The sequence below is a fragment of the Paracoccus sp. N5 genome (genome assembly GCF_000371965.1).
In the GTDB taxonomy this organism is placed as follows: domain Bacteria; phylum Pseudomonadota; class Alphaproteobacteria; order Rhodobacterales; family Rhodobacteraceae; genus Paracoccus.
In genome coordinates this window covers 1,637,924-1,692,601 of sequence record NZ_AQUO01000001.1, presented here as the reverse complement: position 1 = coordinate 1,692,601, position 54,678 = coordinate 1,637,924, and the positions used below count along the sequence as shown (strand labels likewise).

General features: G+C 68.8%; 55 protein-coding genes, 1 tRNA gene and 2 pseudogenes (1 of these 58 running past the window's edge). 32 read left to right on the top strand and 26 right to left on the bottom strand.

From position 1 onward, the window contains the following. Positions 1–215 carry the end of a 16S rRNA (guanine(966)-N(2))-methyltransferase RsmD gene (rsmD, locus tag PARN5_RS0108520; RefSeq protein WP_017999355.1) on the top strand. 352 nt of this gene lie to the left of the window's left edge, so 215 of the gene's 567 nt are visible here — the last part of the coding sequence; the start codon falls outside the window, past its left edge; the stop codon is at positions 213–215. Here rsmD and PARN5_RS0108515 read toward each other — a convergent pair. Further along, positions 212–643, bottom strand: a complete 432-nt coding sequence (locus tag PARN5_RS0108515) for an Lrp/AsnC family transcriptional regulator (RefSeq protein WP_017999354.1) — start codon at positions 641–643, stop codon at positions 212–214. The two genes, rsmD and PARN5_RS0108515, sit on opposite strands and share 4 nt — an antisense overlap. Before the next feature lie 138 nt (positions 644–781). On the opposite strand from PARN5_RS0108515, the gene PARN5_RS0108510 reads away from it, so the two are divergent. Together PARN5_RS0108510 and PARN5_RS21845 are read left to right on the top strand one after the other, a co-directional pair. Beyond that, complete coding sequence (locus PARN5_RS0108510) at positions 782–1,939, top strand: type III PLP-dependent enzyme (protein ID WP_017999353.1); 1,158 nt, start codon at positions 782–784, stop codon at positions 1,937–1,939. Between the two features lie 41 nt (positions 1,940–1,980). Next, a complete protein-coding gene (locus PARN5_RS21845; RefSeq protein ID WP_157403957.1) occupies positions 1,981–3,102 on the top strand; it encodes a DUF2235 domain-containing protein in 1,122 nt (373 codons plus the stop codon). An 823-nt stretch (positions 3,103–3,925) separates the two neighbouring features. On the opposite strand, the gene metF is transcribed toward PARN5_RS21845, so the two are convergent. Then, positions 3,926–4,789 carry a methylenetetrahydrofolate reductase [NAD(P)H] gene (metF, locus tag PARN5_RS0108500; protein ID WP_017999351.1) on the bottom strand — a complete coding sequence of 288 codons (864 nt, stop codon included), beginning with the start codon at positions 4,787–4,789 and terminating at the stop codon, positions 3,926–3,928. 90 nt (positions 4,790–4,879) lie between these two features. On the opposite strand from metF, the gene PARN5_RS0108495 reads away from it, so the two are divergent. The 6 genes from PARN5_RS0108495 (at position 4,880) to PARN5_RS0108470 (ending at position 11,010) form a co-directional block, all read left to right on the top strand. Continuing rightward, positions 4,880–5,797: a LysR family transcriptional regulator gene (locus PARN5_RS0108495; RefSeq protein WP_017999350.1), complete on the top strand. Its 918-nt coding sequence runs from the start codon at positions 4,880–4,882 to the stop codon at positions 5,795–5,797. Positions 5,798–6,033: 236 nt separating this feature from the next. Beyond that, positions 6,034–7,122, top strand: coding sequence for an ABC transporter permease (locus PARN5_RS0108490; protein ID WP_051071013.1), 1,089 nt, complete (start codon positions 6,034–6,036; stop codon positions 7,120–7,122). Continuing rightward, a complete protein-coding gene (locus tag PARN5_RS0108485; protein ID WP_017999348.1) occupies positions 7,119–7,895 on the top strand; it encodes an ABC transporter ATP-binding protein in 777 nt (258 codons plus the stop codon). The genes PARN5_RS0108490 and PARN5_RS0108485 overlap by 4 nt, the downstream gene beginning before the upstream one ends. A gap of 3 nt (positions 7,896–7,898) precedes the next feature. Next, on the top strand, positions 7,899–9,200 hold the full coding sequence (locus PARN5_RS0108480) for an MlaD family protein (RefSeq protein ID WP_017999347.1): 1,302 nt from the start codon (positions 7,899–7,901) through the stop codon (positions 9,198–9,200). A 9-nt stretch (positions 9,201–9,209) separates the two neighbouring features. Continuing rightward, entirely contained in the window at positions 9,210–9,836 is a 627-nt protein-coding gene (locus tag PARN5_RS0108475; protein ID WP_017999346.1) for an ABC-type transport auxiliary lipoprotein family protein, read from the top strand. A gap of 28 nt (positions 9,837–9,864) precedes the next feature. Beyond that, complete coding sequence (locus tag PARN5_RS0108470) at positions 9,865–11,010, top strand: iron-containing alcohol dehydrogenase (RefSeq protein ID WP_017999345.1); 1,146 nt, start codon at positions 9,865–9,867, stop codon at positions 11,008–11,010. Here PARN5_RS0108470 and PARN5_RS0108465 read toward each other — a convergent pair. Further along, positions 11,007–11,579, bottom strand: coding sequence for a YqgE/AlgH family protein (locus PARN5_RS0108465; RefSeq protein ID WP_017999344.1), 573 nt, complete (start codon positions 11,577–11,579; stop codon positions 11,007–11,009). The two genes, PARN5_RS0108470 and PARN5_RS0108465, sit on opposite strands and share 4 nt — an antisense overlap. Positions 11,580–11,701: 122 nt before the next feature. On the opposite strand from PARN5_RS0108465, the gene PARN5_RS0108460 reads away from it, so the two are divergent. Continuing rightward, positions 11,702–12,481 (top strand): protein-disulfide reductase DsbD domain-containing protein, encoded by a 780-nt coding sequence (locus PARN5_RS0108460; protein WP_017999343.1) that lies wholly within the window; start codon positions 11,702–11,704, stop codon positions 12,479–12,481. On the opposite strand, the gene PARN5_RS0108455 is transcribed toward PARN5_RS0108460, so the two are convergent. Then, the gene (locus tag PARN5_RS0108455; RefSeq protein ID WP_017999342.1) at positions 12,478–13,458 is read right to left on the bottom strand and encodes a P1 family peptidase; all 981 of its coding nucleotides are present in this window, start codon (positions 13,456–13,458) and stop codon (positions 12,478–12,480) included. The two genes, PARN5_RS0108460 and PARN5_RS0108455, sit on opposite strands and share 4 nt — an antisense overlap. A gap of 101 nt (positions 13,459–13,559) precedes the next feature. On the opposite strand from PARN5_RS0108455, the gene msrA reads away from it, so the two are divergent. Continuing rightward, the gene (msrA, locus tag PARN5_RS21840; RefSeq protein WP_017999341.1) at positions 13,560–14,144 is read left to right on the top strand and encodes a peptide-methionine (S)-S-oxide reductase MsrA; all 585 of its coding nucleotides are present in this window, start codon (positions 13,560–13,562) and stop codon (positions 14,142–14,144) included. Continuing rightward, a complete protein-coding gene (locus PARN5_RS0108445) occupies positions 14,145–15,014 on the top strand; it encodes a 50S ribosomal protein L11 methyltransferase (protein ID WP_017999340.1) in 870 nt (289 codons plus the stop codon). It begins immediately after the preceding gene. Between the two features lie 127 nt (positions 15,015–15,141). Here PARN5_RS0108445 and PARN5_RS0108440 read toward each other — a convergent pair whose 3' ends face one another. Together PARN5_RS0108440 and PARN5_RS0108435 are read right to left on the bottom strand one after the other, a co-directional pair. Further along, complete coding sequence (locus tag PARN5_RS0108440) at positions 15,142–15,336, bottom strand: DUF1127 domain-containing protein (protein ID WP_017999339.1); 195 nt, start codon at positions 15,334–15,336, stop codon at positions 15,142–15,144. 240 nt (positions 15,337–15,576) lie between these two features. Further along, positions 15,577–16,296, bottom strand: a complete 720-nt coding sequence (locus tag PARN5_RS0108435; protein WP_017999338.1) for a 16S rRNA (uracil(1498)-N(3))-methyltransferase — start codon at positions 16,294–16,296, stop codon at positions 15,577–15,579. Positions 16,297–16,311: 15 nt separating this feature from the next. On the opposite strand from PARN5_RS0108435, the gene ubiA reads away from it, so the two are divergent. From ubiA to PARN5_RS0108420, 3 genes are all read left to right on the top strand, one after another. Continuing rightward, complete coding sequence (ubiA, locus tag PARN5_RS0108430) at positions 16,312–17,268, top strand: 4-hydroxybenzoate octaprenyltransferase (protein ID WP_017999337.1); 957 nt, start codon at positions 16,312–16,314, stop codon at positions 17,266–17,268. A gap of 62 nt (positions 17,269–17,330) precedes the next feature. Then, the gene (locus PARN5_RS21835) at positions 17,331–19,586 is read left to right on the top strand and encodes an OmpA family protein (RefSeq protein WP_017999336.1); all 2,256 of its coding nucleotides are present in this window, start codon (positions 17,331–17,333) and stop codon (positions 19,584–19,586) included. A 42-nt stretch (positions 19,587–19,628) separates the two neighbouring features. Further along, positions 19,629–19,955 carry a hypothetical protein gene (locus tag PARN5_RS0108420; RefSeq protein ID WP_017999335.1) on the top strand — a complete coding sequence of 109 codons (327 nt, stop codon included), beginning with the start codon at positions 19,629–19,631 and terminating at the stop codon, positions 19,953–19,955. 64 nt (positions 19,956–20,019) lie between these two features. On the opposite strand, the gene PARN5_RS0108415 is transcribed toward PARN5_RS0108420, so the two are convergent. The 4 genes from PARN5_RS0108415 to smpB all read right to left on the bottom strand — a co-directional run bounded on the left by PARN5_RS0108415 (position 20,020) and on the right by smpB (position 23,386). Beyond that, entirely contained in the window at positions 20,020–20,742 is a 723-nt protein-coding gene (locus tag PARN5_RS0108415) for a hypothetical protein (RefSeq protein WP_017999334.1), read from the bottom strand. 59 nt (positions 20,743–20,801) lie between these two features. Then, positions 20,802–21,986, bottom strand: coding sequence for an amino acid aminotransferase (locus PARN5_RS0108410; RefSeq protein ID WP_017999333.1), 1,185 nt, complete (start codon positions 21,984–21,986; stop codon positions 20,802–20,804). Continuing rightward, positions 21,987–22,853 carry a 3-mercaptopyruvate sulfurtransferase gene (sseA, locus tag PARN5_RS0108405; protein ID WP_017999332.1) on the bottom strand — a complete coding sequence of 289 codons (867 nt, stop codon included), beginning with the start codon at positions 22,851–22,853 and terminating at the stop codon, positions 21,987–21,989. It lies immediately after the preceding gene. A gap of 62 nt (positions 22,854–22,915) precedes the next feature. Further along, entirely contained in the window at positions 22,916–23,386 is a 471-nt protein-coding gene (gene smpB / locus PARN5_RS0108400) for an SsrA-binding protein SmpB (RefSeq protein WP_017999331.1), read from the bottom strand. 100 nt (positions 23,387–23,486) lie between these two features. Here smpB and PARN5_RS0108395 point away from each other — a divergent pair, with 100 nt between their 5' ends. Together PARN5_RS0108395 and PARN5_RS0108390 are read left to right on the top strand one after the other, a co-directional pair. Continuing rightward, on the top strand, positions 23,487–25,151 hold the full coding sequence (locus PARN5_RS0108395; protein WP_017999330.1) for a thiamine pyrophosphate-binding protein: 1,665 nt from the start codon (positions 23,487–23,489) through the stop codon (positions 25,149–25,151). 274 nt (positions 25,152–25,425) lie between these two features. Then, positions 25,426–25,515 (top strand) — tRNA-Ser (locus tag PARN5_RS0108390). Between the two features lie 108 nt (positions 25,516–25,623). On the opposite strand, the gene PARN5_RS0108385 is transcribed toward PARN5_RS0108390, so the two are convergent. Further along, positions 25,624–25,983: a hypothetical protein gene (locus PARN5_RS0108385; protein WP_017999329.1), complete on the bottom strand. Its 360-nt coding sequence runs from the start codon at positions 25,981–25,983 to the stop codon at positions 25,624–25,626. An 82-nt stretch (positions 25,984–26,065) separates the two neighbouring features. Here PARN5_RS0108385 and PARN5_RS0108375 point away from each other — a divergent pair. The 3 genes and pseudogenes from PARN5_RS0108375 (at position 26,066) to PARN5_RS0108365 (ending at position 28,568) form a co-directional block, all read left to right on the top strand. Beyond that, positions 26,066–27,210 (top strand): annotated as a pseudogene (locus tag PARN5_RS0108375) (IS3 family transposase). 120 nt (positions 27,211–27,330) lie between these two features. Beyond that, positions 27,331–28,191, top strand: a complete 861-nt coding sequence (locus PARN5_RS0108370) for a transposase (protein ID WP_017999328.1) — start codon at positions 27,331–27,333, stop codon at positions 28,189–28,191. Further along, positions 28,164–28,568, top strand: a complete 405-nt coding sequence (locus tag PARN5_RS0108365) for a Mu-like prophage major head subunit gpT family protein (protein ID WP_157404021.1) — start codon at positions 28,164–28,166, stop codon at positions 28,566–28,568. Before PARN5_RS0108370 ends, PARN5_RS0108365 begins: the two co-directional genes overlap by 28 nt. Here PARN5_RS0108365 and PARN5_RS0108360 read toward each other — a convergent pair. From PARN5_RS0108360 to PARN5_RS0108300, 13 genes are all read right to left on the bottom strand, one after another. Further along, positions 28,541–29,275 carry a hypothetical protein gene (locus PARN5_RS0108360; protein WP_026155281.1) on the bottom strand — a complete coding sequence of 245 codons (735 nt, stop codon included), beginning with the start codon at positions 29,273–29,275 and terminating at the stop codon, positions 28,541–28,543. The genes PARN5_RS0108365 and PARN5_RS0108360 overlap by 28 nt on opposite strands. Before the next feature lie 849 nt (positions 29,276–30,124). Then, entirely contained in the window at positions 30,125–30,403 is a 279-nt protein-coding gene (locus PARN5_RS0108355) for an I78 family peptidase inhibitor (protein ID WP_017999325.1), read from the bottom strand. Positions 30,404–30,413: 10 nt separating this feature from the next. After that, positions 30,414–30,752, bottom strand: coding sequence for a hypothetical protein (locus PARN5_RS0108350; RefSeq protein ID WP_017999324.1), 339 nt, complete (start codon positions 30,750–30,752; stop codon positions 30,414–30,416). Between the two features lie 111 nt (positions 30,753–30,863). After that, positions 30,864–31,511, bottom strand: coding sequence for a TetR/AcrR family transcriptional regulator (locus PARN5_RS0108345; protein ID WP_017999323.1), 648 nt, complete (start codon positions 31,509–31,511; stop codon positions 30,864–30,866). 314 nt (positions 31,512–31,825) lie between these two features. Next, positions 31,826–32,215 (bottom strand): hypothetical protein, encoded by a 390-nt coding sequence (locus PARN5_RS0108340; RefSeq protein WP_017999322.1) that lies wholly within the window; start codon positions 32,213–32,215, stop codon positions 31,826–31,828. Further along, a complete protein-coding gene (locus PARN5_RS0108335; RefSeq protein WP_017999321.1) occupies positions 32,212–33,315 on the bottom strand; it encodes a flagellar type III secretion system protein FlhB in 1,104 nt (367 codons plus the stop codon). The genes PARN5_RS0108340 and PARN5_RS0108335 overlap by 4 nt, the downstream gene beginning before the upstream one ends. Continuing rightward, the gene (locus PARN5_RS0108330; protein WP_017999320.1) at positions 33,312–34,070 is read right to left on the bottom strand and encodes a flagellar biosynthetic protein FliR; all 759 of its coding nucleotides are present in this window, start codon (positions 34,068–34,070) and stop codon (positions 33,312–33,314) included. Before PARN5_RS0108330 ends, PARN5_RS0108335 begins: the two co-directional genes overlap by 4 nt. After that, the gene (locus PARN5_RS0108325) at positions 34,067–36,154 is read right to left on the bottom strand and encodes a flagellar biosynthesis protein FlhA (protein WP_017999319.1); all 2,088 of its coding nucleotides are present in this window, start codon (positions 36,152–36,154) and stop codon (positions 34,067–34,069) included. The genes PARN5_RS0108330 and PARN5_RS0108325 overlap by 4 nt, the downstream gene beginning before the upstream one ends. Beyond that, positions 36,151–36,432 (bottom strand): hypothetical protein, encoded by a 282-nt coding sequence (locus tag PARN5_RS0108320; protein WP_017999318.1) that lies wholly within the window; start codon positions 36,430–36,432, stop codon positions 36,151–36,153. Before PARN5_RS0108320 ends, PARN5_RS0108325 begins: the two co-directional genes overlap by 4 nt. Then, a complete protein-coding gene (gene motA, locus PARN5_RS0108315; RefSeq protein WP_017999317.1) occupies positions 36,429–37,295 on the bottom strand; it encodes a flagellar motor stator protein MotA in 867 nt (288 codons plus the stop codon). Before motA ends, PARN5_RS0108320 begins: the two co-directional genes overlap by 4 nt. A 9-nt stretch (positions 37,296–37,304) precedes the next feature. Then, the gene (locus PARN5_RS0108310; protein WP_017999316.1) at positions 37,305–37,844 is read right to left on the bottom strand and encodes a hypothetical protein; all 540 of its coding nucleotides are present in this window, start codon (positions 37,842–37,844) and stop codon (positions 37,305–37,307) included. After that, entirely contained in the window at positions 37,837–38,184 is a 348-nt protein-coding gene (locus PARN5_RS0108305) for a hypothetical protein (protein WP_026155280.1), read from the bottom strand. Before PARN5_RS0108305 ends, PARN5_RS0108310 begins: the two co-directional genes overlap by 8 nt. Next, a complete protein-coding gene (locus PARN5_RS0108300; protein WP_017999314.1) occupies positions 38,181–38,660 on the bottom strand; it encodes a flagellar basal body-associated FliL family protein in 480 nt (159 codons plus the stop codon). The genes PARN5_RS0108305 and PARN5_RS0108300 overlap by 4 nt, the downstream gene beginning before the upstream one ends. Before the next feature lie 113 nt (positions 38,661–38,773). On the opposite strand from PARN5_RS0108300, the gene fliF reads away from it, so the two are divergent. The 7 genes from fliF (at position 38,774) to PARN5_RS0108265 (ending at position 47,263) form a co-directional block, all read left to right on the top strand. After that, positions 38,774–40,351, top strand: coding sequence for a flagellar basal-body MS-ring/collar protein FliF (gene fliF, locus PARN5_RS0108295; RefSeq protein ID WP_017999313.1), 1,578 nt, complete (start codon positions 38,774–38,776; stop codon positions 40,349–40,351). A 68-nt stretch (positions 40,352–40,419) separates the two neighbouring features. After that, positions 40,420–40,908 carry a hypothetical protein gene (locus PARN5_RS0108290; protein ID WP_017999312.1) on the top strand — a complete coding sequence of 163 codons (489 nt, stop codon included), beginning with the start codon at positions 40,420–40,422 and terminating at the stop codon, positions 40,906–40,908. A gap of 2 nt (positions 40,909–40,910) precedes the next feature. Then, positions 40,911–41,168, top strand: coding sequence for a FliM/FliN family flagellar motor C-terminal domain-containing protein (locus PARN5_RS0108285; protein ID WP_017999311.1), 258 nt, complete (start codon positions 40,911–40,913; stop codon positions 41,166–41,168). Beyond that, a complete protein-coding gene (gene fliP / locus PARN5_RS0108280; protein WP_017999310.1) occupies positions 41,165–41,887 on the top strand; it encodes a flagellar type III secretion system pore protein FliP in 723 nt (240 codons plus the stop codon). The genes PARN5_RS0108285 and fliP overlap by 4 nt, the downstream gene beginning before the upstream one ends. A gap of 113 nt (positions 41,888–42,000) precedes the next feature. Continuing rightward, complete coding sequence (locus PARN5_RS0108275) at positions 42,001–43,077, top strand: efflux RND transporter periplasmic adaptor subunit (RefSeq protein ID WP_017999309.1); 1,077 nt, start codon at positions 42,001–42,003, stop codon at positions 43,075–43,077. Continuing rightward, positions 43,074–44,171: an efflux RND transporter periplasmic adaptor subunit gene (locus tag PARN5_RS0108270; RefSeq protein ID WP_017999308.1), complete on the top strand. Its 1,098-nt coding sequence runs from the start codon at positions 43,074–43,076 to the stop codon at positions 44,169–44,171. The genes PARN5_RS0108275 and PARN5_RS0108270 overlap by 4 nt, the downstream gene beginning before the upstream one ends. Further along, the gene (locus tag PARN5_RS0108265; protein ID WP_017999307.1) at positions 44,168–47,263 is read left to right on the top strand and encodes an efflux RND transporter permease subunit; all 3,096 of its coding nucleotides are present in this window, start codon (positions 44,168–44,170) and stop codon (positions 47,261–47,263) included. The genes PARN5_RS0108270 and PARN5_RS0108265 overlap by 4 nt, the downstream gene beginning before the upstream one ends. A 164-nt stretch (positions 47,264–47,427) precedes the next feature. On the opposite strand, the pseudogene recQ reads toward PARN5_RS0108265, so the two are convergent. Further along, positions 47,428–49,461 (bottom strand): annotated as a pseudogene (gene recQ / locus PARN5_RS0108260) (DNA helicase RecQ); the annotation flags it as partial. After that, complete coding sequence (locus PARN5_RS23840) at positions 49,462–49,755, bottom strand: YggT family protein (RefSeq protein ID WP_017999305.1); 294 nt, start codon at positions 49,753–49,755, stop codon at positions 49,462–49,464. It abuts the pseudogene before it with no gap. Positions 49,756–49,893: 138 nt separating this feature from the next. Here PARN5_RS23840 and PARN5_RS0108250 point away from each other — a divergent pair, with 138 nt between their 5' ends. The 5 genes from PARN5_RS0108250 (at position 49,894) to PARN5_RS0108230 (ending at position 54,392) form a co-directional block, all read left to right on the top strand. Then, complete coding sequence (locus PARN5_RS0108250; RefSeq protein WP_017999304.1) at positions 49,894–50,466, top strand: thioesterase family protein; 573 nt, start codon at positions 49,894–49,896, stop codon at positions 50,464–50,466. Between the two features lie 41 nt (positions 50,467–50,507). After that, positions 50,508–51,866 carry an MFS transporter gene (locus PARN5_RS0108245; protein ID WP_017999303.1) on the top strand — a complete coding sequence of 453 codons (1,359 nt, stop codon included), beginning with the start codon at positions 50,508–50,510 and terminating at the stop codon, positions 51,864–51,866. Then, entirely contained in the window at positions 51,863–52,735 is an 873-nt protein-coding gene (mepA, locus tag PARN5_RS0108240; protein WP_017999302.1) for a penicillin-insensitive murein endopeptidase, read from the top strand. The genes PARN5_RS0108245 and mepA overlap by 4 nt, the downstream gene beginning before the upstream one ends. Beyond that, on the top strand, positions 52,708–53,664 hold the full coding sequence (locus tag PARN5_RS0108235) for an esterase-like activity of phytase family protein (protein WP_026155278.1): 957 nt from the start codon (positions 52,708–52,710) through the stop codon (positions 53,662–53,664). The genes mepA and PARN5_RS0108235 overlap by 28 nt, the downstream gene beginning before the upstream one ends. Positions 53,665–53,777: 113 nt before the next feature. After that, complete coding sequence (locus PARN5_RS0108230) at positions 53,778–54,392, top strand: VUT family protein (protein ID WP_017999300.1); 615 nt, start codon at positions 53,778–53,780, stop codon at positions 54,390–54,392. Positions 54,393–54,678 lie beyond the last annotated feature (286 nt).

Here is a 54,678-nt window from a genome sequence, read left to right as displayed (position 1 = left end):
CGGGCTATGGGCTGGTCTTCCTCGACCCGCCCTATGGCATGGGCCTGGGCGAGCGGGCGCTGGAATCAGCCCTGGCCGGCGGCTGGATCGCCCCGGGCGCCATGGTGGTCTGGGAAGAATCGGCCGCGCCGCCCCCGGTCTCGGGGCTCGCCCAGATCGACCAGCGCAAATACGGCGACACCACCGTCACATTGTTGCGCGCGGAACACGGCTAGGTGGCGCGATCCAGCTTGGTGGACAGGTGAATCAGGCTCTCGCTGGACTTGACGCCGGTCAGACCGCCGATCTGGTCCAGCACATCGTCCAGCTGGCTGGTCGATATGGCGGCCAATTGCAGCAAAAGATCGACGCGGCCGCTGGTGGTATGGATGCGCTCGACCTCGGGCAGGCTGCGCAGCCGGCCCAGGATCGCGGCTTGCGAGCGCGGCTCGATGGTCAGCAGGCAGGTGGCGCGGATGCGGTGTTCACGCGCGGAATCGCCCAGGCGCAGCGTGTAACCCGCGATGGCGCCCGAGGTTTCCAGCCTTTCCAGCCTGGCCTGCACGGTCGAGCGCGCCACCTTCAGCCGCCGAGCCAGCACCGCGACGGACATGCGCGCATCCTGCGCGAGATGGGTCAGAATTCCCCGGTCGAGCTCGTCCACCTGCCACCTGTCATAATGACGACACTTTCGGCAGATTACCCATAGGCGGGAACATTTCCACCCTTTTCATTGCTTCAATCGGAACCCATAGGGCGCAGACTTGTTTCCATCCCTCACGCGCACAGGAAGGACATGCCGATGGGACTGACCGAGGGCCGTGGCCCCAAGACCGTCTGGGACAATCCCGCCGAGATCATCCGCAAGCTGGCGCCGGAAAACCCGGTCATGGTCTTTGCCCCCTCGGTCCTGCGCGCCAATGCCCAGCGCTTCCTGCAGGGCTTTCCGGGGCTGGTGACCTATGCCGTCAAGTCGAACCCGGACGAGGCGGTGATCCGCACGCTCGCCGCCGCCGGGATTAAGGGCTTCGACGTCGCCTCGCCGGCCGAGATCGACCTGATCGGCCGGCTGGCGCCGGATGCGGCGCGGCATTACCACAACCCCGTGCGCTCGCGCACCGAGATCACCCATGCGGTCGAGGCGGGCATCAAGGCCTGGTCGGTCGACAGCCATTCCGAGCTGGAAAAGCTGTTCGAGAAGGTACCGGCCCAGGGTTGCGAGATCTCGCCCCGCTTCAAGCTGCCGGTGCTGGGCGCGGCCTATGACTTCGGCTCGAAATTCGGCGCCTCGCCGGAACTGGCGGCGGAACTGCTGCGCGCGGTGGCGGATCGCGGCTATATCCCGTCGCTGACCTTCCATCCGGGCACGCAATGCGTCGATCCGCATGCCTGGGAAGCCTATATCACCACCGCGGCCGAGATCTGCGCCATGGCCGGGGTGCGCGCACGGCGGCTGAACGTCGGCGGCGGCTTCCCCTCGCATCGCGTGACCGGGGTCGAGCCGGATCTGGCCGCGATCTTTGCCCTGATCCGCCGCGTCACCGACGAGGCTTTCGGCGAAAACGCCCCGGCGCTGGTCTGCGAGCCCGGGCGCGGGCTTTGCGCCGATGCCTTTTCGCTGATCACCCGGGTCAAGGCGGTGCGCGACGGCCAGAACGTGTTCCTGAACGACGGCGTCTATGGCGGGCTGTTCGAGCTGCCCATCGTCGGCAACCTCGACCGGTTGCAGGTGCTGACCCCCGAGGGCACGGCGCGCGAGGACGAGGCGCAGCCGCGCGTCATCTTCGGCCCGACCTGCGATTCGGTCGACCGGCTGCCGGGCGAGCTGGCGCTGCCCGGCAATATCCAGGAGGGCGATTATGTCATCTTCCACGGCGCCGGCGCCTATTCCACGGTCACCAACACCCGTTTCAACGGTTTCGGGCTGATGGCACACATGACCGTGAACGCGCTTGAATAGGGATTAATCGAATGTTCGCGGTTCCGTGCTAGCGTCGCGCCATGGAATCGTCCCGCCCGCCCCTGTGCCACGTCGTCCTGATGGACGGAACCTTCGCCTCGCTGACCCAGGGGCGGCGGTCCTCCATCGCGCGCATCCACGCGATGCTGTCGGGCGAACGGGGGCTGCTGCCGGCGCCGGTGCGCATCCATTACGCGCCGGGCCAGCAGTGGGAAGCCTGGCGCACCCTGCCCGAACTGACCATGGGCGCCACGCTGGAGCGCAGCATCTGCGACGCCTATGCCTGGCTCGCCCGCGAATGGCGCCCGGGCGATCCGCTGTTCTTCTTCGGCTATTCGCGCGGCGCCTTCGCGGTGCGTTCGCTGGCCGGGATGATCGGCCGGGTCGGGCTGCTGACGCACAGCCATGCCACGGCCGAGAATGTCCACCACGCCTGGCAGCTTTATCGCAACGGCGCCGACCTGGGGGTCGAGCAGCTGGACCAAGGCCTCTGCCACCCTTTCGTGCCGATCCGGCTGATCGGGGTCTTCGACACCGTCATGGCGCTGGGGATCCGGCTGCCGCTGCTGTGGATGCTGACCGAGCCGCGCTTTCGCTTTCACGACGAACACCTGGGCAGCCATGTCGAGCACGGCCTGCAGGCGCTGGCGCTGGACGAGACCCGGGCGGCCTTCCAGCCTTTGGTCTGGGACAGCCAGTCGGTCGCCGGCCGGATCGAGCAGATGTGGTTCCGCGGCTGCCACCCGGACATCGGCGGCCAGCTGTCAGGGCTGGAATATGCCCGGCCGCTGGCGAATATCCCGCTGGTCTGGATGATGGAGCGGGCCGAGCGCTTCGGCCTGCCGCTGCCCGCCGATTGGGTGTCGCAGTTTCCCTGCGACCCGACGGCGCCCTCGGTCGGGTCTTGGCGCAGTTGGGGCAAGGCCTTCCTGGCCCGCGCGCCGCGGCTGGCCGGGCGGGACGCCTCGGAAAGCCTGCACGAATCGGTGCCGCGACCCTATCCCGGCCCGGCGCTGCTGACCGGGGCGCTGGCCGAGGCCGCGCCCGAACGCCCGCACCGCAAGCGCCGCTTCCGCCGCCGGCCGGCCGCCGCGCCGCAAGAGATGATGGCCATGCCGGAAGCGACGGCCGAGGACGGCAACGCGGGAAGCGTGGCGCCTTGACGGGCCGCGGTTGGCCCAGACCGTCTATCGCGGTGTTGAACGGGTGGGATCCCGCTTCATTCTGACAATGACCGCCGACAACCTGGCCCGACTGCCCCGGCTGCTGGGGATATGACCGCCGGGGGCGGGCATCAGGCACCCATGAGGCAACTATGCCTTCCAGTGCCGAAGGGCCCGGCCATGATCCTCATCAGTCGCCAAGACGGGAAACCATTCCGGCACGCCGACTAATTCAGCGGCCTGTTAAAGCGCGAAAATGTGCCGCGAGACAGAGTTGTCACAAATCGACCGTGCTTTAGCGCGTTCCGGCTCGTCTTCGGTTATCTTTTTCATGGGGCTATAGCATAAACTTGGCTGTCATCGTCATCCGATGAGGCGCGCCGAAGTTCAGAAGCGATGCCGCGCCCCGGCTTGGCGAGCAGGGCGTCGCGCGAAGCCTTTTCCTGCGCAATCACAGGGAAATGAGGCGCGAGGATTCCCGCGCCTCCCTTCGAATGCTTCCAGGGCGGCGGTCAAACACCGGCCAAGTCCGCCAGCGAAACCTGGCCGGCGTGGATCACAAGCCCATCGAACCAGAGCTAGGGCGTGGTCGTTCTTGAAGGGCGCAGGCCGTCGGGGGCGCGGCAGGGCCATCGCAGCGGTCGGAACGGTGAACCGGGCAGGGCCAGCGCGGCCCGGCGATTTCCGCCGCGAATCCGAGCGAGGATCTTCGTTTGGACGACGGCTAGGTTTCGCTGGCGTATGAATTGCCAGACGCGCCGGCGTGATGGGTCGAGACACCGCGTTGAACGGTCGGGCTATGCTGAACCGGGGCTCCGGCCGCTCAGGCCACGCGCGAAAACTCGGCCTTCGGCGCGATGCCCAGGCCGGCGCAGACCTTCTGCACCAGGTCGGGCTTGTTCAGCGTATAGAAATGCAGCTTGTCCACGCCGCCCGCGACCAGCGATTCGCACAGCTTGACGCAGACATCCAGCGCCAGCGCGGCCTCGCCCTCGGGGCCGGCGGCGGCAAAGGCCTCCTCGGCCCATTGCGGGACCGAGGTGCCGCAGCGTTCGGCAAAGCGGCGGGTGCCGGCCCAGCTCTGGATCGGCAGGATGCCGGGGATGATCGGCGCCGCGACGCCGGCCGCCGCGCAGGCGTCGCGGAAGCGGAAGAAGGTGTCGGCGTCGAAGAAGAATTGCGTGATCGCCGAACTGGCGCCGGCGTCCACCTTGCGCTTCAGCCAGGCCACGTCGGCGGCGGTGTCGCTGCTGTCGGGATGCGGCTCGGGATAGGCGCCGCAGCGGATGGTCATGTCGCCGCGCGCGGCGATGGCCTCGATCAGCGCGACCGAGCTGGCAAAGCCCTCGGGATGGGCGGTGAAACGGTCCTGGCCCTGCGGCGCGTCGCCGCGCAGGGCGACGACCTCGTGCACGCCGGCCGCCGCGTAATCGGCGACGATCTGCAAGGTCTCCTCGCGCGTCGCGTCCACGCAGGTCAGGTGCGCGGCGACGTTCAGCCCGTAATGGCCGGCCAGCGCCGTCACCGCCTCATGCGTCAGCTGCCGGGTGGTGCCGCCGGCGCCATAGGTGACCGAGACGAAATCCGGCCCCAGCGGCGCCAGGGCGCGGGCGGTCTCCCACAGCCGGAAGGATTGCTCCAGGGTCCGGGGCGGGAAGAATTCGAAACTGATCGCCGGTGTCGTCATCGCACTATCCTTTTGTCGCAGGACTTGTGACACGCGCCGCGACGTGAGACAAATTCATAATCCTCAAGATCGTGATGAGATCCGCTCAAGATGCACCTGGAACTTCGCCATCTGCGCAGCCTGCGCGCCATCCATGAACAGGGCGGACTTGCCCGCGCGGCCGAGGTGCTGAACCTGACGCAATCGGCGCTGTCGCACCAGATCAAGGCGCTGGAGGAACAGGCCGGGGTCGAGCTTTTCCTGCGCAAGACCAAGCCCTTGCGGCTGTCCGGCGCCGGGATGCGGCTGTTGCGCACGGCCGAGCAGGTGCTGCCGATGATCGAGGCCGCCGAGGCCGAATTCCGCGCCGTCGAGCTGGGCCGGGCCGGCCGGCTGCATGTGGCGATGGAATGCCATCATTGCTTCGACTGGCTCTTGCCGGTGCTGGACCAGTTCCGCCGCGCCTGGCCCGAGGTCGACCTGGACATCCGCACCAGCCTGGCGCTGAAGGCGCTGCCGGCGCTGGAACGCGGCCAGGTGGACCTGGTGATTTCCTCGGACCCCGAGGAGATCGCGGGCGTCAGCTTCCAGCCGCTGTTCGACTATGCGCCGACGCTGGTGGTGCGGGCCAGTCACCCGCTGGTCGCCAAGGGCTATGCCGAGCCCGCCGACCTGGCCGGCGAGACGCTGATCACCTATCCGATGGACCGGGCGCGGCTGGACGTGTTCTCGCAATTCCTCGACCCGGCCGGGGTCGAGCCGGCGCATCTGCGCCAGGTCGAGCAGACCGCCATCGCGCTGATGCTGATCGCCTCGGGGCGCGGGGTGGCGGTGATGCCCGACTGGGTGCTGCGCGGCCAGGCCGGCAACCCCGAACTGGCGCTGCTGCCGCTGGGGCCGCAGGGCATGCTGCGCCGGCTTTACGCCGGGCTGCGCAGCGAGGATCTGCAGCAACCCTATATGGCGCATGTGCTGCGCCTGGCCCGGACCGAGCCGGTGCGGATGATGCGCGCGGCGGCGCCGGGCTGATGCCCCGGGATCATCGTCAAAGCAGCACTGGTTCACCCGATCCCGGGGAGGTTCAGGCCCGTTCGCCTTGCCCCCAGGCTAGGGCCGGGGCAGGATCGCGATCAAGCACAAGACCCCGAGAATACGATGCAAATTGAAACCTCTCGCCCCGGCGCGGCCGCCCCGCCCCGGCGGCGGATTTGACAAAGCCCCGCAATCGCCGGATGAAATCGGTGACGCTTCCCATCAGGACCGCCATGGCCAGCCTTCCCGCCGATCCGCAGCTGCGCGCCACCCTTCAGGACGGGCAGCTGCGCCTTGAGGGCGAGCTGACGGTCTGGACCCTGTCGCAGCTGCCGCCCGAGGCGCCGGAGCGGCTGGAGCTGTCCGGCCTGACGCGGCTCGACACCGCCGGCGCCTGGTACCTGGCCGGGCGCGCGGCCGCGGGCGCCACGCTTCATGGGCTGGCCGCGCCGCAGGCGACGCTTCTTGAAAGCGTGACCGGCGCCCTGCCCCGGCCCGATCCGCCGCCCGCGCCCGAGTCCGGCTGGCGCCGCGCGCTGGATGCGACCGGGCGCTGGATCACGGGCGCGCTGGTCTTTCTGCGCGAGCTTGCGGAATACCTCGGCCGGTTCCTGGCGGCGCTGTGGCGCGGCATCCGGCATCCGCGCGATTTCCGCCTGACCTCGCTGGTCTGGCACTGCCAGGAAACCGGGCTGCGCGCGGTGCCCATCGTGGCGCTGATGTCCTTTCTGATCGGCGTGGTGCTGGCCTTTCAGGGCGCGGCGCAGCTCAGCCAGTTCGGGGCCGAGATCTTCGTCATCGACCTGATCGCCATCTCGATCCTGCGCGAACTGGGCATCCTTCTGACCGCGATCATCGTCGCCGGGCGCACGGCCTCGGCGCTGACGGCCTCGATCGGCTCGATGAAGATGAACGAGGAAATCGACGCCATGCGCACGCTGGGCCTCGACCCCGACATGGTGCTGGTGCTGCCGCGCGTGCTGGCGCTGGTCATCACCCTGCCGATCCTGGGGCTGATCGCCAATGTCGCCGGGCTGGTCGGCGGCGCGATCATGTCCTGGGTCGAGCTCGGGATCTCGCCCTCGATGTTCCGCTATCGGCTGATCGCGGAAACCAGCGTCGATCATGTCATCGTCGGCCTGTCCAAGGCGCCGGTCTTTGCCATCATCATCGGCATCATTGGCTGCCACGCCGGGATGAAGGTCGGCAAGGACGCGGAATCGCTGGGCGCGCAGACCTCGACCGCGGTGGTGAATGCCATCTTCGCGGTGATCGTGGCGGATGCGCTGTTCTCGGTCTTCTTCGCGGAGATCGGGTTGTGAGCGACAATGTCATCGAGGTCCGGGGCCTGCGCACGCAATTCGGCAGCCATGTCGTGCATGACGGGCTGGACCTGGACCTGCGGCGGGGCGAGATCCTGGGCGTGGTCGGCGGATCGGGCACCGGGAAATCGGTGCTCTTGCGCACCATCGTCGGGCTGAACCCGCCCGCAGCCGGCACGGTCCGGGTCTTTGGCCAGGACGTGACCGCGCTGCACGGCGCGGCGCGCGAGGCGCTGGAGCGGCGCTGGGGCGTGATGTTCCAGGCCGGGGCGCTGTTTTCCTCGCTGAACGTGCGCGAGAATGTCGAGGTGCCCTTGCGCGCCGTGCCGGGCCTGGCGCCCGAGACGCGCGCGGGGCTGGCCGAGCTGAAGGTCTCGATGGCCGGGCTGCCGTGGAACGCCAATGACAAATATCCCTCGGACCTGTCGGGGGGGATGAAAAAGCGCGCGGGGCTGGCGCGGGCCCTGGCGCTGGACCCCGAGATCGTGTTCCTGGACGAACCCACGGCCGGGCTGGACCCGATCGGCGCCGATGCCTTCGACCGGCTGATCGTGGAATTGCGCGATGCGCTGAACCTGTCGGTCTTTCTGGTCACGCATGACCTCGACACGCTGCACGCCTGTTGCGACCGCGTCGCGGTGCTGGCGGAAAAGCGGGTGCTGGTCAGCGGGACCATGGCCGAGATGCTGAAGGTGGATCATCCTTGGGTGCATGAATATTTCCACGGGCCCCGCGCCCGCGCCGCCATCGCCACCGGCCGGAGCAAGGAGTAGCCCATGGAGACCAAGGCCAATTACGTCCTGATCGGCGCCTTCACCATCGCGGGCTTCCTGGGGCTGCTCTTGTTCCTGATGTGGTTCGCCAAGATCCAGATCAACCGGCAATTCGCCTATTACGACATCTATTTCCCCGAGGTTTCGGGGCTGGCCATCTCGTCCGAGGTGGCCTTTGCCGGGCTTTCCGTCGGCAAGGTCGTGGACATGCAGCTGGCGGACGGCGTCAACGGCGCCGTGCGGGTGCGCGTCGAGGTGGCCGAGGATACGCCGGTGCGCACCAATTCCCGCGCCTCGATCGAGATCCAGGGCGTCACCGGCGTCTCGAATGTCGCGATCACCGCCGGCACGCCCGACGCGCCGCTGCTGCGCGAGGCCCAGCCCGACGGCATCCCGGTGATCGCCGCCAACCGCTCGGCCTTGCAGACCCTGTCGGACCAGGGCCCCGAGATGATCTCGCGGCTGAACACCGTGGCCGAGCAGATGACCCAGCTGCTGGGCGACGACAACCAGCGCCGGGTGCGCAACATCCTGGACAACGTGGAACGCTCCAGCGCCAACCTGGACAAGGCGCTGGGGGATGTGACCAGGGCGACCGAATCCATCGCCTCGGCCGCCGCCGACATCTCGGCCTTCGGCGAGCGGCTGGACGGGCTTTCCGCCGCTGCCGAGACGACGCTCGGCAATGCCGACACCGCGCTGGCCAAGTTCGACGAGACCGCCGGCAAGGCCGATGCGGCGCTGGACGCCGGCACCGCGACGCTGGACGAGCTGCGCGACTATGTCTCGGGCGACCTGCGCGGGCTGACGCAGCGGCTGGACCAGACCGCGACCACGCTGCAGACCGACCTGGCGCGGCTGACGGATCGCGCGGACCAAAGCCTCGACGGGCTCGACGCGGCGCTGGAGATCGGGCAGCGGACGCTGGCCTCGGCCGAGCGGGCCTTCGACAGCGCCGACCGGGTGATGAACAGCAATATCGAGCCGGTGGTCGGCGACCTGCGCGTCACGCTGGGCAAGGCCAACGAGGCCATCGACCGCGTGGTCGCCGACCTGCCCGAGATCACGGACAAGCTGCGCGATGCCGCCGACAGCGCCGACGCGGCCTTTGCCAGCCTGCGCGGGATGCTGGACAGCGCCCGCGCCCCGGTGCAGGCTTTCACCCGCGAGGGGCTGCCGCAAATCACCCGCATGGCCAGCGATCTGCGCGGGCTGGTGGGCAATGTGAACGAGCTGGTCTCGGCCCTGCGGCGCAATCCCTCGCAGATCTTCTCGGGGCCCAAGACCCCCGAATTCCGCCGCTGAGGAGCCGCCATGCGCCTGACCGCCGCCCTGCTGATGCTGACCCTGACCCTGCCCGGCTGCGCGGCGCTGAAGGCGCTGGAAGGCGAGCCGGACCGCGACGTCTTCGAGCTGCGCCCGCCCTCGGACCAGCCGCAGAGCTGCGGCCGCGGCCGGCTGGCCGAGCTGGTGATCGAGCCGCCCAAGGCGCGCGGCACGCTGGACACCGACCGCATCATGATCCGCCCGAACCAGTTGCAGACCCAGTATCTGCCCGATGCGCGCTGGGGCGACACCGTGCCCACCACCTTGCAGACGCTGCTGGTGCGCGGCTTTGGCCGCTATGACGCCTTCACCCATGTCGGCCGCGCGCCCTTGGGCACGGCGGGGGACTATGCGCTGATTTCCGAGGTGCAGGACTTCAACGCCGAGGTCGCGGGCAAGGGCGCGGTCATCAAGCTGACCGTCGATGCGCAACTGGTGCGCGAAATGGACGCGACGGTGGTGGCGCGCGGTCATTTCGCCACCACGGCGCAGGCGGCGACGACGAAAACCGCCGACCTGATCCCGGCCTTCGACGCCGCCGGCCAGCAGTTGGTGGCGCAGATGACCGACTGGGGCCTGAACGGCATCGGGGTGAATCCGGCCCGCTGCCGCTGAGGCGGTGGCGCAGCGAAAAGGGGCAAGGATGACACTGCGCGCGAACTGGTCCTATCCGACCGCGATCCGCTTCGGCGCCGGCCGCATCGCCGAACTGGCCGAGCATTGCCGGGAGGCCGGCATCGCGCGCCCGCTGCTGGTCACCGACAGGGCGCTGGCCGGCCTGCCGATCACCGCCCGCGCGCTGGAGATCCTGGAGGCCGGCGGGTTTGGCCGGGCGATGTTCTCCGAGGTCGATCCGAACCCGAACGAGGCGAACATGCAGGCCGGCATCGCCGCCTATGCCGCCGGCCGCCATGACGGGGTGATCGGCTTTGGCGGCGGCTCGGCGCTGGATCTGGCCAAGATGATCGCGCTGATGGCCGGGCAGTCGATCCCGGTCTGGGATCTGGAGGACGTGGGCGACTGCTGGACCCGCGCCGACGCCAGCCGCATCGCGCCGATCGTCGCGGTGCCGACCACCGCCGGCACCGGCTCCGAGGTCGGGCGCGCCGGGGTGCTGACCAACAGCGAAACCCGTCGCAAGACGATCATCTTCCACCCGAAGCTGATGCCCAGGGCGACGATCTGCGACCCCGAGCTGACCGTCGGCATGCCGCCCGCCATCACCGCCGGCACCGGCATGGACGCCTTTGCCCATTGCCTCGAGGCGTTTTCCTCGCCGCATTACCACCCGATGAGCCAGGGCATCGCGCTGGAGGGGATGCGGCTGGTCAACGAATACCTGCCGCGCGCCTATGCCAGCCCCGGCGACCTGGAGGCGCGGGCGCAGATGATGAGCGCCGCCGCCATGGGCGCCGTGGCCTTCCAGAAGGGGCTGGGCGCCATCCATGCGCTGAGCCACCCCATCGGCGCGCTTTATGGCAGCCATCACGGCACCACCAATGCGGTGGTGATGCCGATGGTGCTGGACTTCAACCGCCCGGCCATCGAGGGCCGGCTGGCGCGCGCCGCCGCCTGGCTGGGCATCCCGGACGGCTTCGACGGCTTCCGCGCCCGGGTCATGGACCTGCGCGCCGAGCTGGGCATCCCGCCGAACCTGACCGCCATGGGCGTCGGCCGCGACCGGCTGGACGAACTGACCGGGATGGCGCTGGAGGATCCCTCCTGCGGCGGCAACCCGGTCGCGATGACGGCGGAAAACACCCGCGCGCTGCTGGAACGCTGCCTCTAGGCGCGGCCGGCGCTTGGCGACAGGTGCAGGGGGTCGATGCCCAGTGATTTCAGCGCCGCGCGCCATTTTCCGGCATTGTCGGCGCCGAAGATGATCTCGTCGCCGCGATCCGAGGTCAGCCAGCCATTGGCCAGGATCTCGGAATCCAGCTGTCCCGGCCCCCAGCCGGCATAGCCCAGGGCCAGCACGGCCGGCTGCGGGCCATGGCCGCGGGCGTAGTCCTCGAGAATGTCGCGGGTGGTGGACATGGCCAGGTCCTCCGAGATGCGCAGGCGGTTCTCCTCGATGCGGATGCCCTGCGGCACGCGATGCAGCACGAAGCCGCGCCCCGGCTCGACCGGGCCGCCGAAGCGCACGGGAATGTCCAGCGCGTCCACGCCGGCGTCGATGCCCAGCTGCGACAGCAGGTCCGAGAAATCCACGTCGGGCATCGGCCGGTTCAGCACCAGCCCCATGGCGCCGTCCTCGGAATGGGCGCAGATCAGGATCACCGCATGCTCGAAGCGCGGGTCGCGCATGCCGGGCATGGCGATCAGCATCTTGCCGGTCAGGTTGCTGGACGTGTCCATGAGCCGCCGCGCTCCTTTCGCAGGTGCCTTTCCACCAAGATCGGCGCTGCGGACTGGTTTCGCAAGGGATTGGCGGTAATGTGACTTCACGAGCGCGCCCCGCGCCCGCTAAAAGGCAGGCCATGAAGTTCCTTGCCCTCATGCTGATGACCGCCCTGCCGGCGCTGGCCGACGAACCGCCGCCGGGACTGGTCTCGGCCGAGCTGATGCCCGGCTGGATCACCCCCGAAGGCCACCGCATGACCGCCCTGCGGCTGGAGCTGGAGCCGGGCTGGAAGACCTATTGGCGCAGCCCCGGCGACGCCGGCGTGCCGCCGCGCTTCGACTGGCAGGGCTCGCAGAACCTGGGCCCGGTGCGGGTGCTGTGGCCGCGCCCCGAGGTGATCGAGTCCGGCGGCGAGCGCACGCTGGGCTATCACGACCGGCTGATCCTGCCGATCGAGATCGCGCCCGTGCAGCCCGGCCAGCCGATCACGCCGCGCGTGGTGGTGGATTTCGGCCTCTGCCTCGACATCTGCGTGCCGGCGCAGGTCACGCTTGCCGCGCCGCCGCCCGGCGACGCGGCCGATCCGCTGATCGAGGCGGCCCTGGCGCGCCAGCCCCGCGCCTCGGACCGGCAGCCGGATTGCCGGGTCCAGCCGATCAAGGACGGCATGCAGGTCACCGCCACCCTGCCCCCCGAGGAATCGGCCATGGCCGAGGACGTGGCGATGGAGCTGGCCGGCAAGGACATCTGGGTTTCCGCCCCCGAAACCCGCAGCGCCGGGGCGCGCATGGTGGCGCAGGCGGATTTCGTCGCCGCCTCGGGCAAGCCGTTTCCGCTGGACCCCGCCGCGCTGCGCCTGACGCTGATCGGCCCCGAGGATGCGGTCGAGTTCCGCGGCTGCCGGCCCGAAAGCTAGGTCACGCGCCAGCAGGGTTGCAGGTCGCCCGGCCGCGGCCGCGCCTCGTGCACGGCCCGCGCGATGGCTCGCGCCAGCACCGCCGCCGCCGCATGGCCCAGCTGGAACGGCGTCAGCGCCGGATCGGGCAGCGGCTGCGCCCCGGTCGAGACCGCAAAGACCAGATCGCCGTCGAAGGGCGTGTGGCTGGGCACGATGGCGCGGGCCATGCCGTCCTGCGCCGCCGTCGCCAGCCGCGTCAGCCCGGCCTTGTCCAGCGCGGCATCGGTCGCCACGATGGCGATGGTCGTCGCCTCGCCCAGCCGCTTGGCCGGCGCAGGCTCGGCGGTGGGATAAGGCCCGGTCAGGCCAAGTCCGCCGAATTCGCCCTCGATCTCCCAGGGTGCGGCCCAGAACTGCCGCGTGGCCTCCAGCGTGACCGAGCCCATCGCGTTCACCACCACCAGCGCCCCCACCGTCACCCCCGAATCGAGCACCGCCGAGGCCGAGCCGAGCCCGCCCTTCCAGCGATGCGTCATCGCGCCGGTGCCGGCCCCCTCGCTGCCCAGCGCAAAATCCGCCTCGGCCGCCTGCAATGCCGCGCGGCCGAGGGCGGGATAGGGGTTGGCGTCCCAGTCCTTGTCGCCGCCGTTCAAGAGGTCGAAGACGATGGCGCCCGGCACGATCGGCACCTGCACCGGCCCGACGGCAAAGCCGCGCCCCAGCGCCCGCAGCCCGTCCGACACCCCGTCGCAGGCCGCAAGGCCAAAGGCCGAGCCGCCCGACAGCACCAGCGCATCGACGCCCGGCACCAGCTTGTCGGGGGCCAGCAGCTCCGTCTCGCGCGTGCCGGGGGCGCCGCCCATGACATTGACGCCGCAAGCCAGCGGCGCATCGCCCAGCAGCACCGTCGTGCCGGAACGCAGCCGGTCGTCGCGCGCGTTGCCGACGCGCAATCCGGCGACATCGGTGATCAGGTTTCGCGGGCCTTTCCGCATGGTTGCGCTCCGTTCTGCCGAACCGGCGGGCTGCCTGCGGCGTTGCGCCAGACTAGGGCGGCACCTAGATGTGCCACAACAGCTTTCGAAAGGACGCGACCATGACCGCCCCGCTGCACCGCATATTCGACCGGCCGCTGGATGCCGAACCGCCCCGCGGCTTCGACCAGGCGATCTTCGGCATGGGCTGCTATTGGGGCGTCGAGCGCCTGTTCTGGCAGCAGGAGGGCGTCTGGCTGACCGAGGTCGGCTTTGCCGGCGGCCGCGCCGAGAACCCGAGTTATGAGCAGGTCTGCGCCGGCCAGACCGGCCATGCCGAGGTGGTGCGGCTGGTCTATGACAGCTCGCGCATCAGCTATGAGCGGCTGTTGCAGCTGTTCTGGGAAAACCACGACCCGACCCAGGGCGACCGCCAGGGCAACGACCTGGGCGACCAGTATCGCTCGGTCATCATGTATTTCACCGACAGCCAGCGGGCGGCAGCAGAGCTCAGCAAGGCGGATTACAGCAACCGCCTGGCCGTGCAGGGTTTTCCCGACGTCACCACGCAGATCCTGCCCGCCGCCCGCTTCTGGCCGGCGCATGAGGATCACCAGCAATATCTGGACCGCCATCCCGAGGGCTATTGCGGATTGCGCGGCACGGGTGTCAAAGCACCGCTGACCGATATTGCCGAGGATCTCTGAATGGCGACCTGGACCGCGCTGACCCATACCAAAGGCCGCGAGGCGGCCGAGGCTCTGGCCGAGGCCGGCGAGGACCTGACCCCCGAACCCGTCGGCACCGGCGTCTTCGAGATCGAGGACGGCAGCGACCGCTGGGAAGTCGGGCTGTATTTCACCGAGGCCCCCGACGACGTGGCGCTGGCGCTCCTGGCCGCGGCCTGGGGCGCGGCGCCCTTCACCGTCTCGGAACTGCCCGAGGTGGACTGGGTCGCGCATGTCAAGCGCGAGCTGGCGCCGGTCGAGGCCGGGCGCTTCTTCGTCCATGGCAGCCATGACGCCGAGAGCGTGCCCGAGGGCGCCGAGGCCCTGCTGATCGAGGCCGCCATGGCTTTCGGCACCGGCCATCACGCCACCACCAAGGGCTGCCTGCTGGCGCTGGACCGGCTGGTGGCCGAGGGCGCGGCGCCCGAGCGCATCGTCGATATCGGCTGCGGCACCGCCGTGCTGGCCATGGCGGCGGCGCGGGTGTTCCCGGTCATCGTTCTGGCCGGCGACATCGACCCGCAGGCGGTGGACGTGGCCCGCGCCAATGTCATCGCCAACGGGCTGGACGGCCGGGTGGAATGCGTCGAGGCGGTCGGCTTCGACCATCCGCTGATCGAGCGGGCGGCGCCCTTCGACCTGGTCTTCGCCAATATCCTGAAACAGCCGCTGATCGACCTGGTGCCGGACATGGCGCGCTATGTCGCGCATGGCGGCCGGGCGATCCTGTCGGGCATCCTGACCACCCAGGCCCAGGAGGTCATCGAGGCCTATGCCAAGGGCGGGCTGGTGCTGGAGCGTCGCGACGATTTCGGCGACTGGTCCACGCTGGTGATGCGGCGGGGCTGAGCCCCGCATCCTGGCCCGGAAAATACGAAAGGCGGCCTTGCGGGCCGCCTGAGCGTCTTGCCCTGCCCGGGCCGGGGGAACCGTCCGCGGGCCAAGCCGCCGGTCCGGTCGCGTCTTCTACCGCTGCTTAGCGGGCGCGCGAGATCAGATCGATATCGCCGCGGCACAGACCGATATCGTCCAGCTCGCGATCCGAAAGACGGCTCAGCGCGTTCTTCGTCACGCGAGCGTCGTTCCAGGCCGCGAAGGCGGACAGGAGTTTCGAGCCAATACCGAAGGAGACCGCCCCGCCATGGACGCGGTTCGTGTCAATCGCCGACATAGTTTTTCACCTTGAGATCATTGCCCGCTCATCGGGCGCTTCGTTGATGCACAAGCATATAGATCGGGCAAAGTCGCAAAACCACGGCCAAACCGGCATTGCCGCTATGCAGCGACTGCATAAGCGACCGTTTTTTCTTAATTTTTGTGACGAAGGGGTAAATTTCGCAGGCGACCCGCAAGATCCTCCCGCAGAAAGGCCGGCCAACGGTGGAACCTTGCGCGAAACGCGGGTGAAGCCCTAGCGCCAGTCGCCCAAAGCCGCCTGCCACAGCGCAAGTGACGCAACGGCAGCGGTGTCGGCGCGCAGGATTCTGGGGCCGAGGGCGATGCGCGTGACGCAATCCATGGCCGAAAGCCGGCGCCGCTCCGATTCGGACCAGCCGCCCTCGGGCCCGATGAGAATCGCCCAAGGCCCGCGCGGCAGGCCCGAGAGCAGCTGCGCCGGACCGGCCAGCGCCTCGTCGGCCCAGAGGATGCGCCGCGCCGCGTCCCAACCGTCCAGAAGCCGCGCCAGCGGTTGCAAGTCGCAGACCTCGGGGACGAAGGTGCCGCCGCATTGCTCGGCGGCCTCGACGGCATGGGCCTGCAGGCGGTCCTGGCGGATGCGCTCGGAATTGGTGTGCTCGGTCTGCACCGGCAGGATGCGGGCGGCACCCATCTCGGCCGCCTTCTCGACGATGAAATCGGTGCGGGCCTTCTTGATCGGCGCAAAGACCAGCCACAGGTCCGGCGGGTCCAGCTGCGGCGCGGTCCGGCGCTCGGCCAGCAGGTCGCCGCCCCGCTTGGCCAGCCGCTCGATGCGCGCCAGCCACTCGCCGTCGCGGCCGTTGAAGACCAGGATTTCGTCCCCCGGCCCCTGCCGCATGACCGAGGACAGGTAATGCGCCTGGTCGGCATTCAGCGCGATGCCTTGTCCCTCGGCCAGCGGGTGCTCTATGAACAGTCTGATTTTCGCCATGATGGGGCGCAGAATATGCAGACCGAGGATCCGACGCCAGAGGGCCCGCGCATGGTCGCGGACGCACCGCCCGACAACTGGGTGGACCGCCACGCCCCGCCGGGCTGGCGGCCCTGGCTGCGCATGTCCCGCGCCGACCGGCCCATCGGTACCTGGCTCTTGCTGCTGCCCTGCTGGTGGGGCATCGGCCTGGCGATGATCGCAGGCCAGCCGGAGTGGCGCGACCTGTGGATCGCCGTCGCCTGCGGGCTGGGCGCCATGCTGATGCGCGGCGCCGGCTGCACCTGGAACGACATCACCGACCGCGACATCGACGCCCGCGTGGCGCGGACGCGGTCGCGGCCGATCCCCTCGGGACAGGTCACGGTCAAGGGCGCGCTGGTCTGGCTGGCGGCGCAGGCGCTGGCGGGCTTCGTCATCCTGCTGACGCTGGGCAAGGCGGCTATCCTGCTGGGCGTCGCCTCGCTGGCGCTGGTCGCGATCTATCCCTTTGCCAAGCGCTTCACCTGGTGGCCGCAGGTCTTTCTGGGGCTGGCCTTCAACTGGGGTGTGCTGCTGGCCTGGGCCGCGCATACCGGGAATCTGGCGCCGGCGCCGCTGCTGGCCTGGCTGGCGGGCATCGCCTGGACGATCTTCTACGACACCATCTATGCCCACCAGGACACCGAGGACGACGCGCTGATCGGCGTCAAGTCCACCGCCCGGCTGTTCGGGCAGGACACGCATCGCTGGCTGGCGGGCTTCGGCACCGCCGCGGTGCTGCTGCTGGGGCTGGCGGTCATGGCGACGACGCCCCAGGGGCTGGGCCTGACGCTGGGCCTGCTAGGAGTCGCCGGCTTTGCCGGGCATCTGGCCTGGCAGCTGCGCGCGCTGGACATTCGCGACCCGGCCGGCTGCCTGCGGCTGTTCCGGTCGAACCGCGACGCCGGGTTGATCGTTGCGCTGTTTCTTGCCCTGGCCGGGCTGGTCTGATTGCGAAACCGGCGCGCAGGGTTTACATGCGGCGGGTCGGAAACAGCCCGAGGGTTCCCCTGATGGCCAATCCCAAACGCCCTGGCGCGCGTCGCGGCCCGGTCGTCGTCGCGAGTCTGCTCGCACTGGTCGCCGCCGGCGGCCTGTCCTTCTGGGGCGCCACCGCCGCCGCCGATTTCATCGAAAGCCGCGCGATGCGCGATGTCTCGGCCGCGCTGGCGGGCCAGGACTGGGTGACGGTCAAGACGGACGGCTTGCAGGTGCAGCTGGGCGGCATCGCGCCCGACGAGGTGCAGCGCTTTCGCGCCCGCGCCCAGGCGGAAACCCTGGTCGGCGCCGGCCGGGTCGTGGACGACATGCAGGTCGCCGCCGCCGCCGCGCTGGCCACCCCGGCCTTCGAGATCGAGCTTCTGCGCAATGACGAGGGCATCTCGATCATCGGCCTGGTCCCGGCCGGCGTCGATCGCAAGGCGCTGGTGGAACGCCTGAAGCGGCAGACCGGCGCGGCGCAGATCTCGGACCTGATGGAAAGCGCCGACTATCCCGAGCCCGAGGGCTGGGACGAGGCCTTTGCCTTTGGCCTGAAGGCCGCGCAGCTGGCAAAACGCGCCAAGGTCTCGATCGCGGCAGGCGCGGTCTCGGTCCGCGCGGTGACCGACAGCCCGCGCGAAAAGGTCGATCTGCAGGCGGCGCTGAATCGCGCCCGGCCGGCCTCGGTCAAGCTGGCAGCCGAGATCACGGCGCCGCGCCCGGTGATCGCGCCCTTTACCCTGCGCTTCGTCAAGGACGACAGCGGCGCGCGCTTCGACGCCTGCGCCGCCGATACCGAGGCGGCGCGCGACCGCATCCTGGCCGCCGGGCGCGAGGCCGGGGCAACGGGCCAGCCGCAATGCACGCTGGGGCTGGGCGCGCCCTCGCCCCGCTGGGCCGATGCGGCCGTGCCGGCCATCGCGGCGGTCAAGAGCCTGGGCGCGGGGGCGGTCACGATCTCGGATACCGAACTCGCGCTCTTTGCGCCCGCCGAGGTGCCGGCGGATCGCTTCGACGAGGCCGCCGGCCGGTTGCAGGCGGCGCTGCCCGCCGGGTTCAACCTGACCGCGCAGCATGAAAAGCCCGATGCGGCGGCGCAGGGGCCGGCCGAATTCGTCGCGGTGCTCGATCACGACAGTGTCTCGCTGCGCGGGCGCATCACCGACGACCGCATGCGCGAGGCGGTGGAAAGCATGGCCCGCGCCCGTTTCGACCATGTCGACAGTGCGCTGCGCAGCGACGATTCCGTGCCGGGCGGCTGGACCCTGCGCGCCATCGCCGCCATCGAGGCCATGACCGGGCTGGAACGCGGCACGGCGACGGTGACGCCCGACCTGGTGCGGATCAGCGGGGTTTCGGGAAACCAGACCGCCTCGGACATGGTGGCGGCGCGGCTGGCGCAGCGCTTGGGGCCAGGCGCGCGCTATGAGCTGGCGATCCGCTACGACAAGCGCATGGATCCGCTTCTGGGCCTGCCCTCGGGGCCGGAATGCGTGGACCGGCTGAACGCGGCGATGCGGGAATCCGAGATCGGCTTCGAGCCGAACAAGTCGGTGATCGCCGGCGACCCCGGCCCGACCCTGGCCCGGCTGGCCGAGACCATGACGCTTTGCGGCGATTTCCGCATCGAGCTGGGCGGGCACACCGATTCCCAGGGCTCCGAGGGGTTCAACGCCGAGCTGTCGCGCTCGCGCGCCCAGGCGGTGCTGACCGCGATGACCGAGGCCGGCATCGACACCGCGAACCTGACGGCGCGCGGCTATGGCGAAAGCCGGCCCATCGCCGAGAACGACACCGATGCCGGGCGCGAGGCGAACCGGCGCATCGAATTCACCCTGCTGGCGGATGAGCCGGTCATGGTCGAGGCGCCCGCCCCCGCCGCGCTGGTCAAGGGCGTGACCGAGCCGCCCGAGGCGGTCGCCGCCCGCGCCGAGGCCGCCGCCCTGCGCGCGGCCAGCGCCGCCATCGGCCCGGCGCTTGGCGTGCCGACCGATCCGGCCTTGGCCTTGCAGGCCGCGACCGAGCCCGCCGCGCTGGCGGTGGCGCCGGTGGCCCCGGTCGAGGCCGGCGCCCTGCCCGCGGCGGCCACCGTGCTGCCCGACCAGCTGGCGATCCAGGCGGCGACCCGGCCCGCGGGCGATCTGCTGCCGCCGCCCGTCGCGCCCGAACTGGCCGCCACCCGGCCCTTGGCCGGGCTGCTGGTCGAGGCCGCGACCGAAACCGCCACCATGCCCGCCGCCACGGTGGTTGAGCCCGACCGCCCGCAGCCGCGTCCTGCGACGCCCTGACCCCGCACCCACCCTTTCCGCAACCCCAGCGCCCGAGCCTGCATGAACCGCACCGAATTCATCGTCGCCACCGCGATCATCCTGTTCGCCGCCTTCCTGCTGGGCTGGTTCGCCAGCTGGCTGATCCACCGCCTGTCCCGCGTCACCCGCGCCGAGATGGGCGAGCTGGAAAGCATGGCCCAGCAATTGCACGAGGCCGAGGAGGCCCGCGACCGCGCCGTGGCCGAGCTGGAAGAACGCGAGGCCGAACTGGTGGCGAAACTGTCGGGGGTCGAGGCCGAGTTGCTTGCCGTCCAGGGCGAGCTGCGCGAAAGCGCGACGGAGATCGAGGAGCTGCGCGACTATATCGAGCGCAAGCTGAAGCGATAGGCGCAGGACCGGGGCTCTGCCCCGGACCCCGGGGTATTTCTGAAGCAAAGAAGGCCGGGATCGTTCAGTCGCCCTCTTGCCGGATGGCGATGCGCAGCACCCGGCCGACGTGGAAATTGCCGAGGATCTCGTCGAAGACCGGCGAGCTTTCGCGGCCCGACAGCGCCGGGTCGCCGATCCAGCCCGAGGCAAGGTCGTGGCAGGTCTGGTCCAGGCGGCGGCCATAGACCGGATGCGGCGGCGAGCGGGTGCTGGCCAGGGTGAAGCTGTTCATCACCACCGGGTGGGCATCATAGTCGGACGGGCGGTCGCTGCTGAGGTCCACGCCGCGCCGCAGCAGGACGACCCGCCCGGACGGGGTTGCCACGTTCAGCTTTTGCGCCGTCTCGCGCAGCTCGTGCCACATCGGTTCGGGCATGGCCCCGGTGCGGGGCACCCGCTGCATGAGCAGGGGCACGCCGAAGCCGCCGCTGGCATGTTCGGTGTCGAACCAGATCTGCAGGATCAGGTCCAGCCGAGGACCGCCGCGCATGCCGCTTTGCGCGACGTGAAACAGCTCGGTCCCGATCCGGTGCGTCTTGATGAAGGGCAGGAACGGTTGCCGGTCATCGACGGTCGGCGGCGCGGTCAGCCGCACGTCATTGAGGGCGCTGGCGATCAGCTCGGCCCATTCGATGGCAAGCTCGGCGACCGGCGCTTCGGCATCGCGCCTGCTGATCCATTGAAAGCCGGTGAGGAAGCTCTTGCCCAGCTGGTCGATCCAGAAATCGGCTTCAAGCTTGGTCATGATGCGCACGCTGCCGGCCCGTGGCGGACCGCCGGACCGGGCCGGCGGCCGCGCCAGGATCAGACGCCGGCTTCGATGATGGCGCGGGCCAGGACCGGGATGGTGGCCTGGTTCAGCCCGGCGATGTTGATGCGGGAATCGCCGACCATGTAGATGCCGAACTCTTCCTTGACCCGCTTCACCTGCTCGGGCGTGGCGCCGAGGCGCGAGAACATGCCGCGGTGCCGGGCCACGAAGTCGAAGCGGTCCGAGCCCGACAGGTCGCGCAATTCGCCGGCGAGTTGCTCGCGCAGTTGCAGCATGCCGCCGCGCACGGCTTCCAGTTCGGCCATCCAGTCGGCGCGCAGCTCGGGCGTGTTGAGCACGGTCGAGACGATCTTGGCGCCGTGGAAGGGCGGGAAGGAATAGGTCTGCCGGTTCAGGAACGCCATGGCGCCCTGGGCCAGCTCGCGCGTCGCCGCGTCAGAGCAAAGCGCCAGCAGGCAGCCGGTGCGCTCGCGGTAGATGCCGAAGTTCTTGCTGCAGGAGGCGGCGATCAGCACCTCGGGGATGCGCGAGGCGATCAGCCGGGTGCCGGCCGCGTCCTCTTCCAGCCCGTCGCCGAAGCCCTGATAGGCCAGGTCGATCAGCGGCATCGCGCCGGTCTTTTCCAGGATCCCGGCGACCTCGGCCCATTGCTCCAGCGTCAGGTTGGCGCCGGTCGGGTTGTGGCAGCAGCCGTGCAGCAGCACGACATCGCCCTTTTTCGCCGCCGAGATGTCGGCCTTCATGCCCTCGAAATCGACGCCGCGGGTGGCCGCGTCGAAATAGCGGTATTCCTGCACCGGCACGCCCATGAAATTCATGATCGAGACATGGTTCGGCCAGGTCGGGTTCGAGACGAAGACCCGCAGGTCGGGGTTCGCCATCCGCGCCAGTTCCAGCGCCTGGCGGATCGCGCCGGTGCCGCCGACCGTGGCCAGCGTCGCGGTGGTTTCCGGCTTCAGCAGATCGCCCAGGATCAGCCCGCCCATGGCCTTCTGGAACTCCGGCTCGCCCGACAGGCCGGCGTAGCTTTTCGTCGTCTCGGTTTCCAGCATCCGCTTTTCGGCGGCAAGCACGGCGCGCATGATCGGGGTGTGGCCGCTGGCATCCTTGTAGACCCCGACGCCGAGGTCGATCTTGCCCTGGCGGGGATCGGCCTTGAATTCGCCCATCAGGGCCAGGATCTTGTCGGGGGCCTGCGGTTTCAGATTGCCCAGCATTCACGCGTCTCCGGTTGCGATTTTAAGGTCCGGGAAGCTGCCCCATTCGGCCCAGCTTCCGTCGTAAAGCGAATGGTCCCGGTGCCCGATGCGTTCGAGCGCCAGGAACAGCGAGGCCGCCGTCACCCCCGAGCCGCAGCTGGTGATGACTGGCCTGGACAGATCGACCCCGGCGGCCAGGAATTCGGCGCGCAGCGCGTCCGGCGCCTTCAGGGTGCCGTCGGCGTTATAGAGCCGGCCGAAGGGCAGGCTTTTCGAGCCGGGGATATGGCCCGCGCGCAGGCCGGGGCGCGGCTCGGGCGCCTCGCCGCGAAAGCGCTCGGCGCTGCGGGCATCGACGATCTCGTGGCTGCCGAGCTTGCTGGCGGCGGCGACCTGGGTCACGTCGCGCACCAGCCCGGCCTGGCGGGCGACGGTGATGTGGCGGTCGCGCTGGATCGGCGGCATGTCCTCGATCGGGCGGCCCTCGGCCTGCCACTTGGCAAAGCCGCCGTCCAGCACCGCGACGTCGGGCTTGCCCATTAGCTTGAAGGTCCACCAGACCCGCGCCGCCGAACGCACCGGCGAATTGTCATAAACCACGACCTGATGGCCGTCGCCGATGCCCATGGCGCGCATGCGGCTGATGAACATCTCGGGCGGCGGCGCCATATGCGGCAGCTGGCTGCGCTTGTCCGCGATCTCGTCGAGATCGAAGAAGCGGGCGCCGGGGATATGCGCCTCCATGTATTCGGCGCGGGCGTCGCGGCCCGGCTCCAGGAACCAGGTCGCGTCGATGATGCGCAGGTCGGGATCGTTCAGATGGGCCGCGAGCCAGTCGGTCGAGACCAGCACCCTGGGATCGTCGGAATCGGTCGTCTGGGACATCGGCCTGGCTCCCCCGCGAAAAACGCCTTCGATGTAACCGCAGGCGCGCGGGGCTGCAATGCCTATCCCTGTTTCAGCAGGCGCTGCTTCTGCCGGTTCCAGTCGCGTTTCGCGTCGGTTTCGCGCTTGTCGTGGTTCTTCTTGCCCTTGGCGACGCCGATCTTCAGCTTCACCATGCCGCGGTCGTTGAAATACATCACCAGCGGCACCAGCGTCATGCCCTCGCGCCCCACCGCCTGCCAGAGCCGCGCCAGCTCCTTGCGGCTGACCAAGAGCTTGCGCTTGCGCCGCTCTTCATGGCCGAAGACGCCGGCCTGCTTGTAGGCGGCGATATAGCCGTTGATCAGCCACAGCTCGCCCTCCTCGACCGAGGCATAGCTCTCGGCGATGTTCGACTGGCCGGTGCGCAGGCTTTTCACCTCGGAGCCGGTCAGCACGATCCCGACCTCGAGGTCGCTTTCGATGAAATAGTCGAAGCGCGCCCGGCGGTTCTCGGCGATGATCTTGTAGTTGGGATCGGATTTCGTGGCCATGACCCCGCACAGATACGGCGGGCATCGCAGGCTGTAAAGCCTTTGGCTTGCCAGCGCCCGCCCGCCCGGCAAGACTGGCGCCGGGACAAGGGAGGCATCGATGCGGCACGGCGGGCAGATTCTGGTCGATGCGTTGAAGGCGAACGGGGTCGCGCGGGTGTTCTCGGTCCCCGGCGAAAGCTTCCTGGCGGCGCTGGACGGGCTGCACGGCTCGGGCATCCGGAACATCGTCTGCCGGCACGAGGGCGCGGCGGCGATGATGGCCGAGGCGCATGGCAAGCTGACCGGCCGGCCGGGCGTGGCCTTCGTCACCCGCGGGCCGGGGGCGACGAATGCCAGCGCCGGCGTGCATGTGGCGCGGCAGGATTCCACGCCGATGATCCTGTTCGTGGGCCAGATCGCCCGCGCCGACCGCGACCGCGATGCCTTCCAGGAGGTCGATTACCGCGCCATGTTCGGCCCGCTGGCGAAATGGGTGGCACAGATCGACCAGACCGAGCGCATCCCCGAATACCTGTCGCGTGCCTTTCACCTGGCGGTCTCGGGGCGGCCCGGCCCGGTGGTGCTGGCCCTGCCCGAGGACATGCTGAGCGCCCGCGCCGAGGTGCCCGACATTCCGCCGCCCGCCGCGGCCCTGGCGGCGGTGGCGCCCGAGTCGGTCGCGGCGCTGGCCGAGGCGCTGGCCGGGGCCGAGCGCCCGCTGGTGATCCCGGGCGGCACGCTCTGGTCGCAGGCGGCGGCCGACGACCTGGCGCGCTTTGCCGCAAGCTGGGGCCTGCCGGTCGCCGTGCCCTTCCGCCGCCAGGGGCATATGGACAACGCGCATCCGAACTATGTCGGCGACCTGGGCGTCGGCATGAACCCGGCCCTGGGCCAGGCGCTGGCGCAGGCGGATTGCCTGCTGTCCCTGGGCGCGCGGCTGGGCGACACGCTGACCCGCGGCTATGAGCTGATGGACCCGGTGCGCCCGCAGGCGCGGGTGATCCATGTCCACCCCGCGCCCGATGAGCTGGGGCACCTGTGGCGGCCCGATCCGGGGCTGGTGGCCGATCCGCGCGCCGTGGTCGCGGCGCTGGCGGCGCTGCCCGCGCCGCGCCGCTGGGACGACTGGACCGCCGGGCTGCGCGCCGCATACGAGGCCTGGCAGCAGCCGCAGCCCACCCCCGGCGCGGTGCGGATGGAGGCCGTGGTGCGCTGGCTCTCGGACACCCTGCCCGAGGATGCGGTCATCACCAACGGCGCCGGCAATTACGCGGCTTTCGTGCATCGCTACTATCGCTTCCGGCGCTGGGGCAGCCAGCTGGCGCCGACCTCGGGCTCGATGGGCTACGGCCTGCCCGCGGCCATCGCCGCCAAGCTGCAGCATCCCGGCCGCACGGTGGTCTGCATGGCCGGCGACGGCTGCCTGCAGATGACGATGAACGAGCTATCGACGGCTGCCCAGCATGGCGCCGCCGTGATCGTGCTGGTGGCGAACAATGGCCGCTACGGCACCATCCGCATGCATCAGGAACGCAGCTATCCCGGCCGGGTCTCGGGCACCGATCTCGCGAACCCCGACTTCGCCGCGCTGGCCCGCGCCCATGGCGGCTTCGGCGAAAACGTCACCCGGCAAGAGGATTTCGCCGCCGCCTTCGCCCGCGCCCGCGCCGCCGGCACGCTGGCGGTGCTGGACCTGCGCCTGGACCCCGAGGCCCTGTCCACCGGCGCCACCCTGACCGAGACCCGCGCCGCGGGCGAGGCCGGCGCCGTCCGGGATCGGTAGCCGGACGAGCTCCGCGGCCTCGATGGGACCAGGCTCTGCTGAAGATCGCGCGGAAAGAGGTCTGCACCTGGCTCGGCTCCGCTCCCCCATGCCGAGCCTCGCCGGCCCGCCACGCCGTTCTTATGCGGGCCGGAGCGCAAAACCACCTCCGCACACCACGCCTGTGGCATGACGGGCCGCAAGAAATTGCGGAAATCCCGCGCTGGTCGGCCGGTCGCGCCATCTCTCCGATAGCCCCTTGTTTCCTTGCAGATTGCCCCATATACGGGGCGGCGGAGACGTGGCCGAGTGGTCGAAGGCACACCCCTGCTAAGGGTGCAGGCGGGAAACCGCCTCGAGGGTTCGAATCCCTTCGTCTCCGCCACAACATCCTGAAATCGTTGAATTTTTCAGAAATCTCCGCTGGACCAGCTAGCGGTTCGGGGTGCGCCCTCGTTACCAAACGGTAACGCCCCCTCAGAATCCGAGCCTTTCAGGCGGCGTTTTCGATGGTCTGTCGGACCATCGCCGGCGTGATGCTCAGAAGGACGATCTCGGCCTCGCCGCGGTCATCGCATGCAAACGCGACCTCCTCCTTGGGCACGGTGATCTCGTAGACGTAGGGGTCATCATGGACGATGCCCCGGTGCCCCTGCGCGAAGCCCTCCGCCACGGCGCGATCGGTGGTCCACGCCAGGCCGAAGGCGTCGCCGACGTCCTGGCCGCGAAACATCCGGATCTTCTCCGGCAGGTGCTCGACCAGGGGGATCGGGCGGCTGGATCTGAATCTGCGGAAAAGCTTGGCGAAGCGGGGGTGATCGATCCGATCGAAGCCGGACCATTCGCGGGCCACCTGAGCACCTCCCCGAAAATCGGACAGTGACGTAAGCTCTGATCTTCCGTCTGCTGGTCTCCAAGAACGAGGAGAACAGACGATGTCGAAACGCAGGAACCATGACGCGGGCTTCAAGGCTCGCGTGGCGCTGGAAGCCGTGAAGGGCGAGCGCACCGTGTCGGAGCTGGCCGCGGAATACGGCGTGCATCCGACGATGATCCACCAGTGGAAGAAGGCGCTGCTCGAGGGGGCATCGGACATCTTCGAACGCGGCAGGAAGAAGAAGGCCGAGGTCGACGAGGAGACGGTGCGATCGCTGCACGCCAAGATCGGAGAGCTGGCCGTCGCCAACGATTTTTTGTCACGAAAGCTCAAGCCCTGGACCGGCAGGTGAGGCGCGGGATGATCGAACGCTCTCACCCCACGCTGTCGGTCGGGGCGCAATGCCGTCTGCTGTCGATCTCGCGGTCGTCGTTCTACTACGCACCGCAGGGCGAGACCGAGATGAACCTGGCGCTCATGCGGCTGATCGACCGTCAGTTCCTGGAAACCCCCTTCTACGGCGTCCAGCAGATGACCTGGCACCTGCAGAACGAAGGGCACCCAGTGAACATGAAGCGCATCCGGCGGCTGATGCGGCTCATGCGTCTGATGCCGATCTACCAGAAGCCCAACACCAGCAAGCCTGCGAAGGGGCACAAGACCTACCCCTATCTGCTGGGTGGCCTGCGGGTCGATCGGCACAACCATGCCTGGTGTGCCGACATCACCTATCTGCCGATGCGACGAGGCTTCCTCTACCTGGTCGCCATCATGGACTGGTTCACCCGCAAGGTGCTGGCCTGGCGCATCTCGAACACGCTCGAAGCCGACTTCTGCGTCGAGGCGCTGAACGAGGCGGTCCACCGCTTCGGCCCGCCCGAGATCATGAACACCGATCAGGGCTCGCAGTTCACGTCCTTCGCCTGGACCGACCGGCTGAAACGGATCGGCACCCGGATCTCGATGGACGGCAAGGGCCGGTGTCTCGACAACATCTTCATCGAGCGCCTTTGGCGGTCCCTGAAGTATGAGTGCGTCTATCTGCACGCCTGGGAGACCGGCTCGCAGGCGAAGGCGGGCGTTGGCCGATGGATCACCTTCTACAACCACCAGCGGCCCCACGCCGCCCATGGCGGACAGCCGCCCGCCGTGGTCTACTTCAACCAGATCGAAACCGATCAGCAGGGGCAGAGAGTAGCTTAAATCATCCCGGAAACTGTCCAAGAGATGGGGAGTAGCTCACATGTCTACTATCAGGGCGTCTGCGGCAAACAGGCCTGCAAGGAGACAGGCCCCAACTGCCAGCAGGCAAGTCGCCATATCATGAAGCGCAAGAAACTGAGCCTCGAAACGGTTCTCACCTTTGCGGCGCAGAAACATTACGAGCACAGCACCAACACCCGGGCGGGTCGCAGGATCAGGAACCAGGGGATCGGTCACGCCGACAGCACTCTCAACCGGAGCGCGATCCATGTCGCCTCCGCGTTGGCACCTATCCAGGAGGCGATGTTCGACTACGTCAAGGCCGGCGAGGTTGTGCATGCCGACGAGACGCCGATCCGCGTTCAACGGCAAGGGGCGGCCAAACAGAAGGGCAAGGGCCGGTGCGACAGGTTCTACATCTATGCCTTCTTGCGTGATGAGCGGAAATGGAACCCGGATGCTAGGCCGGTGGTCGCCTTTCAGGCGCGATCGTCACGGTCCGGCGAAACGATCAAGGGGCTGATGTCGGGAACAGCGATCCGCCATCTCCAGATCGATGGCTACGCCGGGTATAATGTCCTCTTCAAGGCCGACGGCCGGAACGACGCAATGTCGCCGGTTCGCTGTTGGGCGCATACCAGGCGGAAATTCGAAGAGCTTTCCAACAGCCCGCTGTCCAGGCGGTTCGTGGACCTGATCAAGGGAATGTATGTTGTCGAGAAGGCGGCGGCCTATCTTCCTTTTGCTGAGCGTGAAGCCAAGCGTCGGGAACGGACCCTCCCGATCGTCAGCGAAATCGAGAGGCTGCTCGAGGAGCATAAGGAGGTCGCGCAGGGTAAGCTGAAGACCGCCATCAACTATACGCTCAACTCTTTCGAGGCGCTGCAACGCTTTATCTTCGATGGCCGGCTCGAGATCGACAACAATCCGCGAAACTCGCGGACGGCAAGGCGCTGTTCCACGCCAGCCGCGGCAACCTGATTCCGGATGCACTGAGCAAGCATGGACTGGCGAAAGCCCGCGCCGCGCTGCGCAAGGTGACCGACATCGACGGTGAGCCGATGGGCCTGACGCCCAAATATCTGGTCGTCAGTGAGGAGCTGGAGATGGCAGCGCAGCAGCTGATCTCGCCGATCACCGCGGCCGTGACGGGCGAGGTCAACCCCTTCGCGGCGCAGCTAACCCTGATCGTTGACCCGGTTTTCCAGGGCACGGAGTGGATGCTCGCCGCGGATCCGGATTACGGAGATGCCATCGAGCTGGCCGACCTGCGCGGTCATGAGGGCGTCCGGATCGAGGAGATCCCGAACCACCTGATTGACGGGCTGAGCTACCGCGGCTCCGGCTGTGGGCGTTGATCATGACGCTGGCACGACCCGCTAGTCCACCTCCGCGCTCCTCGGTTCGATCGAGGCCCCGGGGCGCCGGGGAAAACTTGGTCCGGCTTCATCACCCCCGAGCCGGGAAAGGGGCAGCAGATCGTAGATATCCTGCGCGACGCGCTGCTGACCCGGCGTATCCCTTGACTATACGCGCCGTCCAGGAAGGGCGGCGCGGCGAAAAACCAGGCCTCGTAGCGGTCCCAGGACATGCCGGTTTTTCGCAGCCGTTCCTTGAACATCGCGCTCGCCCGATGCATCGTCTTGCGCACCACCAGCAGATTGCCCCGCCGGCTCTTGATGATGAACGTATTGTCCCATCCCCGCGCCTGGAATGCTTGGGCGTGCCATTCGCGTTCAGCGCGGCCGGCAATGGGATCGCCAGATAGCGCCCATTCTTGGCCCGGATCACCGCGCCCTACTCCTGCGCCTTGAGATAGCCCGGCAGCATGAACTTGGTCTCCGTGCCGCCCCGTGTCCTTCATGGTGCAGGTCGTCACCGACGCATGCGTCCGGCCCGAGCGCCGTTGCAGCCCCATCGGCTGCGCATCGGGTGCGTAGGGCGTGCCCGTGCGCTTGCCCATTTCATGCGCCACGACGTCCATGTATTCCTTGAGCGCCTGCTCGCCCGCCTCCTGCAATTCCCGCACGCGCCGCGACACCAGACCCATCAGATATGCGGGCATCTGCACAAGCGTAAGAGCGGCCGCCCGGCATTACCGCCCCCCGGCTCGAAGCCAATCATCAGAGTCCGGCCCCCCGCTTCAAGCGGACGCTGAATAACCGCCTCGATATCGCATTGGCGCCACCGCACCATGCGACCAATGGGATAGGCTGACAGACAGTCCCGCCCTTCACCCGCCGCCAGAATGTGGATTGCGAAGGGACAGCATCGCCGCCGCCTCGATATCCCTTATCAGTTTCTCCGCCGGCCCTCGTTCAATTCAGTGACTGAACATGACTGAATATCCATGGTGTGTGGAGCTATTTGTTGAAGGGTTATTTTCGCGCCGTGGCGCGGAATAATATCAACCCGTGCGCGGCAGGGAATAATCAGACCATAGCGCCATCAATTCCCGTCTGCGGTCCACAGCGTTGTGCACGCTATGCTCCAAGCACTTTTCGGCGACCGTGTCGTTCGCCCGCGCGCTTTCGCTGGCCTAGTCCCGGAAGATCGAAACCGTGCGCGGTGATGCCACTGATTCCCATCCGCCGGAACAGCGCCGCAAGCGCATTGTAGCTCATGGGCTCTTGCGCGCCCCTCGGCGCGCCCTTCTTCACCATCATGGAGAACTTCGTCCAAGCCGCGCACCCGGTGCACGACCGCCAGCGCCTGCGGGGACAGCGGCACGCGGTGCTCAATCCCCATCTTCATGCGCTCGGCCGGGATCGTCCGGTGAGGATCACTTTTTACTTGGCACGGCCCATGCAGCGACGCTCTTCAGCCGGGCCCCGCCGCAAGGATGCTGATGCGCATCCCCCGCCTTTTACCACCCGCCGCAAAGAAAAAGGGCGCGGTCGCCGCGCCCCCTCCTTCAGTAGCAACCGATCTTCGCGATGACGGCCTGGCCATCGATCTCGAAATTCAGCCGGTCAGGGCGCAGGTCCATCGTCACCGCATCCCGCGGTCCGATCACCCGCGTCGCCTGAGGCAGCTTCATGCTGTCGAGAACCGCGCGCGGCTGGCCGACCAGGCCGCGGAACTGGGCGGCATGGCAGCTGTCGGCCTCGGGCTGCGGGGCGGGCGCCGGGGCTTCGGTCTCGACGCAGCCGGCCAAGGCGCAGACCGGCAGCAGAAGAAGCAGGGCCTTCATCGCCGCGTCCTCAGCCGCAGTCGATGTTGTAGATATTGCCGGCCGCATCCAGGCGGAAGACGATGCGCAGGGGGTTGTATTCCTGCGGCTCGATGCCGCGATATTCGACGACGCGATATTCGCGCGTCACGCCCAGGGTCGAGATGACGGTGCCCGGCTGACCCAGCGCCGCGACGTAATCCTTGGCGTGGCAGGCATCGGGCTCGCGCGATTCCAGGCCGCTGACGCCGGCGACGGGGGTCGGCGGCAGGGGCGCCACGGCGGGCACCGGCTCGGGCTCGGGGGCATAGGCCGGCGCGCAGGCGGCAAGGGGGGCAAGGGCAAGAAGCGCGATCAGGGCTCGGGTCATCGGGCGGTCATCCAGTGCGAAAAGATCTGACGCGGCATCATAAGCAGGCCGTCGGCAAATGAGAAGCGCCCCCGGCAGATCGCCGCCGGGCGTGGCGCCGGTGCCATGGCGCTAATGCGCCGGCTCGGGCAGGGCGGCCTGCTTGCTGCCATAGCAGGCCAGGAACATCCGCACGGCACCCCGGTTGACCTTGCGCAGCTGGTCCTTGTCGATCGCCTGCGGCCCGAGGAACAGGGCGCGGTTGTGAATGCCGACGCCGGCAAGCTCGATCAGCTGGTCGGCAGCCAGGTCGAGATCGGCGATGCACAATTCATGGCGCTGCACGCAGCGTTCCAGATAGCCGACCAGTTGCCGGCGCAGCAGCAGCAGGCCGGATTCGTAATACTCGCGGGCCAGCGAGGGGAAGCGCTCGGCCTCGCCGACGCTGACGCGATAGATGCGCAGCCCGAATTCCGAGATCAGATGCGCCGAGATGATCTGCACGATGAAGGGCAGCACCTGCTCGACCGGCAGGTCGACCTCGACCAGGGCGCTGGCATCGGCGGTCTCGCGCGCCAGCTCGTTGCGGAAGACCTCGATGAACATGACGCGCTTGTCGGGGAAATAGCTGTAGAGCGTGGCCTTGGAGACCCCGGCCTGGCGTGCGATCTCGTCCACGCTGGCGCCTTCGAAGCCGTCGCGCAGGAAAATCGTCCGCGCCCCTTCAAGCACCTGCAAAAACTTGCGGCCGCGCGTCACCGGAAGCGACTTGATTCCCATGCAAACACCTACTCATAACTCACACCCGACAGCAGCGCCGGATAAACCCAAGCCCTACGCGAGCCGAAACCGAACCAATTCGTCCATAATACGGAACAGCGATTCTTGCCAATCCCCGTGAACTATAAGCACGATATGTCTGAGGTCATGCAAGGGGAATACGAGCTTTCGGATCGAGGCTTCAGCGGAGCGCCATGATCGCGCCGGGCGCTCGGCTTGCTGCCCGCAGCGGGACTCACAAACAGCCCGCTTCGCGGCGTCGAGGTACAAACAAAACGCCAGCAACTCCGGGCGAACTTTGCCATCCGGAACGCTCATCCGTCATGGTCGCGCCGCATCCGCTCCAGCCGTGCCTGGGCGATCATGTCCTCGCGCAGGCCATGAACCGCCTCGGCGCGGCCGAATTCCCGGGCGGCAGAGCGGCGGGCCTGCTCATAGCCGGGCAGCATCCGCTCGAGCTCGCGCTCGGCGCTCAGCAAGGCGCGGCTGCGCTCTCCGGCCAGGGCGTTGACCAGCCGCGCTTCGGCCACCGAAAAGGGCGCTTCGGTCCGGTAAAGTGATTCGAGTTCGTGCTCGATCTGGCCGATGCGCGCGCGCGCGGCCTCGACATGGGCGCGGAAGGCGGCGAAGCGGCGCATCTCCAGGTCGGATTTCAACCGGGCGATGCGCTCCAGCCCGGCCAGGGATGCGGTCTTGCGGGTCATGTCCCCTCCTTGCGGCGCGGCGCGGGCGCCCAGCCGTCGCGGGCCTTCTTGCGCATGGCCTCCGCAAAGCGGATCGCCGCGGCCACCGGGGCGAAATGTTCCGGGGCGATCTCGTCGCCGATCTCGACGGTGGCGTGCAGGGCCCGGGCGCAGGGCGGGTCGGACCAGATCGGCACCTGATGGTCCTTCGCCCGTTCCCGGATGCGGCGCGCCACCTCGTCCACGCCCTTGGCAAGGCAGACCGGTGCGCGACCGCTGCCCCGTTTCCACTCCAGTGCCACGGCGTAATGGGTCGGGTTGACGATCACCACATCAGCCTTTTGCACATCGGCCAGCATCGAGCTCAGCACGATGTCGACGCCCTTCTGCCGGCGCGCCGCCTTCAGATGCGGATCGCCCTCGCTTTCCTTGTATTCGTCCTGCATCTCGCGCCGCGTCATGCGATGGCGCTTGCGGTATTCCAGACGCTTCCAGACCAGGTCGATCCCCGCGAAGACGGTGCCGATCCCCAGCGCCAGCCAGATGGCGCGGCGCAGGACCAGCCCGACGCCCTCGACCCATTGCAGATCACCCATGCCGCCGGCGTTCATCAGCCAGTCCAGAAGCGCGCGATAGAGAAACCAACCGCCGACGCCGACCAGAGCCGCCTTGCCCAGCGAGATGGCAAAGGTCATGAGCCCGGTCTTGCCGAATTTCTGGCCCGCGTTCTTGAACGGGTCGATGCGCTTGGGGTCCGGCAGCAGCTTCTTGGGCGTCAGCACCAGCGAGCGCTGGACCACGATCCCCAGCACCACCGGCAGCGCCATGATCGCGACCGCGGCCAGCACCCCCAGCCCCGCGCGCGAAGCCATGGCTTGCGCCAGGTCCATGACCGACCGGCCCTGCCCGTCGGGCCAGGGCTCGCTGCCCAGGGCGCGCGCGGCCATGCGCACCCAACCCGGCACCGCCCAGCCGGCCGCGAAAAGCACCGCGAACCAGAAGCCCAGATAGGCCAGCGCGGCCTGCAGCTCGGCCGAGCGGGGGATGTCGCCTTCCTCGCGCGCCCGGCGCAGCTTGCTTTCCGAGGCGTCGAATTGCTTGTCGTCGCTTTCCTCGCTCATCGCAGCAGGCCCCCCAAGACATCGAGGACCGCGCCGGACCAGACCGACAGGATCGAGGGCGTCAGCACCGCCAGCGCGATCAGCGCCATCATGATGGCCCCCGGGGCGGCGATGAAGACGATGGGCAGGTTGGGCATCACCTTGCTGATCATCCCCGACAGCAACTGGAACAGGAACCCGCCCAGGATGAAGGGCGAGGCCAGCAGCATCGCCAGGATGAAACTCTGCCGGATCAGCGCCACGGCATTCGGCAGCAGATCGGCGATCTGCGGCCAGTCCCCCAAGGGGCGCAGCACCAGGCTTTCGCGCAGAAGATCGCAGGCCAGGACCGGAAAGCCCAGGGCCACCAGCACGGCAAGCCCGGCCAGATGCGCCAGATTGCCGATCGGATGCGGCGAATATTCATTCGCGACGCCGACCAGCTGCGACAGCGAGGCGGTCGAGGCGATGGCGGTCGCCGCCACGTCCAGGGCCGAGGCAAAGATTCGCACCAGCCCCCCCAGCGCCAGGCCCGACAGGATCTCGCCCGCCGCCAGGGCGGCGAGATGCAGCAGGCTTTCGACCTCGCCCGGCGCGCGGGCGCTTTCCGCCAGCAGCGGCGTTACCGCCATGGCCAAGGCGGCCCGCACCCGCACCGGCAGCGCGCGCTCGGAAAACACCGGCAAGGTCAGGAAACAGGCCTGCACCCGGCAATAGGTCAGCAACAGCCCGAGCAGCGCCGGCATCATGCGCGGATCGGCCGCCAGTTCGGTCATGGCGCCACCGTTCCCCGCAGCTTGACCTGTGCCGCCGGGTCGATTTCGTCGAGGCCCAGGACCGGCGTCGCGATCCCGGCCGAGGTCAACATCATGCGGATCAGGCGGCGGCGGTGATCGGCCACCGCGATGACCACCTCGAGCCCCGGGGCAAGTTCGCGCAGCGTGCCCTGCACCGCCTCGGCAAGCCGCTTCTGGATCTGCGGCACGACGCTGGCGCCGGTTCGCGCGCCCTCGGCCTCGGCGCGGGCGATGTCGGCCTCCCATTGCGGGTGCAGCTGCAGGATGTTCAGTGCGCCTTCCTCGTCCAGGAACTGCTCGGTGATCTGGCCGCGCAGGCGCTTGCGAACCTGCTCATAGACCGCTTCGGGCGTGGCGGCATTGCGCGCCTCATGCACCGCGTCGGTGATCAGCACCAGGTTGCGGATCGAGATCCGCTCTTCCAGCATGCCGCGCAGCACCGCCAGCAGCATCTCGGGCGAGACCTTGTCCGGCACCATGCTGTCGAAGAAGCGCTGGTTCAGCTGCGCGCGATGTTCGTCCGAAACGCCGCACAATTCACGGATCATCCGCTGCATCGAGGACAGGGTCAGCAGCGCCGGCAGGTTGGTCTTGACCACCTCCATCAGATGCGTCGAGAGCACCTCCATCGGGGTGACGACCGTGGCGCCGGCGATGGCGGCATCGTCCTGCCAGTCGGGGGCGATCCAGCGCGCGGCACTGCCATAGACCGGCTCGCGCACGCTTTCGCCGGGCAGGCCTTCGAGCATGGTCTCGGCCCCCAGGGCCAGGACGCCCATTGGGCGCAGCACCCCCTTGCCGCGCACCACGCCTTGCAGGCGGATGACATATTCGCCCTCGGCGAAGCCGGTGCCGTCGGTGATGCGCACGTCGGGCAGGATCAGGCCATAGCTGCGTGCGATATGGACCCGCAGGTTGGTGATGCGCTGGCCCAGGCCGCGCACCGGATCCAGGGCGCCCAGGATCAGCCCGGCGCCGATCTCGACGCAGATCTCGTCCGTGTCCAGCACGTCGCCGATGCGGGCCTGGGGCGCGGCGATGGCCGCCGCTTCGGCGGGCAAGGTCTCGGCGGCGTCCGGGATCGGCTTGCGGTTGCGGATGAACCAGGCAGCGGCGCCCAGAACTCCGGCCAGGCCGAAGAACAGCAGCGTGGGCATGCCCGGGACCAGCCCGACCAGCACCATGCCCCCGGCGCAGACCGCGGGAACCTGCCAGTTGCTGAGGAATTGCTGCGACAGCAGGTCGGCGGTGTTCTCGGTCGCGCCGCCGCGCGACAGCAGCAGCGCCGCGGCCATCGAGGTGATCAGCGCCGGAATCTGGCTGACCAACCCGTCGCCGATGGTCAGCTTGGAATAGGTGGTCATCGCCTCGCCGACCGGCATGCCATGCACCAGGACGCCGGCCGCCAGGCCGACGAAGAGGTTGATCAGGGTGATGACCAGGCCGGCGATGGCGTCGCCCTTGACGAATTTCGAGGCCCCGTCGAGCGAGCCGAAGAAGCTGATCTCGCGCTGCTCGCGGGTGCGGCGGCGCTTGGCTTCCTCGTGGTCGATGGCGCCCGAGTTCAGGTCGCCGTCGATGGCCAGCTGCTTGCCGGGCAGCGAATCCAGGGCAAAGCGGGCCGAAACCTCGGCCATGCGCCCCGAGCCCTTGGTGATGACCATGAAGTTCACCACCGAGATCACGGCAAACACGGTCAGCCCGACCAGCAGCGAACCGCCCGCGACGAATTCGGCGAAGCCCTCGATGACATGGCCGGCGGCCGAGGGGCCGTTCTGGCCATGCGTCAGGATCAGCCGCGTCGAGGAGATGTTCAGCGACAGCCGGATCAACAGCGACATCAGCAGCAGCACCGGAAAGGCCTGGAAATCGGTCGGCTTGTCGACCAGCGAGGCCATGACCAGGATCAGCGTCGCCGTGGCGATGGACAGCGCGATACCCACGTCCAGCAAGCCGGCCGGCAAGGGAATGACCATGGACAGGACGATCAGCAGCAGCACGCCGGTGATGACCAGCGGCCGCGCGGCGACCGACATGCCCGGGTTCGACTCGGCAAGGCTCATTTCGGGGTTTCCATGTTCTTGGCCGGATTCTTGGCCGGTGCCAGAAGCCGCTCGGCGCTCCAGGCCGGACCGATCAGCATCCCCGACCGGCGCAGGAAGACCAGCGCCTCGATCCGGTCCGAGGGGGACAGTCGCATCAGGCGCTCGTCAAGGTCGCGCGGCAGGTCCTCGCCGTTCAGCAGCCATTCGGTCGCCTCGCGGATCAGCGCGTCGCGCGCCGGCTCCTGCCCGGCCGGCGCGGTGGCAAGCGCGCTGGACAGGATCAGGATCGCGATCACGACGCCCTCTTCAATTCGCGCAGCGCCGTTTCCAGCTCGCCGAAAGAGGGGCGGACGTGTTCGGGGGCGGCCTGGCGGCCGACCTCGACGCAAAGATTGGTGGCGTGCTGGTGCAGCCCGGCGACCAGCACCGACTTGATCACGTCATAGAAAGCCTGGTCCTGCTTCATCACCGCCGACAGCCTTTGCGAGAAAGGCGCCACCAGGGCATAGGCCAGAAACACTCCGAGGAAGGTGCCGACCAGCGCGCCGCCGATCATCTTGCCTAGGACCTCGGGGGGCTGGTCGATCGCGCTCATGGTCTTGATCACGCCCAGAACGGCGGCGACGATGCCCAGGGCCGGCAGCGCGTCGGCCATGTTCTGCAACGCATGCGGGGCGTGCATCGCCTCTTCGTTCATCAGCCCGATGCGCTGCGACAGCATCTCCTCGACCTGGTAGGGATCGTCGTAGTTCAGGCTGGCCGAGCGCAACGTGTCGGTGATCAGCGTCACCGCATGGTGGTCCGCCAGGATGCGCGGATAGGCCTGGAACACCGGCGAGTTCTCGGGATTTTCGATATGCTCCTCAAGCTCGACCGGGCTGGAGCGGGCGATGCGCAACAGCTGGAACAGCAGGCAAAGCACGTCCTGCAGGTCGGATTCATGCCATTTCGGCCCCTTCAGCGACCGCCCGATGCCAGAGAGGGCCTGCTTGATCACCGCCGTTTCATTCGAGAGCAGGAACGAGCCGATGGCGGCGCCGCCGATCATCATCAGCTCGAAGGGCAGCGAGTGCAGGATCACCCCCAGCTTGCCGCCCGCCATAATGTATCCGCCGAAGACCATGGCGAAGGTCAAGACAATGCCGATCATGCCGAACATGAGTTACACCTATTTCCTGGCTCTGATTGCGCCCATGTAGGACGTGAGGACGGCTGCCTGCCCCGGTTCGACCGAGGCCATGATCCTGGCGCCGGTCTCGGGCTGGACGCGGGCGAGGATCTGCGCGGCAAAATCCGGCGGCAGGTTCGACAGCACCATCGCCGCCTGTTCCGGCTTCATCTGGTCATAGACCGCGATCAGCCGGGCGATGTCGTCGTTCTGCGCCTGGGCATAGCCCTGCTCATTGCTGCCGATCTGCTGCTTCAGCTTGCGCAGCTCGACCAGCTTTTCGGTCAGCTGCTTTTCGGCCGTGGCGATCTCGTCCTTGCGCCGCTGCATGTCCTGCATGTAGCGGTCGATGCGCAGGCTGCGCTCGCGCAGCGTGTCGGCCAGGGCCACGGCTTCGGGCACGTCGGTGCAGCCCGACATCAGCTCGGAGGGCTCGGCATGCGCCGTCAGCCGGGAAAACCCGTCCATCAGCATGACGGCCTGCCCGGCCGCCGCCAGGACCATGACACCGCCCAGGAAAGACAGCAGCGGCCTACGCATCGCAGCCCATCCCTTCGCGCCGGCGGCGCCGTTGCAGCCGGGCGGGGCGCGCCTGCCCGGATTCGGCGAATTTCTGTTGCAGCATCCAGAAGGCCCGCTCCTGCTTGGCGCGCTCGATCTCGTCCGACAGCGCCTGGGTGGCACTGGTCGCCTCGGCCTTGGCAAGCAGGATGGATTTTTCCAGCCGGCCGATCTCGCTGGTCATGACGGCGATGGCGCCGCCAAGCCCGCTTTCAAGGTCGTTCAGCTTGCGCAGCCGCCGCGCCAGGGTGAAGCAGAAGCCGGACAGGCCGATGGTGAAGGCGATCAGGGCGATCTGCAAAACTTGGGCAATCGTCATTGGATGCGGAACTCCGTGATGAGGACATCGGCGAACGCCTCCTTGCCCAGGACATAGACGGCGCGCGTCGCCAGCTCGTCCCGGACGATGTCGAGGATCCCCCGCTTCTCGAAGGCCGAGACGTCGATCTCGGCCAGGAAGCTGTTGAAGGCGTCCAGAAGCCGCGGCGTCAGGTGCTCGACCTCGGCCTTGTGGGCCTGGTCGGTCTCGATCTTGACGGTCATCACCAGCATGCGCGGCACCGGGCCCGAAAGGCTCAGCACGATCTGCGGAAGGCCGACGAAATCGACCGTGGGCAGGGTTTCGGGCTTTTCTTCCTTCTTCGCGGCCAGCAGCGCGGTCGGCGACCACAGCCCGAGCCAGGTCGAGGCAAAGCCCCCCCCGCCCAGCGCCAGCGCCAACCCCAGCGGCAGAAGAATGCGGCCAAGCCCGCGACCGGATTTCTGTTCCGTATTGATGTCGGCGACATCGGTCATGGTGATTCTCCATCCATCTGCGGTCTGGATAACACCTGCGGGCTAACCAATTCTTAATCGCCCCCGTGCCATGAAGGTCCGGACAAAGATCAGCCGATTCGAAGGGGGCGGTTTTGCTGAAGCTGCAAGACTACTGGCGCGAGAGAAGCGCAAAGCAGAAGGCCATCCTGGCGGCGGCCTTCCTGTTCACGTTCGCTGCCATCGCCGGCCTGGCCTGGCTGGCCGCACGGCCGGGGATGGCGCTGCTTTATTCGGGGCTGGACGCCCAGCAATCCGGCGCCGTCATGGCTGCCGTGGAAAAATCCGGCGTTCCCTACGAAATTCGCGGCGATTCCATCTGGGTCGAGGAAACCCGCCGGGACGAGCTGCGCATGGCCCTGGCCGGCGAGGGCGTCCCCTCGGCCGGCGGCACCGGATACGAGATCCTCGACGGAATGTCGGGTTTCGGCACCACCTCGCAGATGTTCGACGCCGCCTATTGGCGGGCCAAGGAGGGCGAACTGGCCCGCACGATCCTGGCGCTGCCGAACGTCAGGTCGGCCCGCGTCCACCTGGCCGTGCCCAGCGGCCGCGGCTATCGGCGCGAGGCCGAATCGACCGCGTCGGTCACCCTGACGACCGACGGCACGCCGATCAACCGCGGCCAGGCCAAGGCGCTGAAGTTCCTGGTCTCCTCGGGCGTGCCGGGCATGTCCGCCGACCGGGTGGCCGTCATCGACAGCGAGCGCGGCGTGATCTCCTCGGGCGAGGAATTCGCCGGCGAGGACCGCGAGGCCGAGATGAAGCGCAACGTCGAGCGCATCCTCAGCGCCCATGTCGGCGCCGGGAATGCCATCGTCGAGCTGAACCTGGACGTCGTCAACGAATCCGAGCAGATGACGGAGCAGCGCTTCGATCCGCAGCAGCGCGCCCTGATCTCGCAGGAAAGCGAGGAGACGGCCGATCAAAGCACCAATTCGCAGCAGGGCGCGGTCACCGCGGCCTCGAACCTGCCCGAGGGCAAGGACAGTGGCGCCGACCAGAGCAAGTCGCAGCGGTCGGAAACCCGCCAACGCTCGAATTTCGAGGTCAGCAAGGTCACCCGCGAAGTCACCCGCCAGCCCGGCGCGACGCGGCGCCTGACCGTCGCCGTCCTGGTGAACGGCGTCGCGCAGACCGATTCCAAAGGCGAAACCACGCTGGTTCCGCGCGAAGAGGCCGAGTTGCAGTCCCTGCGGGAACTGGTCGCCTCGGCCGTGGGCTTCGACGAAGGCCGCGGCGACGCGATCACCGTGAAATCGCTGCCTTTCGCGACGCTGTCCGAGGCCGGTACGCTGGCAAGCCAGGGCGGGCTGCTGTCGAAGCTGGACCTGAACGGCCTGATCCGGATCGTGCTGGTCGGCCTTTTTGCGCTGGCCCTGGCTGCGTTCCTGCTGCGCCCGCTGCTGCGGGCCCGGCCGGCGGGCAACCCCGCGCTTGCCGCGCTGGATCATTCTGCCGCCCCGGGCGTCAAGGCTCTCGAATCCGGCAAGCCGGCCGAACCGCCGGCCCCGGTCGCGGCGGTGGCCGAGGTGGTGCCCGAGATCGACTTCACCCCGCTGCCCGATTCGGGCGATCCGGTCGGTCGGCTGAAGGAGCTGATGAAATCCCGCAAGGACGAAAGCCTGCAGATCCTGTCGGGCTGGATCGAGAAACGTGAGGATCCCGTATGAGACCCGCCGCATTGCGCCTGGATTCCTTTTCCGCAGCCCACGCCCGGTCGGCACCGCTGGTGAGCCCGATGGATGTCGAAGACGCCTATCAGCGCGGACACGAGCAAGGCCTGGCCGAAGGGCGCGAGCGCAGCCTCGACGCCCTGTGCCAGGCACTGGTCGCCTGCCGGCAGGAGCTCGCCGCCAGCCGGCAGCACGAGACCGGCCTGCGGCGCGAGATCCTGGCCGGGCTGGTGCCGGTTCTGCATGCCATCGTCGACCAGCTGGCGCCCGCCGCGCAAACCGCTCGGCTGCGGCAGGCGCTTCTGGCCGAGCTGCAGCGCCTGGCCGAACATGCGCCGGAACAGCAGATCGTGCTGCGTTCTCCGGTCGATATGCGCCCCGAACTGGCCGATTGCCTGGAGCTGGCAAGCTTTCCGCAGGCCCGGATCGAGGACGCCCGCCCCGGCCAGCCGCTGGTCGAACTGATCTCGGCCCAGGGCAGCATCGTCTTTGACCCGGCGCAGGTCGCCGCTGGGCTGAAATCCCTTATCGACGACATCAAGACCGAGGATTGACCATGGACGATCTCGCAAGCCTGATTGCAACCGACCAGATCCAGGTGGAAATCACCATCCGGCTGGGCGGCACGCAACTGACCGTGGCCGAACTGTCGCGGCTGCGCCCCGACGACATCCTGACGCTGGACCAGGAGATGTCCGATGGCGTCGACATCTGCGTCGGCGACAAGGTGATCGCCAAGGGCGAGCTGACCACCGGCGATGACGCGGACCAGCGGCTCTGCGTCCGCATCCTCGGCCCGGCCAGCGCATCGTGACGCGCCTCGTCCCGGTTCTGCTGGTCCTGCTCTGGCCGCATCTCGCGGTCGCGCAGGATCTGCCGCTGGATGCCGGCGCGCTGGAGACGGTGACGAACGGCGTCGGGCGGAACTCGATCACGCTTCTCGCGCTGCTGACGGCGCTGTCGCTGGCGCCGGGCATCGCCATCATGGTGACCTGCTTTCCCTTCATCGTCACCGTGCTGTCCATCCTGCGCCAGTCTATCGGCCTGCAGCAATCGCCCCCCAACATGCTGATCGTCAGCCTGGCGATGTTCCTGACCTGGTTCGTGATGAGCCCGGTCCTGACCGAGGCATGGACCACCGCCGGCGCGCCGCTGCGCGACGGCCAGATCAGCGTCGAGGAGGCCTTCGCCCGCGGCATCGTGCCGTTTCGCGGCTTCATGGAGCATCGCACCGACCCCGAGATGGTCGCCACCCTGGCCGAGGTCTCGCCCGAGCCGCAGGCGGCGCCGGACCGGCTGTCGGTGCTGGTCCCGGCCTTCATGCTCAGCGAATTGCAGCGCGCCTTCGAGATCGGCTTCCTGGTCGCCCTGCCCTTCCTGATCATCGACCTGGTGGTCTCGGCCGTGCTGATGTCGATGGGGATGATGATGGTGCCGCCGGCCATCGTGGCCTTGCCCTTCAAGCTGGCATTCTTCCTGGTGGTCGACGGCTGGGGCATGATCGCGGCCGCGCTGGTTCGAAGTTACCAGTAACCGCAGCCGCGCAACATTAACCTCGCGGCCGGACAAGCCAAGCCCGGTTGCAGATCGGCGGCGCATTGGCACAATGGCGGGGCCTTCCCAGCCGCAAGGTTCATGAGCATCAGATGACCCATCGTCCCGAAGCCCGCCTGCTGGCCGCCTGGGCCCTGGCCTGCCTTGGCAGCGCCTGGCCGGCATCGGCGCAGCCGCCGCTGCCGGTGGAATATGTCCAGGTCCGGCGCACCAACCTGACCTTCGACGCCGCGCTGACCGGCACCATCGCCGCCAAGGACAGCGTCGACATCGGCTTTCGCCTGGGCGGCCGCGTGACCGAGGTCCTGGTGCGCGAAGGCGACCGTGTCGCCGAGGGCCAGCCCCTGGCCCGCACCGACCCGCTGCAACAGGAACAGGCGTTGCAGGTCGCCCGCGCCGCCGTCGTCGCGGCCGAGGCCAGCGAGGCCCAGGCCCGGCAGGCGCTGGAACGCGCCGATGCGATGCTGCGACGCGGCGTGGGCACGCGCGCGGCCTTCGACAGCGCCAGCCAGGGGCTTTCGGCGGCGACCGGGGCCTTGACCCAGGCGCGCTCGACCCTGGGCCAGGCCGAGCGGGCGCTGGAGGATACGGTGATCCGTGCGCCCTCGGACGCCATCGTCACCGCGCGGCAGGCCGAGCCGGGCCAGATCGTCGGCGCGGCGCAGGCGGTGATCTCGCTGGCCTCGGCCACCGGGCGCGAGGCGGTGTTCCTGACCCCCGACACGCCGCTGCTGCGCGATGCCATCGGTGCGCCGGTCTCGCTGACCGGGATCGACTTCCCCGAACTCAGCATGCAGGCGCGTGTCACCGAGATCGCCCCGCTGGTCGATCCGGCCACCGGCTCGGTCACCGTCCGGGCCGAGATCCAGAATGCGCCGGTCAGCACCAGCCTACTGGGCGCCGCAGTCCGCGGCGCGGTGCATTTCCCGGCCGGAACCGGCATCGCCGTGCCCTGGACGGCCCTGACCGCCGCCGGCGGCCAGCCGGCGGTCTGGCTGGTCGATGCCGAGCACCGCGCCCGGCTGGCCCCGGTCCGCATCGAGCGCTTCACCAACGGCACCGTCATCCTGGCCGAGGGCGTCGAGCCAGGCCAGATCGTGGTCGGCGCCGGCTCGCAGATGCTCTATCCCGGCCGGCAGGTCGCGGCCGGCCCGGCAGGGGGGAAATGATGCGCAGGACAATCCTGGCGGCGCTGGCCGCCTTCGCCTGGGCCGGGCAGGCCGCCGCGCTGGACCTGCCCTGGCAGGACAAGGCCCCGGCGTCCGCGCCGGAGCCGCGCCCGGTGGTCAGCATCCGGGTCGAGGACGACATGGCCGCGCTGCCCTCGACCCCCGGCGTGATCGCCGCCCGGATCGAGGTCGCGCTGGGGTTCCAGACCCTGGGCCGCATCACCGCGCGCCATGTCGATGTCGGCGACATCGTCAGCCGGGGCCAGGTGCTGGCCGCGCTCGACCCCGACGATCTGCAGGGCGAGGTCCGCGCCGCCCAGGCCGCCCTCGAGGCCGCCCGGGTGCAGGAGCGAACCGCCCAGGCCTCGGCCGACCGCACCCGGTCGCTGGCACAGCGCAATGTCGCCTCGGCCGCGCAGGTCGAGCAGGTCGACCGCGCGCTGGCCTCGGCGACCGCCGCCCGGCAGCAGGCCGAATCGGAACTGATCCGCGCCCGCGATGCCGAGGGTTTCGCCGAAATGCGGGCGCCCTTTGCCGGCGTCATCAGCGCCGTCCATGCCAATGCCGGGGCGGTGGTGAATGCAGGCGAGCCGGTGATCCAGCTCTCGGCCCAGGAGGGGATCGAGGCGGTGATCGACTTGCCCGACGCCGCGCTGGCGCGGCTAAAGACCGGCGACCGCTACGACGTCTGGTCCGAAGCCGATCCCGCGCGGCTGTTCCCCGCCACCGTCGCGCAGATCGAGCCGGTGGCCGATGCCGTGACCCGCACCCGGCGGGTGCACCTGGCCTTGCGCGACGACGCCGCCTTGCGGCTGGGGGCGCTGGTGCGGGCGCGGCCCTCGGGCGGCCCGGCGGCGCGGCTGACCCTGCCCGAAAGCGCGATCCTGGACCGGGGCGGCAGGCCTCGGGTCTGGATCGTCAGCCGCGACGGCGACCGCGCCAGCGTCGCCCTGCGCGAGGTCCAGGCCCGGGACCCGGCGCTGAACGGGCGCATCGCCATCGCCGCGGGCCTGGCACCGGGCGACGAGGTGGTCATTCGCGGCATCCATTCGCTGACCGAGGGCCAGGCCGTCGGCGAAAGCGTGGCGCCATGACCGGGCGCGGCTTCAACCTGTCCGATTGGGCGCTGCATCACCGCTCGCTGGTGTGGTTCCTGCTGATCATCTCGATGCTGGCCGGCAGCCTCGGCTACCTGCGGCTGGGGCGCGAGGAGGACCCGAATTTCACCATCAAGATCATGGTGATCAGCGCCAGCCTGCCCGGCGCCACCATCGACGAGACGCTGAACCAGGTCACCACCCGAATCGAGACCAAGCTCGAGGAACTGGACGAGCTGAAATTCACCCGCTCGGTCACCATGCCCGGCCAGGCCATCGTCTATCTGGAGCTGGACCCGACCATCCGCGGCCCCGAGGTGCCCGAGGTCTGGAAGCGCGTGCGCAGCATGATGTCCGACATCCGCCCGAATTTCCCCCAAGAATTCCAGGGCTTCCAGTTCAACGACGATTTCGGCGACGTTTTCGGCAATATCTATGCCTTCACCTCGGACGGCTTTACCCAGCGCGAGCTGCGCGACAGGGTCGAGGACATCCGCAAGCAGGTCCAGGCCCTGCCCATGGCCGGCAAGACCGCGCTGCTGGGTGTGCGCAAGGAGCAGATCTTCCTCGAGTTTTCCTCGGCCCGGCTGGCGGCGCTGGGGCTGAACCACAATCAGGTCGTGCAGACCCTGGCGGTGCAGAACGCGATCACGCCCTCGGGCATCGTGCAGGCCGGGCCCGAACAGGTGCTGGTCCGCGTCGGCGGCCAGTTCGACGACGCGGCCGCCATCGCGGCGGTGAACCTGCGCGTGGGCGACCGCTTCTTCAACATCGGCGACGTGGCCACGGTGCGGCGCGGCTATGAGGACCCGCCCAGCGCGCTGTTCCGCTATAACGGGCGCGAGGCCATCGGGCTGCAGATCGGCATGCGCGACGGCGGCAATATCCTCGAGTTCGGCAAGCAGGTCGATGCGCTGATGGCCGATGTGGCCCGAACCCTGCCCATCGGCATCGAGATGGCCAAGTTCGCCGACCAGCCGCATGTCGTGGACGAGGCCGTCGGCCATTTTGTCCGCGCGCTGGTCGAGGCGGTGGGGATCGTGCTGCTGGTCAGCTTCGTCAGCCTGGGCCTGCGGGCCGGGCTGGTGGTCACGCTGACCATCCCGCTGGTGCTGGCGATCACCTTCATCATCCTGGACCTCTACGGCATCACCCTGCAACGCATCTCGCTGGGTGCGCTGATCATCGCGCTGGGGCTGCTGGTCGACGACGCCATGATCGCCATCGAGACCATGATCTCGCGCCTGGAGCTGGGCGAGAACCTGGAAAGCGCCGCGAGTTATGCCTGGAGCTCGATCGCCTTCCCGATGCTGACGGGCACGCTGGTGACGGTCGCGGGCTTCATCCCCATCGGGCTGAACAATTCGGCGGCGGGCGAATTCACATTCTCGCTCTTCGTGGTCATCGCGGTCTCGCTGATCGTCAGCTGGATCGTGGCGGTGCTTTTCGCGCCGCTTTTGGGCGTGACGCTGCTGCCGGCGCGGATGAAGCACGCCGGCGGCGGGCCGGGCTGGCTGCGCCGCCGCTTCCGCGGCCTGCTGCTCTGGGGCATGCGGCACAAAGGACTGACCATCGCCTTTACCCTGGCGATCTTTGCGGCCTCGGTCATAGGCATGCGCTTCGTCGAGCAGCAGTTCTTCCCGACCTCGGACCGGACCGAGATCATCGTCGACGTGAACGAACGCGCCAATGCCTCGATCGCCAAGACCGACGCCGACATCGCGCTGATCGAGGAGATGCTGGCGGGCCAGGACGACGCGCTGTTCTGGACCAGCTATGTCGGCATGGGCGCGCCGCGCTTCGTGCTGTCGATGGACGTGCCGACGCCCGGCCCCTACATGGGCCAGATCGTGATCCAGACCCCGGACCTCGCGGCGCGGGACCGGCTGAAGCGGCGGCTCGAGGATTTCGCCCGCGAAAGGCTGATCGGCACCGACATCTATGTCAAGAACCTGGAAATCGGCCCGCCGGTCGGCAAGCCGGTGCAATATCGCGTCTCGTCGCCCGACCCGGACAAGGCGCGGGATGCGGCACGCGACCTGGCCGCCGTGCTCGCGACCGAGCCGCGGCTGCGCGACATCGCGCTGGACTGGAACGAGCCGGCGCGGGTGGTGCGGTTGCAGGTCAACCAGGACCAGGCGAGACGGCTGGGGCTGACGAACGAGGATATTTCGGGCGCGCTGTCGGGCACCTTCACCGGCCGCACCATCACCCAGCTGCGCGACGGCACCTTCCTGATCAACGTGACCGCGCGCGGCGCGCAGGCCGACCGCGAATCGGTCGAGTCGATCCAGAACCTGCAACTGGCGACCCAGACCGGCACGCCGATCCCGCTGGCCTCGCTGGCGGTGCTGGAATACGGGACCGAGCAACCCCTGGTCATGCAGCGCGACGGCCTGCCCACGGTGACGGTCAAGGCCGACATCGCCAGCAAGGACCAGCCGGCGACTCTGGTCGCGGCGCTGGCCGAGCGGGTGGCGCAGTTCCAGCAGGGCCTGCCGCAGGGCGTCAAGGTCACGGTCGGCGGCACGGTCGAGACCTCGGCCGAAAGCCAGGAGCCCATCGCCGCCGTGGTGCCGGTCATGCTGCTGATCATGGCGCTGCTCGTCATGGTGCAGATGCAGGGCTTCCGGCTGAGCTTCATCGTCTTTGCCGCCGCGCCCCTGGGGCTGATCGGCGTGGTCGCGGCGCTCTTGCCCTTCGGCGTGCCGATGGGCTTCGTGGCGATCCTGGGCATCCTGGCGCTGATCGGCATCCTGATCCGCAATTCGGTCATCCTGGTGCATGAGATCCAGGTGCTGATCGGCAAGGGGCACAGCGCCTGGAACGCGGTGTTCGAGGCCTCGGACAGCCGCGCCCGGCCGATCCTGCTGACGGCGGCGGCGGCCAGCCTGGCGCTGATCCCGATCTCGCGCCAGGTGTTCTGGGGGCCGATGGCCTTTGCGATGATGGGCGGCATCATCGCCGGCACGCTGGTGACGCTGATCTTCGTGCCCGCGCTTTACTGCGCCGTGTTCCGGGTGCGCCCGCCCGAGGGCGACCCGATGCCCAGTCCCGAGGACCGCGCCCGCGCGGCCGCGCATCAATAGCCGCCGCCGGAGGGGTGGCCTTCGGCACGCGGCGCAAGAACCCGTGCGGGTTTGAGAAAAACCTCGATCCCGGCGAATAGCCCGCGGCGAGGGCGCGCCAACCGGCCGTGCGACTTGCGCGGTCGGGAGGCAGGAGGCAGGAGGCACCTCCGCGTCCGTCCCGGTCAAGCCTCGGGATCGGCGGCGATCTCGGCGGCAAAGGCCGCGCCGAAGCGGTCCAGTCGCGCCGGGTCCAGATAGCGCGACAGGTCGCGCGGCCGGTCCTCGGCAATGCGGCGCAGGATGGAATTGCCGACCGACAGCGGTTTTTCGATGCCATCCTCGCCGCGCGCCAGCCGGGCCTGCGCCTCGGCCAGCCGGTCGAACAGGGCGCCGGCCTCGCGCCCGGCCAGGGCCTTGCGCGCCGGGTGCATGGGCGCGACCTCGCCGGCGATGACGCGCAGGAATTCGGCGCCGTAGCTGTCCAGCTTCTTGGCCCCGACGCCGCTGATCCGCGCCATCTGGTCCAGCGTCTGCGGCCGGGCCTGCGCCATCTCGATCAGCGTGCGGTCGGGGAAGATGACATAGGCCGGCACCCGGGCCGCCTCGGCCAGCGCGCGGCGCTTGGCCTTCAGCGCGGACAGCAGCGGCGCGTCCTCTTCATCGACCTGGGTGCGGACCGCGACGGCCGGCCGGGCGCGGGTCATGGCGTCGCGGCGCAGGGTGATGCGGGTCTCGCCGCGCAGCACCGGATGGGCGGCGGCGGTGATCGCCAGGCCGCCGTGGCGTTCCGGGTCGGGGCGGATCAGGTCGCGGCCCAGCATCTGCCGGATCACCGCCTGCCATTGCGGCTTCGACAGGTCGCGCCCGCAGCCGAAGGTCGGCAGCCGGTCATGGCCGCGCTGGCCGATGCGGTCGTTCATGGTGCCGGTCAGCACGTCGATTATATGGCCGGCGCCATAGGTCTGGCCGGTGCGCAGGACCGCCGACAGCACCTTCTGCGCCGCCTCGGTGCCGTCGAAGCAGTCGGGCGGGCTGTCGCAGATGTCGCAATTGCCGCAAGGACCGGCCGTTTCACCGAAATAGGACAGCAGGGCGACGCGGCGGCAGCCGGTGGCCTCGGCCAGGCCCAAGAGCGCGTTCAGCCGGGCGTGGTCGGCGGCCTTGCGCTCGGCCGGGGCCAGGCCCTCGTCGATCTGGGTCCGGCGCAGGCGGATGTCGTCGGGACCGTAGAGCGTCAGCGTCTCGGCCGGAGCGCCGTCTCGGCCGCCGCGGCCGATCTCCTGGTAATAGGCCTCGATGGATTTCGGCAGGTCGGCATGGGCGACCCAGCGGATGTCGGGCTTGTCGATGCCCATGCCGAAGGCGACCGTCGCGACCACGATCAGCCCGTCCTCGCGCTGGAAGCGGATCTCGACCTCGCGCCGGGCCTCGGCCTCCATGCCGCCGTGATAGGCGACCGCCGCCAGCCCGGCGTCGTTCAGGGCGCCGGCCAGGGTCTCGGTCTTGGCGCGGGTGCCGCAATAGACGATGCCGGACTGGCCCCGGCGCGCGGCGGCGAAGTCGAGGATCTGCCGGCGCGGCCCGTCCTTGGGCTGGAAGGCCAGGTGGATGTTCGGCCGGTCGAAGCCGCGCAGGAAGGACTGCGGCTGCGCGCCGTCGAACAGGCGCTTGACGATCTCCTCGCGCGTTTCCGCATCCGCCGTGGCGGTAAAGGCCGCCAGCGGCACGGACAGCGCCCGGCGCAGCTCGCCCACGCGCAGATAGTCGGGACGGAAGTCGTGGCCCCATTGGCTGACGCAATGCGCCTCGTCCACGGCGATGGCCTGCACGCCGGCGCGGCGCAGCATCGGGATGGTCGCGCCCGAGGCCAGCCGCTCGGGCGCCATATACAGAAGCCGCAATTCGCGCGCGGCCAGCGCCCGCAGCACCTCGGTGTTCTCTTCCTCGGAATTGCCGCTGGTCAGGGCGGCGGCGGCCACCCCGGCTTCGGTCAGCGCCCGCACCTGGTCGCGCATCAGCGCGATCAAGGGCGAGAGCACCACCGTCAGCCCGTCGCGCATCAGCGCCGGCAGCTGGTAGCACAGCGACTTGCCGCCGCCGGTCGGCATGATCGCCAGCACGTCGCGGCCCTGGGCCACGGCATCGACGATCTCTTCCTGCCCCGGACGAAAGGCGTCGAAGCCGAAGACCTGACGCAGAAGGGGCGCAGCCGACATCTAGAGGCCGTAGAAGAAGCCGGCGTTATTGGCGAGCGCGCGCTGCGCGATGATGATGACGATGAAGACCACCAGCGGCGCCAGGTCCAGACCGCCGGTATTCGGCAGGATCCGGCGCACCGGGGCATAGATTGGCTCCAGCAGCCGGTTCAGCCCGTTCCAGATCTGCCAGATCAGCGGCTGACGCAGGTTCAGCACCTGGAAGTTGATCAGCCAGGACATGATGATATGGGCGATCATCACGAACCAGACGACGTCCAGTATCAGCATCAAGGCTTCGTAGAGCGTGCCCATTCCATTCCCTTCCGGCTGCTTCCCGGACAGGTAAGCCAGCCGCCCCCGCTCTGCAAGGCATAAGGCCGCAGCGTTCCGGTTGACGCGCCCCGACCCCGGGCTTAGCCGCAAAAGCCGACCCGCAGCGAGAGGCCGCCCATGTATCCGATGCTCCGCTTTGCCAAGGAGATGCTGAAATTCCGCCGGGCGCCCCGGATCGGCGTGCTGGAGCCGCATGTCTCGACGCATCGCTGCTGGCCCCTGGACCTGGACCCCTGGATCGAGCTGAACAATGGCCGCACGCTGACGCTCTACGACCTCGGCCGGCTGCCGATGGCGGTCCGGACCGGGATCATCGACACGATGCGGGAAAACGGCTGGGGCATCACCGTGGCCGGGAACTCGGTGCGGTATCGCCGGCGGATCAAGGGCTTCCAGCGTTTCACCATGGTCTCGCGCACCCTGGGCTGGGACGCGCGCTTCCTGTATATGGAGCAGAGCATGTGGCACCGGGGCGAGTGCTACAACCACATGCTGCTGCGCGGCGCGATCACCTCGGCCCAGGGCATCGTTGCGCCGGCGCGGCTGATGCAGGCGGCCGGGCGCGAGGCCGAAAGCCCGGCGCTGCCGGATTGGGTCGCGGCCTGGATCGCGGCGGATGCGCAGCGGCCCTGGCCGCCCGCCCTGCCGGAAATCGCCGCCGCAGACCGCAATGGTGACTTGCCAGCCTGACCGCGCTTGGGCCTTATGCGCCCGCAAGGCAGGGGACGGGCATGGAACGCAAACGCATCTGGGGCTGGTGGTTCTTCGACTGGGCCAGCCAGCCCTTCGCGACGCTGCTGACCACCTTCATCTTCCCGGTCTATTATGCCGAGGTCGCCCGCGCCCATTACACCGCCCGCGGCATGAGCGTCGAGGAAGCCGGCGCAGCGGCGCAGGCGCTCTGGGGTTACGGGCTGGGCATCTGCGGCCTCATCATCGCGGTTCTGGCGCCGGTGCTGGGCGCCATCGCCGACAACAGCGGCCGCCGGCTGGTCTGGGTCTGGGCCTTTTCGGCGCTTTACCTGGCGGGGTCCTGGGGGCTGTGGTTCCTGATGCCCGACCAGCCCGGCCTGCATCTTGCGGTCGTCAGCTTCGGCATCGGCCTGATCGGCATGGAATTCGCCACCATCTTCACCAACGCCCTGCTGCCGGGACTCGCGCCGCGGGACGAGATCGGCCGGGTCTCGGGCTCGGGCTTCGCCTTCGGCTATCTGGGCGGCGTGGTGGCGCTGGCTCTGGTGCTGCTGTTTCTGGCCGAGAACGCGCAGACCGGCCGCACGCTTCTGGGCATCCCGCCGGTGCTGGGGCTGGATCCGGCCCTGCGCGAGGGCACGCGGGCGGCGGGGCCGTTCACGGCGCTGTGGTATCTGGTCTTCATGATCCCCTTCGCGCTGTGGGTGCCGGAAACGCCGGGGCCCCGCCGCCCGGTCCGGCTGGGCGCGGCCATGGCGGCGCTGGGGCGCTTGCTGGCCAGCCTGCGCTATCGCCGCTCGCTGGCGGCCTGGCTCGCGTCCTCGATGTTTTCGCGCGACGCGCTGAACGCGCTTTACGGCTTCGGCGGGGTCTATGCCGGCACGGTGCTGGGCTGGCCGGTGTTCCTGGCGGGGGTCTTCGGCGTGGTCAGCGCGGTCTCGGCCGCCGTCATCAGCTGGATCGGCGGCCGCGCCGACCGGCGCTGGGGGCCAAGGCCGGTCATCATCGCCTGCACGCTGGTGCTGACCGGGGTCTGCATCCTCGTCACCGGCATGAGCCGCGAAAGCGTCCTGGGCCTGCCTCTGGCGCCCGGCTCGCGCCTGCCGGACGGGCTGTTCTTCCTGTGCGGCGTGCTGATCGGCGGCGCGGGCGGCGCGCTGCAATCGGCCAGCCGCACGATGATGGTGCGCCACACCACACCGGCTCGGGCGACCGAAGCCTTTGGTCTTTATGCGCTTTCCGGCAAGGCCACCGCCTTTCTGGCACCGCTGCTGATCGCTGTCGCGACCGACCTCAGCGGCAATCAGCGGCTCGGCATCTCTCCGCTCATCGTGATGTTCCTTCTTTCGCTCATTCTGCTAGGTTGGGTCCAAACAGAAGGAGAGGCCGAGCCGTGATCCGCAAAACCCTGACCGCCGCCGTGCTGGCGCTGGCTGCGCTTGCCATGGCCCAGCCTTCCGCTGCCGATCCGCTCGCCAAGGACGTGTTCGGAGCCGCGCCCGGCCCGACCGGCGGCTCTGCGGCCGCCCTGGGCTTCTATTCCAAGGGCTGCGTCTCGGGCGCGGTGCAATTGCCCGAAAGCGGTCCGACCTGGCAGGCGATGCGGCTGTCGCGCAACCGCAACTGGGGCCACCCCGAGCTGGTCAGCTTCCTGATCGGCCTGTCGGGCGCCGCGCGCCAGGCCGGCTGGCCGGGGCTTTACATCGGCGACATGAGCCAGCCGCGCGGCGGCCCGATGGTCACGGGCCACGCCAGCCACCAGATGGGGCTCGACGCCGACATCTGGATGCTGCCGCCGCAAAGCCTGCAACTGACCCGGGCGCAGCGGGAAAGGATTTCCTCGCAATCGGTGGTGAACAAGGCGGGCACCGCGCCCTCGGCGCTGTGGAGCGGCTCGCATATGGCGATCATCCGCGCCGCCGCCCGCGACCCGCGGGTCGAGCGCATCTTCATCGACCCGGTCGCCAAGGTCGCCATGTGCCAGGCCGCGACCGGCGACCGCAGCTGGCTGCGCAAGGTCCGCCCGATCAACGGCCATGATTACCATTTCCACGTCCGGATGGCCTGCCCGGCCGGCTCGGCCTGCCAGCAGCAGGACGCGCCGCCGCCCGGCGATGGCTGCGCCGAGGCTGCCGAGTGGATCAGGAACCGCATCGACCCCAGCCGCGTCAAGCCGGTGCCGCCCGACCCGAACTATCGCCACCCCCGCAGCTTCCGGCTCAGCGAGATGCCCCGCCAATGCCAGGTCGTCGCCACCGCCCGCTAAGCCGGGCAGCAGGCGCAGGACGGTTCCGGCGCCTGCGCCGACTGGCGCTTTCTGCCCTGCTGCTCTCCGCCGGCGCGGCCTGCGCCGCCGACCCGACCCCCTCGGCCGGGCCGCGTGTCGATTATGTCGCGACCTATGTCTGGCATATGGAGGACGAACAGTTCGGCGGCTTTTCCGGCATCGAGATCAGTGCCGACGGCAGCCGCTTCACCGCGCTGTCGGACCGCGCCTCGATCCGCTGGGGCAGCGTCGAGCGCGACGCCGAGGGCCGCATCCGCGGGCTGGAGCCCGCCGGCCGCGCCCGACTGCGCGACAGCTCCGGCAAGCCGCTGAAACCCGGCTGGCAGGGCGACAGCGAGGGGCTGGCCATCGCCCCCGACGGCACGATCTGGATCAGCTTCGAGGGTCTGACCCGCGTCGCCCGCTACGACACGCCCGACAGCCCGGCCCAACCCCTGCCCCGCCCGCCCGAGTTCAAGGCGATGCAGCGCAACTCTTCGCTGGAGGCGCTGGCGATCCTGCCCGACGGCACGCTTTTGACCCTGCCAGAGCGTTCGGGCCAGCTGACGCGGCCGTTCCCGGTCTGGCGCTGGCGCGACGGCAGGTGGGACCAGCCCTTCTCGATCCCGCGCTCGGGCGACTGGCTGGCGGTCGGGGCGGATGTCGGTCCGGACGGGCGGCTCTATCTGCTCGAACGCGATTTCAAGGGCTTGCTGGGCTTTCGCGCCCGTGTGCGCCGCTTCGACCTGACCGAGCAAGGCGCCCTGAACGAGCGCGTTCTGCTGGAAAGCCGGCCGCTGCAATATGACAATCTGGAAGGGATCTCGGTCTGGGACGATGGCACCGGCATCCGGCTGACCCTGATCGCGGACGACAATTTCAACTGGTTCCAGCGCACCGAGCTGGTCGAATACCGGGTCACGGAATAAGCCGGGCCGGGCGGCACAACGCCGGAAAGCGTTGACAGCAGCCGCCCGCGGGCTTAATCGGCCGTGCCCGCAAGGGCCGAGTCTCCGCTACCTTGTCAAAACGGATTACCGACATGCCCCGCCTTCTTCCCGGCGTCATCGCCATGGCCGTCACCGTCGTGGCCTCGAACATCCTGGTCCAGCACCTGCTGGGCGCCTGGCTGACCTGGGGGGCGCTGACCTATCCGGTCGCCTTCCTGGTCACCGACATCATGAATCGGGTCTATGGCCCGACGGCCGCCCGCAAGGTGGTGTTCGCCGGTTTCATCACCGGCGTGCTGTGCTCGCTGGTCGCGGCCGGCATGGACAAGACCACGTTGCGCATCGCCGTCGCCTCGGGCGCGGCCTTCCTTTCTGCCCAGTTGATGGACATAACGGTTTTCAACCAGTTGCGGAAATACAACTGGTGGTTGCCGCCCTTGGCCGCCAGCCTGGTCGGTTCGGTGGTCGATACTGCCATCTTCTTCAGCATCGCCTTCTCGGCCCCGCTGAGCGCGGTTTTCCCGGCGGACGATGTTTCATGGGCAAATGAACCGGTTGCGCTGCTGGGCCTGGGTCCGGTTCTGCCGCTGTGGATTTCGCTGGCAACGGCGGACTGGCTGGTGAAGGTCGCGCAGGCAGTTCTGGCCCTTGTCCCCTTCCGCATCATCGTCGGAAATTTGATCCAGAGGCGCGCGCAAATTCATTGACTGGTCATGATTTTGTGTCAGGCTGACCTTATAAGGCAACTTATTGAAAGGAGGTGGTCCAGTGTCGAGAGTGATATTGGAGAGAGGTGTCGGGACAGTCAGGTGGGATCTGGCCTGAGGGCAGCCCCAAGGGTCGTGAACCCTGGCTGGGACGGTGGGCACCAACCCTAACCGGACCATCTCCGTGGATCTCGCGAGCCGTTCCCACGGAACGGCTCGTTCCCCATTCGAAGCCGCAGGCCAAGACGGTGCCGATTCCGGCAGATTCCGGTCTTGGCGGTGGTTT

What these genes read in the sequence shown, in the direction of transcription:
- PARN5_RS0108470 (WP_017999345.1), top strand. Translation starts at nt 9,865, where the DNA reads ATGACACTGCGCGCGAACTGGTCCTATCCGACCGCGATCCGCTTCGGC.
- PARN5_RS0108460 (WP_017999343.1), top strand. Translation starts at nt 11,702, where the DNA reads ATGAAGTTCCTTGCCCTCATGCTGATGACCGCCCTGCCGGCGCTGGCC.
- PARN5_RS0108440 (WP_017999339.1), bottom strand. Translation starts at nt 15,336, where the DNA reads ATGTCGGCGATTGACACGAACCGCGTCCATGGCGGGGCGGTCTCCTTC.
- PARN5_RS0108495 (WP_017999350.1), top strand. Translation starts at nt 4,880, where the DNA reads ATGCACCTGGAACTTCGCCATCTGCGCAGCCTGCGCGCCATCCATGAA.
- PARN5_RS0108285 (WP_017999311.1), top strand. Translation starts at nt 40,911, where the DNA reads ATGGACGATCTCGCAAGCCTGATTGCAACCGACCAGATCCAGGTGGAA.
- PARN5_RS0108245 (WP_017999303.1), top strand. Translation starts at nt 50,508, where the DNA reads ATGGAACGCAAACGCATCTGGGGCTGGTGGTTCTTCGACTGGGCCAGC.
- PARN5_RS0108475 (WP_017999346.1), top strand. Translation starts at nt 9,210, where the DNA reads ATGCGCCTGACCGCCGCCCTGCTGATGCTGACCCTGACCCTGCCCGGC.
- PARN5_RS0108370 (WP_017999328.1), top strand. Translation starts at nt 27,331, where the DNA reads ATGAAGCGCAAGAAACTGAGCCTCGAAACGGTTCTCACCTTTGCGGCG.
- PARN5_RS0108265 (WP_017999307.1), top strand. Translation starts at nt 44,168, where the DNA reads ATGACCGGGCGCGGCTTCAACCTGTCCGATTGGGCGCTGCATCACCGC.
- PARN5_RS0108490 (WP_051071013.1), top strand. Translation starts at nt 6,034, where the DNA reads ATGGCCAGCCTTCCCGCCGATCCGCAGCTGCGCGCCACCCTTCAGGAC.
- PARN5_RS0108410 (WP_017999333.1), bottom strand. Translation starts at nt 21,986, where the DNA reads ATGCTGGGCAATCTGAAACCGCAGGCCCCCGACAAGATCCTGGCCCTG.
- PARN5_RS0108345 (WP_017999323.1), bottom strand. Translation starts at nt 31,511, where the DNA reads ATGGGAATCAAGTCGCTTCCGGTGACGCGCGGCCGCAAGTTTTTGCAG.
- PARN5_RS0108340 (WP_017999322.1), bottom strand. Translation starts at nt 32,215, where the DNA reads ATGACCCGCAAGACCGCATCCCTGGCCGGGCTGGAGCGCATCGCCCGG.
- PARN5_RS21835 (WP_017999336.1), top strand. Translation starts at nt 17,331, where the DNA reads ATGGCCAATCCCAAACGCCCTGGCGCGCGTCGCGGCCCGGTCGTCGTC.
- PARN5_RS0108230 (WP_017999300.1), top strand. Translation starts at nt 53,778, where the DNA reads ATGCCCCGCCTTCTTCCCGGCGTCATCGCCATGGCCGTCACCGTCGTG.
- PARN5_RS0108270 (WP_017999308.1), top strand. Translation starts at nt 43,074, where the DNA reads ATGATGCGCAGGACAATCCTGGCGGCGCTGGCCGCCTTCGCCTGGGCC.
- motA (WP_017999317.1), bottom strand. Translation starts at nt 37,295, where the DNA reads ATGTTCGGCATGATCGGCATTGTCTTGACCTTCGCCATGGTCTTCGGC.
- PARN5_RS0108415 (WP_017999334.1), bottom strand. Translation starts at nt 20,742, where the DNA reads ATGACCAAGCTTGAAGCCGATTTCTGGATCGACCAGCTGGGCAAGAGC.
- PARN5_RS0108325 (WP_017999319.1), bottom strand. Translation starts at nt 36,154, where the DNA reads ATGAGCCTTGCCGAGTCGAACCCGGGCATGTCGGTCGCCGCGCGGCCG.
- PARN5_RS0108235 (WP_026155278.1), top strand. Translation starts at nt 52,708, where the DNA reads ATGCCAGGTCGTCGCCACCGCCCGCTAAGCCGGGCAGCAGGCGCAGGA.
- PARN5_RS0108480 (WP_017999347.1), top strand. Translation starts at nt 7,899, where the DNA reads ATGGAGACCAAGGCCAATTACGTCCTGATCGGCGCCTTCACCATCGCG.
- msrA (WP_017999341.1), top strand. Translation starts at nt 13,560, where the DNA reads ATGACCGCCCCGCTGCACCGCATATTCGACCGGCCGCTGGATGCCGAA.
- PARN5_RS0108250 (WP_017999304.1), top strand. Translation starts at nt 49,894, where the DNA reads ATGTATCCGATGCTCCGCTTTGCCAAGGAGATGCTGAAATTCCGCCGG.
- smpB (WP_017999331.1), bottom strand. Translation starts at nt 23,386, where the DNA reads ATGGCCACGAAATCCGATCCCAACTACAAGATCATCGCCGAGAACCGC.
- PARN5_RS0108330 (WP_017999320.1), bottom strand. Translation starts at nt 34,070, where the DNA reads ATGACCGAACTGGCGGCCGATCCGCGCATGATGCCGGCGCTGCTCGGG.
- PARN5_RS0108420 (WP_017999335.1), top strand. Translation starts at nt 19,629, where the DNA reads ATGAACCGCACCGAATTCATCGTCGCCACCGCGATCATCCTGTTCGCC.
- PARN5_RS0108360 (WP_026155281.1), bottom strand. Translation starts at nt 29,275, where the DNA reads ATGCCCGCATATCTGATGGGTCTGGTGTCGCGGCGCGTGCGGGAATTG.
- PARN5_RS0108510 (WP_017999353.1), top strand. Translation starts at nt 782, where the DNA reads ATGGGACTGACCGAGGGCCGTGGCCCCAAGACCGTCTGGGACAATCCC.
- PARN5_RS0108445 (WP_017999340.1), top strand. Translation starts at nt 14,145, where the DNA reads ATGGCGACCTGGACCGCGCTGACCCATACCAAAGGCCGCGAGGCGGCC.
- PARN5_RS0108310 (WP_017999316.1), bottom strand. Translation starts at nt 37,844, where the DNA reads ATGCGTAGGCCGCTGCTGTCTTTCCTGGGCGGTGTCATGGTCCTGGCG.
- PARN5_RS0108335 (WP_017999321.1), bottom strand. Translation starts at nt 33,315, where the DNA reads ATGAGCGAGGAAAGCGACGACAAGCAATTCGACGCCTCGGAAAGCAAG.
- PARN5_RS0108455 (WP_017999342.1), bottom strand. Translation starts at nt 13,458, where the DNA reads ATGCGGAAAGGCCCGCGAAACCTGATCACCGATGTCGCCGGATTGCGC.
- PARN5_RS23840 (WP_017999305.1), bottom strand. Translation starts at nt 49,755, where the DNA reads ATGGGCACGCTCTACGAAGCCTTGATGCTGATACTGGACGTCGTCTGG.
- PARN5_RS0108465 (WP_017999344.1), bottom strand. Translation starts at nt 11,579, where the DNA reads ATGGACACGTCCAGCAACCTGACCGGCAAGATGCTGATCGCCATGCCC.
- PARN5_RS0108350 (WP_017999324.1), bottom strand. Translation starts at nt 30,752, where the DNA reads ATGACCCGAGCCCTGATCGCGCTTCTTGCCCTTGCCCCCCTTGCCGCC.
- PARN5_RS0108395 (WP_017999330.1), top strand. Translation starts at nt 23,487, where the DNA reads ATGCGGCACGGCGGGCAGATTCTGGTCGATGCGTTGAAGGCGAACGGG.
- PARN5_RS0108355 (WP_017999325.1), bottom strand. Translation starts at nt 30,403, where the DNA reads ATGAAGGCCCTGCTTCTTCTGCTGCCGGTCTGCGCCTTGGCCGGCTGC.
- PARN5_RS21845 (WP_157403957.1), top strand. Translation starts at nt 1,981, where the DNA reads ATGGAATCGTCCCGCCCGCCCCTGTGCCACGTCGTCCTGATGGACGGA.
- PARN5_RS0108300 (WP_017999314.1), bottom strand. Translation starts at nt 38,660, where the DNA reads ATGACCGATGTCGCCGACATCAATACGGAACAGAAATCCGGTCGCGGG.
- sseA (WP_017999332.1), bottom strand. Translation starts at nt 22,853, where the DNA reads ATGTCCCAGACGACCGATTCCGACGATCCCAGGGTGCTGGTCTCGACC.
- PARN5_RS0108435 (WP_017999338.1), bottom strand. Translation starts at nt 16,296, where the DNA reads ATGGCGAAAATCAGACTGTTCATAGAGCACCCGCTGGCCGAGGGACAA.
- ubiA (WP_017999337.1), top strand. Translation starts at nt 16,312, where the DNA reads ATGCAGACCGAGGATCCGACGCCAGAGGGCCCGCGCATGGTCGCGGAC.
- PARN5_RS0108275 (WP_017999309.1), top strand. Translation starts at nt 42,001, where the DNA reads ATGACCCATCGTCCCGAAGCCCGCCTGCTGGCCGCCTGGGCCCTGGCC.
- PARN5_RS0108290 (WP_017999312.1), top strand. Translation starts at nt 40,420, where the DNA reads ATGGATGTCGAAGACGCCTATCAGCGCGGACACGAGCAAGGCCTGGCC.
- PARN5_RS0108305 (WP_026155280.1), bottom strand. Translation starts at nt 38,184, where the DNA reads ATGACGATTGCCCAAGTTTTGCAGATCGCCCTGATCGCCTTCACCATC.
- metF (WP_017999351.1), bottom strand. Translation starts at nt 4,789, where the DNA reads ATGACGACACCGGCGATCAGTTTCGAATTCTTCCCGCCCCGGACCCTG.